Annotated in this window: 59 protein-coding genes and 1 tRNA gene (2 of these 60 only partly in view); 33 read left to right on the forward strand and 27 right to left on the reverse strand. The window is 69.1% G+C overall.

The genetic code is table 11. The annotated features are described in order from the left end of the window. Positions 1-283, forward strand: partial view of a ThuA domain-containing protein gene (locus tag HHX41_RS25600; RefSeq protein WP_182908023.1) — the 3' portion only. The gene continues 2,117 nt to the left of window position 1, outside the view; only the last 283 of its 2,400 coding nucleotides appear in the window; the start codon falls outside the window, past its left edge; the stop codon is at positions 281-283. Between the two features lie 74 nt (positions 284-357). Further along, positions 358-870, forward strand: a complete 513-nt coding sequence (locus HHX41_RS25605) for a hypothetical protein (protein ID WP_182908024.1) — start codon at positions 358-360, stop codon at positions 868-870. 95 nt (positions 871-965) lie between these two features. Here HHX41_RS25605 and HHX41_RS25610 read toward each other — a convergent pair whose 3' ends face one another. Next, positions 966-1,382, reverse strand: coding sequence for a CBS domain-containing protein (locus HHX41_RS25610; protein WP_169978147.1), 417 nt, complete (start codon positions 1,380-1,382; stop codon positions 966-968). Between the two features lie 168 nt (positions 1,383-1,550). Here HHX41_RS25610 and HHX41_RS40945 point away from each other — a divergent pair, with 168 nt between their 5' ends. The 6 genes from HHX41_RS40945 (at position 1,551) to HHX41_RS25635 (ending at position 7,314) form a co-directional block, all read left to right on the forward strand. Beyond that, positions 1,551-1,700, forward strand: coding sequence for an alpha/beta fold hydrolase (locus HHX41_RS40945; protein ID WP_259401297.1), 150 nt, complete (start codon positions 1,551-1,553; stop codon positions 1,698-1,700). Next, entirely contained in the window at positions 1,646-1,969 is a 324-nt protein-coding gene (locus HHX41_RS42385) for an alpha/beta fold hydrolase (RefSeq protein WP_396795154.1), read from the forward strand. The genes HHX41_RS40945 and HHX41_RS42385 overlap by 55 nt, the downstream gene beginning before the upstream one ends. Beyond that, positions 1,970-3,100, forward strand: a complete 1,131-nt coding sequence (locus HHX41_RS41955; protein ID WP_182908025.1) for a SpoIIE family protein phosphatase — start codon at positions 1,970-1,972, stop codon at positions 3,098-3,100. Between the two features lie 106 nt (positions 3,101-3,206). Further along, positions 3,207-3,872 (forward strand): triacylglycerol lipase, encoded by a 666-nt coding sequence (locus HHX41_RS25625; RefSeq protein WP_182908026.1) that lies wholly within the window; start codon positions 3,207-3,209, stop codon positions 3,870-3,872. A 222-nt stretch (positions 3,873-4,094) separates the two neighbouring features. Beyond that, positions 4,095-6,191 carry a sensor histidine kinase gene (locus tag HHX41_RS25630; RefSeq protein ID WP_259401299.1) on the forward strand — a complete coding sequence of 699 codons (2,097 nt, stop codon included), beginning with the start codon at positions 4,095-4,097 and terminating at the stop codon, positions 6,189-6,191. A 55-nt stretch (positions 6,192-6,246) separates the two neighbouring features. After that, positions 6,247-7,314, forward strand: a complete 1,068-nt coding sequence (locus HHX41_RS25635; RefSeq protein ID WP_220504415.1) for a hypothetical protein — start codon at positions 6,247-6,249, stop codon at positions 7,312-7,314. On the opposite strand, the gene HHX41_RS25640 is transcribed toward HHX41_RS25635, so the two are convergent. Beyond that, complete coding sequence (locus HHX41_RS25640; protein ID WP_182908028.1) at positions 7,297-7,875, reverse strand: copper chaperone PCu(A)C; 579 nt, start codon at positions 7,873-7,875, stop codon at positions 7,297-7,299. The genes HHX41_RS25635 and HHX41_RS25640 overlap by 18 nt on opposite strands. A 113-nt stretch (positions 7,876-7,988) precedes the next feature. Here HHX41_RS25640 and HHX41_RS25645 point away from each other — a divergent pair, with 113 nt between their 5' ends. Genes HHX41_RS25645 through HHX41_RS25660 form a run of 4 tightly spaced genes read left to right on the forward strand, consistent with a single transcriptional unit; the run spans position 7,989 to position 10,001 of the window. Next, positions 7,989-8,975, forward strand: coding sequence for a serine hydrolase (locus HHX41_RS25645; protein WP_182908029.1), 987 nt, complete (start codon positions 7,989-7,991; stop codon positions 8,973-8,975). Positions 8,976-8,986: 11 nt separating this feature from the next. Next, positions 8,987-9,319 carry a putative quinol monooxygenase gene (locus tag HHX41_RS25650; protein WP_169978141.1) on the forward strand — a complete coding sequence of 111 codons (333 nt, stop codon included), beginning with the start codon at positions 8,987-8,989 and terminating at the stop codon, positions 9,317-9,319. Between the two features lie 47 nt (positions 9,320-9,366). After that, on the forward strand, positions 9,367-9,591 hold the full coding sequence (locus HHX41_RS25655) for a FitA-like ribbon-helix-helix domain-containing protein (protein WP_182908030.1): 225 nt from the start codon (positions 9,367-9,369) through the stop codon (positions 9,589-9,591). After that, positions 9,588-10,001 carry a type II toxin-antitoxin system VapC family toxin gene (locus HHX41_RS25660; RefSeq protein ID WP_182908031.1) on the forward strand — a complete coding sequence of 138 codons (414 nt, stop codon included), beginning with the start codon at positions 9,588-9,590 and terminating at the stop codon, positions 9,999-10,001. Before HHX41_RS25655 ends, HHX41_RS25660 begins: the two co-directional genes overlap by 4 nt. 24 nt (positions 10,002-10,025) lie before the next feature. Here HHX41_RS25660 and pruA read toward each other — a convergent pair whose 3' ends face one another. Both pruA and HHX41_RS25670 read right to left on the reverse strand, forming a co-directional pair. After that, complete coding sequence (pruA, locus tag HHX41_RS25665) at positions 10,026-11,699, reverse strand: L-glutamate gamma-semialdehyde dehydrogenase (protein WP_182908032.1); 1,674 nt, start codon at positions 11,697-11,699, stop codon at positions 10,026-10,028. Further along, entirely contained in the window at positions 11,699-12,610 is a 912-nt protein-coding gene (locus HHX41_RS25670; RefSeq protein WP_182908033.1) for a proline dehydrogenase family protein, read from the reverse strand. The genes pruA and HHX41_RS25670 overlap by 1 nt, the downstream gene beginning before the upstream one ends. Before the next feature lie 83 nt (positions 12,611-12,693). Here HHX41_RS25670 and HHX41_RS25675 point away from each other — a divergent pair, with 83 nt between their 5' ends. Continuing rightward, positions 12,694-13,749, forward strand: a complete 1,056-nt coding sequence (locus tag HHX41_RS25675; RefSeq protein ID WP_249349509.1) for a CdaR family transcriptional regulator — start codon at positions 12,694-12,696, stop codon at positions 13,747-13,749. A 1-nt stretch (position 13,750) separates the two neighbouring features. On the opposite strand, the gene HHX41_RS25680 is transcribed toward HHX41_RS25675, so the two are convergent. The 6 genes from HHX41_RS25680 to HHX41_RS25705 all read right to left on the reverse strand — a co-directional run bounded on the left by HHX41_RS25680 (position 13,751) and on the right by HHX41_RS25705 (position 20,610). After that, positions 13,751-14,191, reverse strand: a complete 441-nt coding sequence (locus HHX41_RS25680) for a hypothetical protein (protein WP_169978135.1) — start codon at positions 14,189-14,191, stop codon at positions 13,751-13,753. 86 nt (positions 14,192-14,277) lie between these two features. After that, complete coding sequence (locus HHX41_RS25685; RefSeq protein ID WP_310742171.1) at positions 14,278-15,360, reverse strand: RNA polymerase subunit sigma-70; 1,083 nt, start codon at positions 15,358-15,360, stop codon at positions 14,278-14,280. A gap of 44 nt (positions 15,361-15,404) precedes the next feature. Next, positions 15,405-16,523: a glycoside hydrolase family 16 protein gene (locus tag HHX41_RS25690; RefSeq protein ID WP_182908034.1), complete on the reverse strand. Its 1,119-nt coding sequence runs from the start codon at positions 16,521-16,523 to the stop codon at positions 15,405-15,407. 90 nt (positions 16,524-16,613) lie between these two features. After that, a complete protein-coding gene (locus tag HHX41_RS25695) occupies positions 16,614-17,666 on the reverse strand; it encodes a glycosyltransferase (RefSeq protein WP_182908035.1) in 1,053 nt (350 codons plus the stop codon). 116 nt (positions 17,667-17,782) lie between these two features. Beyond that, complete coding sequence (locus HHX41_RS25700) at positions 17,783-18,739, reverse strand: sensor histidine kinase (RefSeq protein WP_182908036.1); 957 nt, start codon at positions 18,737-18,739, stop codon at positions 17,783-17,785. 65 nt (positions 18,740-18,804) lie between these two features. Beyond that, positions 18,805-20,610: a SpoIIE family protein phosphatase gene (locus HHX41_RS25705; RefSeq protein ID WP_259401300.1), complete on the reverse strand. Its 1,806-nt coding sequence runs from the start codon at positions 20,608-20,610 to the stop codon at positions 18,805-18,807. A 98-nt stretch (positions 20,611-20,708) separates the two neighbouring features. On the opposite strand from HHX41_RS25705, the gene HHX41_RS25710 reads away from it, so the two are divergent. Continuing rightward, positions 20,709-21,419 carry a GAF and ANTAR domain-containing protein gene (locus HHX41_RS25710; protein WP_169978127.1) on the forward strand — a complete coding sequence of 237 codons (711 nt, stop codon included), beginning with the start codon at positions 20,709-20,711 and terminating at the stop codon, positions 21,417-21,419. 65 nt (positions 21,420-21,484) lie between these two features. Here the strand turns inward: HHX41_RS25710 and HHX41_RS25715 are convergent, their stop codons facing one another. Then, complete coding sequence (locus HHX41_RS25715; RefSeq protein ID WP_310742172.1) at positions 21,485-21,841, reverse strand: STAS domain-containing protein; 357 nt, start codon at positions 21,839-21,841, stop codon at positions 21,485-21,487. A 187-nt stretch (positions 21,842-22,028) separates the two neighbouring features. Here HHX41_RS25715 and HHX41_RS25720 point away from each other — a divergent pair, with 187 nt between their 5' ends. The 3 genes from HHX41_RS25720 (at position 22,029) to HHX41_RS25730 (ending at position 24,659) form a co-directional block, all read left to right on the forward strand. Continuing rightward, positions 22,029-22,808, forward strand: a complete 780-nt coding sequence (locus HHX41_RS25720) for a SigB/SigF/SigG family RNA polymerase sigma factor (RefSeq protein WP_169978123.1) — start codon at positions 22,029-22,031, stop codon at positions 22,806-22,808. Positions 22,809-22,928: 120 nt separating this feature from the next. Continuing rightward, on the forward strand, positions 22,929-23,345 hold the full coding sequence (locus HHX41_RS25725; protein ID WP_169978121.1) for an ATP-binding protein: 417 nt from the start codon (positions 22,929-22,931) through the stop codon (positions 23,343-23,345). Between the two features lie 15 nt (positions 23,346-23,360). Further along, on the forward strand, positions 23,361-24,659 hold the full coding sequence (locus HHX41_RS25730; RefSeq protein ID WP_182908037.1) for an NAD(P)/FAD-dependent oxidoreductase: 1,299 nt from the start codon (positions 23,361-23,363) through the stop codon (positions 24,657-24,659). A 45-nt stretch (positions 24,660-24,704) separates the two neighbouring features. Here HHX41_RS25730 and HHX41_RS25735 read toward each other — a convergent pair whose 3' ends face one another. The 6 genes from HHX41_RS25735 to HHX41_RS25760 all read right to left on the reverse strand — a co-directional run bounded on the left by HHX41_RS25735 (position 24,705) and on the right by HHX41_RS25760 (position 30,947). Then, entirely contained in the window at positions 24,705-26,693 is a 1,989-nt protein-coding gene (locus HHX41_RS25735) for an ABC transporter ATP-binding protein (protein ID WP_182908038.1), read from the reverse strand. Beyond that, entirely contained in the window at positions 26,690-28,423 is a 1,734-nt protein-coding gene (locus HHX41_RS25740) for an ABC transporter ATP-binding protein (protein WP_182908039.1), read from the reverse strand. Before HHX41_RS25740 ends, HHX41_RS25735 begins: the two co-directional genes overlap by 4 nt. A gap of 175 nt (positions 28,424-28,598) precedes the next feature. Next, positions 28,599-29,045, reverse strand: coding sequence for a CBS domain-containing protein (locus tag HHX41_RS25745; protein ID WP_182908040.1), 447 nt, complete (start codon positions 29,043-29,045; stop codon positions 28,599-28,601). Positions 29,046-29,180: 135 nt separating this feature from the next. Continuing rightward, positions 29,181-29,375, reverse strand: a complete 195-nt coding sequence (locus HHX41_RS25750; RefSeq protein WP_030509495.1) for a hypothetical protein — start codon at positions 29,373-29,375, stop codon at positions 29,181-29,183. Positions 29,376-29,382: 7 nt separating this feature from the next. Continuing rightward, positions 29,383-30,309: a hypothetical protein gene (locus HHX41_RS25755; protein WP_182908041.1), complete on the reverse strand. Its 927-nt coding sequence runs from the start codon at positions 30,307-30,309 to the stop codon at positions 29,383-29,385. After that, entirely contained in the window at positions 30,306-30,947 is a 642-nt protein-coding gene (locus HHX41_RS25760; RefSeq protein ID WP_259401302.1) for a hypothetical protein, read from the reverse strand. Before HHX41_RS25760 ends, HHX41_RS25755 begins: the two co-directional genes overlap by 4 nt. A 118-nt stretch (positions 30,948-31,065) precedes the next feature. On the opposite strand from HHX41_RS25760, the gene HHX41_RS25765 reads away from it, so the two are divergent. After that, a complete protein-coding gene (locus HHX41_RS25765; RefSeq protein ID WP_182908042.1) occupies positions 31,066-31,404 on the forward strand; it encodes a DUF6458 family protein in 339 nt (112 codons plus the stop codon). 9 nt (positions 31,405-31,413) lie between these two features. Here the strand turns inward: HHX41_RS25765 and HHX41_RS25770 are convergent, their stop codons facing one another. Next, positions 31,414-31,848 (reverse strand): hypothetical protein, encoded by a 435-nt coding sequence (locus HHX41_RS25770; protein ID WP_182908043.1) that lies wholly within the window; start codon positions 31,846-31,848, stop codon positions 31,414-31,416. Positions 31,849-31,940: 92 nt separating this feature from the next. Here HHX41_RS25770 and HHX41_RS25775 point away from each other — a divergent pair. From HHX41_RS25775 to HHX41_RS25800, 5 genes are all read left to right on the forward strand, one after another. Next, positions 31,941-32,014, forward strand: a tRNA-Pro gene (locus HHX41_RS25775). A gap of 733 nt (positions 32,015-32,747) precedes the next feature. Further along, positions 32,748-34,754: an AAA family ATPase gene (locus HHX41_RS25780; RefSeq protein WP_310742173.1), complete on the forward strand. Its 2,007-nt coding sequence runs from the start codon at positions 32,748-32,750 to the stop codon at positions 34,752-34,754. Continuing rightward, complete coding sequence (locus HHX41_RS25785) at positions 34,751-35,980, forward strand: McrC family protein (RefSeq protein ID WP_182908045.1); 1,230 nt, start codon at positions 34,751-34,753, stop codon at positions 35,978-35,980. Before HHX41_RS25780 ends, HHX41_RS25785 begins: the two co-directional genes overlap by 4 nt. Before the next feature lie 198 nt (positions 35,981-36,178). After that, positions 36,179-36,559, forward strand: a complete 381-nt coding sequence (locus tag HHX41_RS25790) for a hypothetical protein (protein ID WP_182908046.1) — start codon at positions 36,179-36,181, stop codon at positions 36,557-36,559. A gap of 903 nt (positions 36,560-37,462) precedes the next feature. Then, entirely contained in the window at positions 37,463-40,114 is a 2,652-nt protein-coding gene (locus tag HHX41_RS25800) for a tetratricopeptide repeat protein (RefSeq protein ID WP_182908048.1), read from the forward strand. 25 nt (positions 40,115-40,139) lie between these two features. Here the strand turns inward: HHX41_RS25800 and HHX41_RS39825 are convergent, their stop codons facing one another. After that, positions 40,140-40,448 carry a response regulator transcription factor gene (locus HHX41_RS39825; RefSeq protein WP_220504417.1) on the reverse strand — a complete coding sequence of 103 codons (309 nt, stop codon included), beginning with the start codon at positions 40,446-40,448 and terminating at the stop codon, positions 40,140-40,142. A 577-nt stretch (positions 40,449-41,025) separates the two neighbouring features. On the opposite strand from HHX41_RS39825, the gene HHX41_RS25810 reads away from it, so the two are divergent. The 4 genes from HHX41_RS25810 to HHX41_RS25825 all read left to right on the forward strand — a co-directional run bounded on the left by HHX41_RS25810 (position 41,026) and on the right by HHX41_RS25825 (position 45,243). Continuing rightward, positions 41,026-41,277, forward strand: coding sequence for a hypothetical protein (locus tag HHX41_RS25810; RefSeq protein ID WP_182908049.1), 252 nt, complete (start codon positions 41,026-41,028; stop codon positions 41,275-41,277). Between the two features lie 447 nt (positions 41,278-41,724). Next, positions 41,725-42,162 (forward strand): plasmid mobilization protein, encoded by a 438-nt coding sequence (locus HHX41_RS25815; RefSeq protein WP_182908050.1) that lies wholly within the window; start codon positions 41,725-41,727, stop codon positions 42,160-42,162. After that, a complete protein-coding gene (locus tag HHX41_RS25820; protein ID WP_182908051.1) occupies positions 42,159-43,601 on the forward strand; it encodes a relaxase/mobilization nuclease domain-containing protein in 1,443 nt (480 codons plus the stop codon). The genes HHX41_RS25815 and HHX41_RS25820 overlap by 4 nt, the downstream gene beginning before the upstream one ends. 829 nt (positions 43,602-44,430) lie before the next feature. Next, positions 44,431-45,243 (forward strand): hypothetical protein, encoded by an 813-nt coding sequence (locus tag HHX41_RS25825; RefSeq protein ID WP_182908052.1) that lies wholly within the window; start codon positions 44,431-44,433, stop codon positions 45,241-45,243. 6 nt (positions 45,244-45,249) lie between these two features. Here HHX41_RS25825 and HHX41_RS25830 read toward each other — a convergent pair whose 3' ends face one another. The 6 genes from HHX41_RS25830 to HHX41_RS25855 all read right to left on the reverse strand — a co-directional run bounded on the left by HHX41_RS25830 (position 45,250) and on the right by HHX41_RS25855 (position 49,592). Beyond that, the gene (locus tag HHX41_RS25830; protein ID WP_182908053.1) at positions 45,250-45,465 is read right to left on the reverse strand and encodes a superinfection immunity protein; all 216 of its coding nucleotides are present in this window, start codon (positions 45,463-45,465) and stop codon (positions 45,250-45,252) included. Between the two features lie 631 nt (positions 45,466-46,096). After that, positions 46,097-47,158 carry a toprim domain-containing protein gene (locus HHX41_RS25835; protein ID WP_182908054.1) on the reverse strand — a complete coding sequence of 354 codons (1,062 nt, stop codon included), beginning with the start codon at positions 47,156-47,158 and terminating at the stop codon, positions 46,097-46,099. A 12-nt stretch (positions 47,159-47,170) separates the two neighbouring features. After that, positions 47,171-47,851, reverse strand: a complete 681-nt coding sequence (locus tag HHX41_RS25840; protein WP_182908118.1) for a DUF2637 domain-containing protein — start codon at positions 47,849-47,851, stop codon at positions 47,171-47,173. Then, positions 47,848-49,058, reverse strand: a protein-coding gene (locus HHX41_RS25845; protein WP_182908119.1) for an IS3 family transposase whose coding sequence is annotated in 2 segments (ribosomal slippage) — positions 47,848-48,749 and positions 48,749-49,058 — 1,212 coding nt in all. Because the reading frame shifts where the segments join, the coding sequence is not laid out codon by codon here. Before HHX41_RS25845 ends, HHX41_RS25840 begins: the two co-directional genes overlap by 4 nt. Further along, on the reverse strand, positions 49,033-49,335 hold the full coding sequence (locus HHX41_RS25850; protein ID WP_182908055.1) for a DUF2637 domain-containing protein: 303 nt from the start codon (positions 49,333-49,335) through the stop codon (positions 49,033-49,035). The genes HHX41_RS25845 and HHX41_RS25850 overlap by 26 nt, the downstream gene beginning before the upstream one ends. Then, a complete protein-coding gene (locus tag HHX41_RS25855; RefSeq protein ID WP_182908056.1) occupies positions 49,332-49,592 on the reverse strand; it encodes a hypothetical protein in 261 nt (86 codons plus the stop codon). The genes HHX41_RS25850 and HHX41_RS25855 overlap by 4 nt, the downstream gene beginning before the upstream one ends. A 154-nt stretch (positions 49,593-49,746) precedes the next feature. Between HHX41_RS25855 and HHX41_RS25860 the strand changes: the two genes are divergently transcribed. Both HHX41_RS25860 and HHX41_RS25865 read left to right on the forward strand, forming a co-directional pair. Then, on the forward strand, positions 49,747-50,199 hold the full coding sequence (locus HHX41_RS25860; RefSeq protein WP_182908057.1) for an XRE family transcriptional regulator: 453 nt from the start codon (positions 49,747-49,749) through the stop codon (positions 50,197-50,199). A gap of 205 nt (positions 50,200-50,404) precedes the next feature. Next, positions 50,405-50,569, forward strand: a complete 165-nt coding sequence (locus HHX41_RS25865; protein ID WP_182908124.1) for a hypothetical protein — start codon at positions 50,405-50,407, stop codon at positions 50,567-50,569. A gap of 76 nt (positions 50,570-50,645) precedes the next feature. On the opposite strand, the gene HHX41_RS25870 is transcribed toward HHX41_RS25865, so the two are convergent. Together HHX41_RS25870 and HHX41_RS40965 are read right to left on the reverse strand one after the other, a co-directional pair. Further along, positions 50,646-51,500: a hypothetical protein gene (locus HHX41_RS25870; protein ID WP_182908058.1), complete on the reverse strand. Its 855-nt coding sequence runs from the start codon at positions 51,498-51,500 to the stop codon at positions 50,646-50,648. Continuing rightward, positions 51,493-51,624, reverse strand: a complete 132-nt coding sequence (locus HHX41_RS40965; RefSeq protein ID WP_259401303.1) for a hypothetical protein — start codon at positions 51,622-51,624, stop codon at positions 51,493-51,495. The genes HHX41_RS25870 and HHX41_RS40965 overlap by 8 nt, the downstream gene beginning before the upstream one ends. Before the next feature lie 1,142 nt (positions 51,625-52,766). On the opposite strand from HHX41_RS40965, the gene HHX41_RS25880 reads away from it, so the two are divergent. The 4 genes from HHX41_RS25880 to HHX41_RS25895 form a co-directional block, all read left to right on the forward strand. Beyond that, positions 52,767-53,693, forward strand: coding sequence for a hypothetical protein (locus HHX41_RS25880; RefSeq protein WP_182908060.1), 927 nt, complete (start codon positions 52,767-52,769; stop codon positions 53,691-53,693). Between the two features lie 179 nt (positions 53,694-53,872). After that, a complete protein-coding gene (locus HHX41_RS25885; RefSeq protein WP_182908061.1) occupies positions 53,873-54,379 on the forward strand; it encodes an HAD family hydrolase in 507 nt (168 codons plus the stop codon). A 220-nt stretch (positions 54,380-54,599) separates the two neighbouring features. Then, complete coding sequence (locus HHX41_RS40970) at positions 54,600-54,893, forward strand: phosphotransferase (RefSeq protein WP_396795169.1); 294 nt, start codon at positions 54,600-54,602, stop codon at positions 54,891-54,893. Between the two features lie 518 nt (positions 54,894-55,411). Next, positions 55,412-55,560, forward strand: partial view of a hypothetical protein gene (locus tag HHX41_RS25895; protein WP_182908062.1) — the 5' portion only. The gene runs 49 nt beyond the window's last position; the window shows 149 of its 198 coding nt (coding positions 1-149); its start codon is at positions 55,412-55,414; its stop codon lies beyond the right edge, outside the window.

The raw sequence follows: 55,560 nt of genomic DNA on the forward strand, positions 1-55,560 counted from the left end.
GAGTGTCCACCTGGGGTTCGTGTCCCAGCCCAAGACGACGGCCGTGGGCAACGGTGAGGACGCGGTCTTCTCCGCGCCCGCCGAGGGCAGGAACGTCGCCTACCAGTGGCAGGTGAAGTCGCCGGGCTCCTCGGAGTGGGCCGACATGGCGGGCGAGACGTCCTTCGCGATCGCCGTCACGGCGACCCCTGACCTGTCCGGCTCCGAGTACCGGGTCCGCGTGACCGACCCGACCGGCGAGATCGTCTCCCGTTCGGCGTCTCTCAAGGTCAGCGGGCGCTGACCCCCGCTCCGGCGGCTCGGGCGCGCACCGCGCCCGGGCCGCCGGAGCCCCCCGACGAGACAAGGAGTGGACGGATGGGCCAGGCCCTCACCCGGGTCGCACTCGCCGTGGCAGCGCTCGCGTTCTGCGCCGGGTGCGGCGGGGCCGGCTCCGCCGCGTCCTCCGGGGTGAACGGCACGGCGAACGGCACGACGAACGACACGGCGGCGTCGCCGGTCACGTGCGACATGCGGCCGCGCACGGCCCCCGGCGAGACGACCTCCTGGGCGCACCCGGCCCAGTCCTTCTACAGCCCGTCCGACCAGGACATCCCCACCAGGGCGAGCCTCGACCACCTGCTCGTCAAGGACGACGCCCTGGTGATCGAGTACTCGACGCGGCTGCCCGCCGCGTCGCTGCAGGCGCTGCGTGACTGGACGTATATGCAGACCGCGACCGTGGCCGTGCCGGGGGACGACTCCGCCGCGCTGCGTGCCGTGATCGCCTCGACGGAGCTGGTCTGCGACGGCGTCGACACGGTGCAGCTCTCGGAGCTGGCCCGCAGCAGGGCCTTCGGCCAGGTGGCCGGACACGGCGACGCGGGATGAGGGGGCGCCGGCACCGGCCGCGGTAGGGCCCGACACGCACGGAGCCCCGGCCGGGAGGGCCGGGGCTCGGAAAGGCGTGCGGCGGCGGACGTCCGTCAGTCGGTGCTGATGGCGTCCACGAGGTCGCCCACCGGGCGGTCGGGCAGGGCGCGGGCGACGTCGGCCAGCGCGACGATCCCCACCAGCTTGTGACCGTCGATGACCGGCAGACGCCGGATCTTGTGCGTGGCCATCGTGGTCAGGATCTCGGCCGCGTCGTCGTCCGCGCCGATCGTCACGGCCTCGCCCTGGGCGAGCTCGCCGGCCTGGCACGACTTGGGGTCCTTGCCCTGGGCCAGTACCTTCACGACGATGTCGCGGTCGGTCAGCACACCCTTGAGCCGGTCGTCGGTGCCGCAGATCGGCAGCGAGCCCACGCCGAGGCGCGCCATCTTCTCCGCGGCGTCGAGGACGGTCTCCTCCGCGTTCACACACTCGGCTCGGGGGGTCATGATGTCGCGAGCGGTCGTCATGCCTTCTCCTTTCTTTCGTGTGTCGTACGCGCGGCCGGGGGACGGCCGTGCGAAGGGGCGGGGAGTGGGGACTCCCGCCGCCTACCCCCGACGGCACGGCGTACACGGCCATCCGGATTTTCGCCCCGAATTACACCCATAGTGGATTGGTTTGTACGCTTGCGCGTCATGAGCGTGATGGTGCGCAACAACGTGCGCATCATCGGCCGGCCTGACGGCCGCCCGATGGTCTTCGCCCACGGCTTCGGGTGCGACCAGAACATGTGGCGCCTGGTCGCTCCCGCCTTCGAGGACGAGTACAGGATCGTCCTGCGCTGACCAACAGCTTCTGCCGTACCGACCCGGACATCGCCAGGCGGTTCGCCACCGTCACGTTCATGTCGGACAACCGGGCCGACCTGTCCCGGGTGCCGGTGCGCAGCCTGATCCTGCAGTGCTCCGATGACGTGATCGCCCCCGTGGAGGTGGGCAAGTACGTCCACGAGAACGTCCCCGGCAGCGAGCTGGTGCTGATGCGGGCGACCGGGCACTGTCCCAACCTGAGCGCGCCCGAGGAGACCATCTCCGCGATCAAGAAGTTCCTGTAGGTGAGCCTCGCCGAGGAGGACGTCGAGGATCTCTACGAGCACGCGCCCTGCGGCCACCTGTCCACGCTGCCCGACGGGACGATCATCCGGGTCAACCGGACGCTGATCGAGCTCACCGGGTACGACCCCGGCGAGCTCACCGGCGGCATGCGGATCCAGAACCTGCTGGCCGTCGGCGACCGCATCTTCTACGAGACCCACTTCGCCCCGCTGCTCGCGCTGCAGTCGGTCGTCCGCGAGATCGCGGTCGACGTGCGCCGGGCCGACGGCACCCGGCTGCCGGTGCTGCTCAACGCGGTCATGCGGGGCGACCCGAGGGTCATCCGCTTCTGCGTCTTCGCCGCGACCGACCGGCGGGAGTACGAGCGCGAGCTGCTGCGCGCCCGCCAGCGTGCCGAGCGGTCGGAGGCTGAGGCGCGCGAGCTGGCCCGCACCCTGCAGCGCAGCTTCATCCCGCCGGCTCTGCCGGAGATCCCAGGACTCCAGGTCGCCGGGGCGTTCCGGCCGGCCGGAAACGGCGACCTGGTGGGCGGTGACTTCTACGACATGTACGAGACCGCCGGCGGCTGGGCCCTCGCCCTCGGCGACGTGTGCGGCAAGGGGGTGGAGGCCGCCGTCGTCACCAGCCTGGCCCGCTACACACTGCGGGCCGCGCCGATCCGGGAGCCCAGCCCCTCGGCGGTCCTGTCCGCGCTCAACCGGACCCTGCTGCGCGAGCGGGCGGGCCGGTTCGTGACGGCCGTGTACGGCCAGCTCGCACCCGCCGGCCGGCACTTCCGTCTCACGCTCTCCCTGGCCGGTCACCCGCCTCCGCTGCGGGCCCGGGGGGAGGCGGTCGGCGAAATCGGACGGCCGGGCAACGTCCTCGGCCTGCTGCCCAGCGTCAGGCTGACCGACGTGGACGTCGATCTCGTGCCCGGCGACGCGGTCCTCTTCCACACCGACGGTGTCGTCGAGGCCCGCAGGGACGGGGAACTGTACGGCGAGGAGCGACTGCGCCGACTGCTGGGCGACACCCGCGCCATGGAGGCGGACGGGATCGCGGACGCGATCGTGGCTGACGCCGTCGCCTTCCAGTCCGGGCTGACCCGCGACGACATCGCCCTCGTCGTGCTGAAGATCCCCGGCTGACCCGCCCGCGCCGGCGGGACGGGGGACGGCGACTGGTGATTTCCCCGATGCCGTGAGCCGAACCGATCGCGAGACTCCTTGTCATCCCCCACGGCAAGGAGATCTCATGCGTCGGATCGTCGGCCCCCTCCTCGGCCTCCTGGCCCTGCTCGGCTTCCTCGCCCCCACTGCCCCCGCCCAGGCCGCCACCCACGACCCCGTCGTCTTCGTCCACGGCTACACGGGAAACAGCACCAACTTCGCCGCCCTGCAGGCGTACCTGGTGGCCAACGGGTGGTCCGGCAGCAGACTGTTCGGCTACAACTACAACTGGGCCGGGTCGAACGTGGTCAGCGCCCAGGGCCTGGCCGCCTTCGTCAACCAGATCAAGGCCAGCACGGGCGCGTCCAAGGTGGACATCGTCAACCACTCGATGGGCGGCCTGGTGACGCGGTGGTACCTGCAGAAGCTCGGCGGAGCCGCCAACGTCGGCCACGTCGCCTCACTGGCCGGGGCCAACCACGGCACGACCTACGCCGGTGCCTGCACCATCTACGTCTCGTGCATCGAGATGCTGCCCGGCTCGGCGTACATCACCTCGCTCAGCGGCGACGAGACGCCTGGGTCGGCGAAGTACGGCACCTGGGTGTCGCCCTGCGACGGCATCATCATCCCCTATACCAGCACCCGGCTGTCCGGGGCGGACAACCACACCCTCGCCTGTGTCGACCACCTGTCGATCCTGAGCAACATCCAGGCGATGTCCGGCGTCCGCGACCTGCTCGACAGCTGATCGTCTCCGTGCCCCAACCGCCGGGCGGCCCGCAGGCCGCCCGGCGGTGTCCCGCGACTCCGCCACCGGCGCGCGCCCTCCTCGATCGGTAACGGCCCTGCCACAATCGCGGGGGAACGGCGGCTTTTACGCCACTTCGCGGGCACCCTGGGGTCAGGCAGGAACGGGGAGCCGGAAAGCGGGGGCGGGATGGCGTGGGCAGCCCGCGCGGGCGCTGTCGTCATGGGTGCGGTGTCCGCGGTGCTCGTGGCCGCGGCGCTGCTGATCCTCGCGGGGCTCCCGGCGGAGTGGCGGGTGCCGGGGACGGTCTCGCCGCTGATGCCGGCGGGGGTGACCTTCCCGGCGGTCGGCGCGTTCCTCATCGCGTACCGGCCCCGGCTCACGCTGGCGTGGCTGATGTGCGCGGGCGGGCTCGCCGCCGCCGTCCACGACTTCTGCCAGATGGCGATGCTGGCGTCGATGGCGCGCGGGGACCTCGCGCTCGCGGAGTTCCTGAGGTTTCCGGCGCAGGTCGGCTGGGCGGTGGGCGGGATCACACTGGAGACGCTGCTGCCGCTGTACTCCCCGGACGGCAGGCTGCCCTCGCGGCGCTGGCGGGCGGTGGTGCTGCTCGGTGTGGCGTCCGTCGGGACCGAGACGGCGCGCCAGTTCGTGCGGCCGGATCCGCCCCTCGAGGGCTATCCGCTCCCCGCGGTCGTCCACAATCCGCTGCAGATCCCGGCCCTGGCGCCGTACATGCCGGCGATCGGGACGCTGGCCTGGACGGCGATCACCGTGTCGCTGGCTCTGGCGGCGCTGTCACTGCTGTCGCGCTTCCGCCGGGCGGACCCGGCGGGCAGGCGGCAGATCGGCTGGCCGCTGTTCGCGTTCGCCGGATACGTCGTGTTCTCGCTCGTGGGCGTGGCCGCGCCCGAGCTGGTCTGGCTGTCGATCGTCTGGGCGGCGCTCGTCCCCGTCGCGATCGTGTTCTCGGTGACCCGCTACCGGTTGTACGGCATCGACACCGTCGTCAGCCGGACCTTCGTCGCCGCGGGGCTGCTGGCCGTGGTCGGCGGGGTCTACTTCGGTGTGGCCGCGCTGTCGAGCCTGGTCGTGTCCGGCTACGACCAGGTCGCCGGGCTCGCCGCCGCCCTGCTCACGGGCGCGTTCTTCCAGCCGCTGCGCCGGATGCTGCAACGTGCCGTCGACCGCCTGTTCTACGGCCCGGTGGGCGACCCGCGGGTGCTGGCCGAGCGGCTGGTCCAGGAGGTGCGCCGGGGCGATCCGGCGCAGGCGCTGGAGCCGGTGATCGGTGTGCTCCGGGAAGGCCTGGCGGTGCAGGGCGTCGCGGTGGAGGTGACCGGCGGTGAGCCGGGGCTCGGCGCCGGGGTGGTCAGCACGGTCAGCGGGCAGGTCGGCGACTCCCCGCGCGAGGTGCCGCTGGTCTGGCACGGCGAGCGGGTGGGGCGGCTGCTGGTCGGCCCGCCCGCCCCACGCCGCTTCCCCGCCGCGCACGACGAGCGGGTGCTGGCCACGCTGGTCCCGTACGCGGCCGACGTGGCGCACGCGGTGCGCCTGGCGGCCGACCTGCAGCGCTCCCGGGAGCGCATCCTGACCGCCCGGGAGGAGGAACGGCGGCGGCTGCGCCGCGACCTGCACGACGGCCTGGGCCGGACGCTCGGGGAGATGGCCATGGCCGTCACCATGGCCCGCGCCAGCCTGAAGAGCTCCCCGGAGACGGCGGACAGGCTGCTGCGCGAGTTGCGCTCCGGCATGGACACGGTCACGCACGACGTCCGGCAGCTCGTGTACGGCCTGCGCCCGCCCGCCTTGGACGACCTGGGCCTGGCCGCCGCCCTGCGAGCGCTGGCCGGGCGGGACGATCCCGAAGGCCCGGCCGCTGAGGTGCGCGCCGAGGGCGACCTGGCCGACCTGCCCGCCGCCGTCGAGGTGGCCGTCTACCGGATCGCGCAGGAGGCGCTGACCAACGTCCGGCGCCACGCGCGTGCCACCCGGGTCCGGGTGGAGCTGCGCCGCGAACCCGCGGCGCTGCGCCTGCTGGTCGCCGACGACGGCGTGGGCCTGCCGCCGGAACGCCGCACGGGTCTCGGCCTGACCTCCATGCGCGAGCGCACGGCGGAGCTGGGCGGGATCTGCCTCATCACCGGCGAGCCGGGGGCGGGCACCACGGTCGAGGTCACGCTCCCTGCGCCTGCCAACGGAGCACCTGCTAACGGAGCGCCGGCGGACGGAGCGCCGCCGGCACGGCGCCACCCTGCCGGTCCGCCCGGAGAGGCCGCCGGGATGTCCGGCGGGGCGGCCGATTTCGTGGTCTCCTGAAGCGATCCGCCCGGGCGTGGCGGTTCCGGTCACCGCAATGGAAGGGGAACTTGGGATGACGACACGGGGGCTGCGGGTCCGGGACGCGCGGGCCGCGGCGGCCCGGTGGGTGGCCCAGGAGGCGGCCGCCGCCCCGAACTTCGCCGGGGCCTTCCTGACCGGGTCGGCGGCCTGGGCGGACCCCGGCGCGGTGCTGCCGCCCACCTCGGACGTCGACGTGGCGGTCGTGGTCACCGATCCCGTCGCGCCGCCCAAGCTCGGCAAGATCCCATGGGACGGCGTGCTCGTCGAGGTCACGTACATGTCCTGGGACCGGCTCGCCTCGGCGCACGACGTGCTGGCGTCCTGCCACCTGGCCGGCGCCTTCCGCACCGACACGGTGATCGCCGACCCCACCGGGCGCCTGGCCCGGCTCCAGGCCGCCGTCGCGGCGGGCTTCGCCGAACGGCGCTGGGTCCGCCTGCGCTGCGCGGACGCCGAGAGCCGCATCACCGGCGGGCTCGCGGCTCTCGACGCACACGCGCCGTTCCACGACCAGGTCACGGCCTGGCTGTTCCCGGCAGGCATCACGACCCACGTGCTCCTCACCGCCGGGCTGCGCAACCCCACCGTACGGCTGCGCTACCCGGCGGTCCGCGAACTCCTGACGAGCTACGGCCGGATGGACGTCTACGAGGAGCTGCTCGGCCTGCTCGGCTGCGCGCACCTGCCCCGCGAGCGGGTCGAGGCCCACCTCGCCACGATGGCGAGGGCGTTCGACGCGGCGGCGGCCGCGGCCCGCACGCCGTTCCCGTTCTCCTCCGACATCACCCCGGCGGCCCGGCCGGTGGCCGTCGACGGCGGCCTCGACCTCGTCGCGCGGGGACTGCACCGCGAGGCGGTCTTCTGGATCGCCGCGACGTACGCCCGGTGCCTGAAGATCCTCGCCGCGGACGCGCCGGGGGAGACGGGCCACCGCGCCGGATTCGCGGACCTCGCCGCCGACCTCGGCATCGGCTCGCCGGACGACCTGCCGCGCCGGGCGCGCGAGGTGAGCGCGTACCTGCCCCGCCTGCGCGCGGTCGCCGAGGAGATCATCGCCGCGAACCCCGAGGTCCGGGACGCGTCAGCCCCCGGTGGGTGACGGGCTCGGCGAGACCGGCGGAGGACTGGGCGAAGTCGCCGGCGAGACGGCCGGCGACGGGCTCGGCGACGCGCCCGGCCAGGGGGAGTAGGTGCTCCGCCACGCTCCGGGCGGCAGCACCGGGACGTCGACCCGGACCGACCCCGCGTTCTGGAACCGGAACGTGATCGGGATCGTGCCGCCGCTGCCCAGCGGGCGGGTGAGGCCGGCGAGCAGCACCTGGGGGAGCGCCGTCCCGCCGACGTACCTCCCGCCGGGGATCTCCAGACCGCCGGCGGGCAGGCGGGCCTCCCGGAACAGGCCCCCGGTGTCCACCGACACCAGACGGTCGGTGCGGCCGCTCTCGTTGAGCAGCATCATGTAGATCGGCATGTCGGTCCCCGGCGGGGCGGGCTGCTGCGAGCCGAGGATGAAGGCGTTGCGCAGCAGCAGACCCGGCAGGTTCACGTTCGCCCCGTCGTTCTGGGGCATCGTCTGCGTGTAGTAGTCCGACTTCAAGTCGCCGCAGGCGGCGGTGACGGCCGCGCCCGCGATGCAAAGAGCCGCCAGGATCCTGCGCATGTCGACCTCGGCTCGCTCGGAGGCGTCTTTCGGGCTCGGTACCCCCTCTGGCCGTCGTCTACCGCCGGTGAATTATGCGAGGCTCGAATCCCCGAGCGATTGGAAGTAACGCCATGCGGCTGATCTCCCCGGAGAAGGCCGGGTTCGTGCCGGACCTGCCCCACCGTATCGAGGCCCTCGTACGGCGGGGCGGGGCACCGGCACTGCACGGCGTCGTGGTGGCCCGGCACGGCGCCGTGGTCCTGGAGTGGTACGGCGCCGGCGAGGACCACGTGCTGAACACCCCGCTCGGCCACGTGGACTTCGGGCCGGACACGCCACACGACATGCGCTCGGTCACCAAGAGCCTGGTCGCGCTGCTGTACGGCCTGGCGCTGGAGGCCGGCCTGGTGCCGGAGCCCGGCGAGCCGATCCTGACGGTCTTCCCCGAGTACGCCGACCTGGCGGCCGACCCCCGCCGGGCCGGGCTGACCATCGGGCACGCGCTCACGATGACGATGGGACTGGACTGGGACGAGAGCGCGCCCTACACCAGCCCGGCGAACAGCGAGATCGCGATGGAGATGGCGCCGGACCGCCGCCGGTACGTGCTGGAGCGCCCCTTCGTGGAGGAGCCGGGCGAGCGGTGGCGCTACAGCGGGGGAGCCGCGGCTCTCGTCGGCGCGATCGTCGAGGAGGGCACGGGCCTGCGCCTCGAGGAGTTCGCCCGCACCACGCTGTTCGAGCCGCTCGGGGCCGGGGCCTTCGAGTGGTCGGCCGGCTCGGACGGCAGGGCCCTGGCCGCCTCGGGCCTGCGCCTGACGCCACGCGGCCTCGCCCGCGTCGGGCAGGCCGTGCTGGACCGGGAGATCGTCCCCGGCTGGATCGGGGAGATGCTGCGCCCCCGGGTGACCGCCTGGGAGGGCGTCTCCTACGGGTACATGTGGTACGTCGGCCCGGGGGCGCGGGCGACGGCGATCGGCAACGGCGGCCAGCGGCTGTTCCTGCTGCCCGACCTCGATCTCGTCGTGGCCGTCACCGCCGGCGACTACGACGGACCCGGGCAGGACACCGCGCCGAGAGCGATCCTGGAGAATGTGGTCCTGCCCGCGATCACGTGAGGAGACGCCCGATGATTTTCATCACCGCGAAGTTCCGGGTGCTGCCGCAGCACGCCGACCGGTGGCCGGAGATCACCCGTGAGTTCACCGAGGCCACCCGCGCCGAGCCGGGCTGCCTCTGGTTCGACTGGTCGCGCAGCCTCGACGACCCGGCGGAGTACGTCCTCGTCGAGGCGTTCCGCGACGACGAGGCCGGGGCGGCGCACGTGGGATCCGAGCATTTCCAGACGGCGCGGCGGACGCTGCCGCCCCACCTCGCCGAGACCCCGCGGATCGTCAACGTCACGGTCCCGCAGGACGACTGGTCCCTCCTCGGCGAGATGGCCGTCCCCGCCGAGGACTGAAGCCCGTTTTACCGGCATGCATGCAGAGTGCATGCTAAGGTGAATGCATGGGGATAATTCAGGTTCGAGACGTGCCGGATCCGACAGAGCGCACGCTCAAGGCGAGGGCGGAACGAGAAGGTAAGTCGCTCGCAGCCTACGTACGCGATCTCCTGAACGAGGAGGCGGCGACTCCCACAATCGATGAGGTGATGGCGCGGATCGCCGCAGACGAGCCGGTGCCGTACGACCCCGACTTCGTGCGCGAGACATTGCGTGAGGGCCGTGCATGAGCCTCGTAGTCGACGCCTCGATCGTCTTCCGCCTGCTGGCGAATGTGAAGGGCGATGAACTGCTCCGCCAGCGGCTGACGCGCAGGCTGCACGCCCCGGCGTTGATAGATGCCGAGATCGCTTCGGTCGTCCGGGGTCACGTGATCACCAGTAAGCCCGAAGTGCGCATTTCAGAAGCTCGGGCGCGGCTCATGCTGGGGCGTTTTCGTGAACTGAGGATCGTCCGGCATCCGATGCTGCCCCTGCAACCCCGTGTGCTGGAACTCCGGAACAACCTCACCGCTTACGACGGCATGTATGTGGCGCTCGCCGAGCTGTTGAGAGTGCCGTTGCTCACCGATGATGCGAAGTTCGCTGGGTCGACCGGCCATTTGGCCGAGATCCACCGCTACCCCCCGCCGCCGCCGTGAGCGGGGCGGGGGTAGCGGGCCGGGTCAGTAGCCGAGCTCGCCGAGGTCGGGCTGCTGCCAGCCGCCCTGCGGCACGTCGCCCTTGTAGGGACCGCCCACGACCGGGGGCACGAAGGTCTCCTTGATCGTGCGGGCGTTGACCCAGCGGATCAGGTTGAAGATCGAGCCGGCCTTGTCGTTGGTGCCCGAGGCCCGGGCCCCGCCGAACGGCTGCTGCCCGACGACCGCGCCGGTGGGCTTGTCGTTGACGTAGAAGTTGCCCGCCGCGAAGCGCAGCCGCTCGGTGGCGTCGTCGATCGCGTACCGGTCCTGCGCGATGACCGACCCGGTCAGCGCGTACGGCGAGACGCTCTCCATCTGGTCCAGCACGCTGTCGTACGCCGCGTCGTCGTACACGTGGACGGCGAGGATCGGGCCGAAGTACTCCTTCACGAAGACCTCGTCGGCGGGGTCGGCGCACTCCAGCACGGTCGGCCGCACGAAGTAGCCGGCCGAGTCGTCGTAGGAGCCGGTGAGCACCTCGATCGAGTCCGCCGAACGCGCCCGGTCGATCGCCTCCCTGTGCTTGGCGAAGGCCCGCGCGTCGATCACCGCGCCCATGAACGTCGACAGGTCGCCCGACACGTCGCCCACCGTGAGCGACTCGGCCGCCGACACGAAGTCGTCGCGCATCCGGGTCCACAGCGAGCGCGGCACGTACGCACGGGAGGCCGCCGAGCACTTCTGGCCCTGGTACTCGAACGCGCCACGAAGCAGCGCGGTGGACAGCACCCCGGCCTCCGCGGACGGGTGCGCCAGGATGAAGTCCTTGCCGCCGGTCTCGCCGACGAGCCGCGGGTAGCCCCGGTAGCCCGCGATGTTCTCCCCGACGGTGCGCCACAGGTGCTGGAACGTGGCCGTCGAGCCGGTGAAGTGGATGCCGGCCAGCTCGGGATGGGGGAGCGCGACCTCGGAGACCGCGCCGCCGTCGCCCGTGACCATGTTGATCACACCGGGCGGCAGCCCGGCCGCCTCCAGCAGCCGCATGGTGAAGTGCGCCGAGAACTGCTGCGTCGGCGACGGCTTCCACACCACGACGTTGCCCATCAGCGCCGCCGACGCCGGCAGGTTGGCCGCGATGGAGGTGAAGTTGAACGGCGTGATCGCCAGGACGAAGCCCTCCAGCGGGCGGAACTCCATGCGGTTCCACACGCCCGGCGACGACTGCGGCTGCTCGGCGAGCAGCCGCCGGGCGTAGGCGACATTGAACCGGAAGAAGTCGATCAGCTCGCACGCGGCGTCGATCTCGGCCTGCTGCGCCGACTTCGACTGGCCGAGGATGGTGGACGCGTTGAGCGTGGCCCGCCAGGGGCCGCTGAGCAGCTCGGCGGCCCGGAGGAACACCGCGGCGCGCTCCTCGAACGGCAGGGCCCGCCAGCGCGGCGCGGCCTCCAGCGCCGCGTCGACCGCCGCCCGGACGTCGGCCGTGGTGGCGTCGGCCGTACGGCCGAGCACGGCGGCGTGGTTGTGCGGCTGCACGACGTCGATCGGGGCGCCGCCGGCCATGCGCCGCTCGCCGCCGATCGTCATCGTCAGGTCGAGGGTCGTCCCGGACAGCTCCTTGATCCGGGTCTCCAGGGCCGCGCGCTCGGCGCTGCCCGGCCCGTACCCGTGCACCGGCTCGTTCGCCGGCACCGGGACATCGCTGATCGCATCCATCATTTACCCCTCAAAGCGCGAAGGAAGAAGGCGACGTTGGCCGGGCGCTCGGCCAGGCGGCGCATGAAGTAGCCGTACCAGTCGTCGCCGTAGGGGACGTAGACCCGCACCCGGGACCCGGCCGCGGCCAGCGCCGCCTGCCTGTCGGCCCGGATGCCGTAGAGCATCTGGAACTCGTAGCCGCCGGTGCCGCGCCCGGCGCTCACCGCGAGCGACTCGGCGATCGCGATCAGCCGGTCGTCGTGCGTGGCCACCATCGGATAGCCCGTGCCGTTCATCAGCACGCGCAGGCACCGCACGTACGCGCGGTCGACCTCGGCCTTGCTCTGCCAGGCCACCGAGGCGGGCTCGCGGTAGGCGCCCTTGACCAGCCGCACCCGCGACCCGGCGAGGTCGCGGCAGTCGGCCTCGCTGCGGAACAGGTACGCCTGGATCGCCACGCCCGTCTCCGGGAAGTCCTCCCGCAGCGTGCGCAGCACGCCGAGCGTCGCGTCGACGGTGGTGTGGTCCTCCATGTCCAGGGTGACCGTCGCGCCGCACTCCCGCGCCGCCGCGCAGATCTGCCGCGCGTTCTCCAGGGCCATGCCCGGGTCGAGGGCCTGGCCGACGGCCGACAGCTTGACCGACACCTCGGCCCGTTCGCCGAGGCCGAGCGGCCGCAGCTCCTCCAGCAGCGAGACGTACGCCTTGGCGGCGGCGACGGCGGTACCGGGGTCCCGGACCTCCTCGCCCAGATGATCGATGGTGACGGACAGCCCCGAGCCGGTCAGGCGGCGCGTCGCGGTGACGGCGTCCGCGGTGGACTCCCCGGCCACGAAGCGGTCGACGACCTTGCGCGTGAGCGGGAGCCCCGACACGGCCCGGCGGGCGAGCGGGCTGCGTGAGCCCGCGAGAAGCAGGGAACCGAGCATGGCTTCAGGCTAAATCCGCACGTCACGGAAGTTCCACGGACATCCGCCACAGCATTTTTCGACAAATGCACAAGAATGTCAGCATGCAAGACATCGTCGATGAGATCTCCCGCCTGCTGGACGCCTCCGTGACGTTGGAGGACCGCTCGTTCAACCTGCTGGCGTACGGCGCGCAGAGCGGGGACATCGACCGGGTGCGGCAGGAGTCGATCCTGCGCCGGCACGCGTCCGACGAAGTGCGCGCCCACTTCGAGGCGTACGGCATCGCCACCGCGACGGGGCCGGTGCGGATCCCCGGGCTGCCCGGCCTGCTCGGCCGCGTGTGCGTGCCGCTGCGGCACGGCGGGGTGACCTACGGCTATCTGTGGGCGCTCGAATCCGGCGCGCTCACCGACGAGCGCCTGGCCGCCGTCGCGCCGCTGGTCGGCCGGGCGGCCGCGCTGCTGGCCACGCAGGCCCGGGGCCGGCACGCCCCGCTGCGCCCGTTCTTCTCCGCCGACCCCGCGGTCCGCGCCACCGCCGGGGTGGACGTCGAGGGACCGGTGACGGCGGTGGCCGTCCGGACGCCGGCGGAGGTCGCCGGACCGCCGCGCACGCTGCCGCGCGGCGTGCTGGCCGACCCGGACGTGACCGAGACGGCCGTTGACGCGCCGCTCCTCGCGGTGCTGGCGCCCGCCGCGCAGGCCGGGCACGTCGCCCGCCTCCTGCACGGCCTGTACGGCATGGCCGCCGGAATCGGGGGCCCGCGCGACGACCCGGGGGAGGCCTGGCAGAGCTGGCGGGAGGCGCTGCTGGCGCTGCGGGTGGCCGAGCACGTCGAGCGGCACGCCCCGGTCGCCGACTGGAGCGTGCTCGGCGTCTACCGGCTGCTGGCCCGGCTGTCCCCGCGCGACCTGGCCGACCTCGCCGCCGAGTCCGCCGCGCTCACGCCCCGGATCGCCGCGAGCGTGGAGGCCTACCTCGACCACGCCGGGCAGGTCCAGGAGACGGCGGCGACGCTGGGCGTGCACCGGCAGACGCTGTACTACCGGCTGGGCAAGGCCGGGCACCTCACCGGGCTCGACCTCGCCGACGGGGAGGACCGCCTGCTGCTCCACCTGTCGCTGAAGGCGGCGGCCCTCCTCCCCGGCCATGTGTGACCTAGTGGATCCGGGTCATGTTCGACTCGTAGCCCCCGCCGCCCGGGTAGTGCCAGCGGCCCGTCATGGCGTCGCCGGCGGTGTCGAAGGTGCCCCGGAAGTACGCCGGAGACCCCTTCGCGCCGCCCCAGATGGTCAGCGTGTCGCCGTCGAGTTCGTAGACGTAGTCGAGGGTGTCGCCCCCGCCGCCGTAATAGCGGGACTTGATGTCCTCGCTCGGCGCGTCCGCCCCGTAGGGCCGCTCACGGCCGATGACCTCGAAGCCGGCGATCGGCCGGCCGTCCTGCTCCAGTCGGACGTCCTGGATGAGGAAGAAGCCCCCCTCCATCCAGCGGTAGGTGACCGTGCCCTCCGCGCCGCCGGTCACGCGCCATGAGCCGACCAGCCGGTCCAGCGCCCTGACCTGCTCGTCCGGCTGCGTCGTCCCGGTGATGTCCGGCATGATGTTCTCCTTCTCCCGTTCGTGCGATACCGCTCGTATGACGGCGCGGGCGGGAAAAGGGAATCGGTCCGCGCGGAGGACGTGCGTCACGGTTCGGTAACGGCGGGCTCGATGGAGAGCGGCAGGCCGAAGAGGGGCAGCAGCTCGGGGCCGAAGGTGGTGATCTCCGTGACGAGGCCGTCCTCGGCGCACAGGACGTCGATGTTGACCGCGGTGAAGGAGCTCTCACCGGGCCGCCGCACGTAGTTCGCCACCGCGGGCAGCCGGTTGACCGCGAGCGTGACACAGTGCCACTCGCCCCAGCGCTCCTCGCCCTCCAGGACCGGACGCCACATGTCGAGCACGGCCGCCCGCCCGTCGAACACCAGGGCGGCGGGCGGCATGGCCTGCCGGACGTCCTCGCGCAGCAGCGCCGCCAGCCCTGTCAGGTCGGCGTTCCTGGAGGCGGTGACGTACCGCTCCAGCAGGTCGAGCTCGCCGCGGCTGGGCCGGGTGGCCGCGGCCCAGTCCGCCCGCCGCCTGGGCAGGCGCTCGCGCAGCGTCGCGCGGGCGCGCTGCGAGGCGCTCTTGACCGAGGCGACGCTCATCTCCAGCGCCTCGGCGGTCTCGGTCACCGGCCAGCCGGCCACGTCGCGCAGGATCAGCACGGCCCGCTGCCGCGGCGGAAGGTGCTGGATCGCCGCGAGGAACGCCAGCTCGACCGTCTCACGGGCGATGGCGGCCGCGTCGGGCCCGCCCTCGTCCGGCGCCGCCAGGTCGAGCAGTTCGTCCGGGTAGGGCTGGAGCCAGGGGACGTCGGCGGGGGCCGGACGCCCCGGGTGTCCCGGAGCGCCCGCCGCCGCCACCTCGCGGGCGCGGGCGCCGGACAGCGCGTCCAGGCAGGCGTTCGTGGCGATCCGGTAGAGCCACGCCCGGAACGTCGAGCGCCCCTCGAAGCTCTCCCGCGCGCGCCAGGCCCGCAGGAGCGTCTCCTGGACCAGGTCCTCCGCGTCGGTGAACGACCCGAGCAACCGGTAACAGTGCACCCGCAACTCGTGCCGGTGACGCGCGGCGAACTCGCCGAACACGGCCTCGTCGCCCGCCCGGACCGCCTCCACGGCCGGTTCCGCCGTCGGTTCCGTGGTCGGTTCCGCCGTGGGCCGCCCGGCCGTGCCGTCCCGTCCGCTCACGCCGGCCCCGCGTCCACGCCGCACCTCCGAGATCACCCGGAATGCTACCGCCCCGGAGCCCGGTAGATCCGCACCCAGTCGACGTACACCGTGCCGCCGCCGGAGGCGCCGTTGCGCAGCACCAGGCCCATCCCCTCGGACCGGGGGACGTACGGGCCGGTGTAGTTCCACACCTGCCTGCCGTCCAGCCAGAAGGTCACCCGGCCGGGCAGCCAGTCGACGGCGATCGTGTGCCACTGGGCGAAGTCGGCCGCCATCTCGGCCCGGGCCCGCTCCCGGCCCTGCCGTACGGAGAACTCCGCGCGCCGCCCGCCGGCGTCGCCGATCCCCGTCACGCCGATCTCCGCGTCCTCCGCTCTCGCGTCCTCCGCCTGGGGGGAATCCGGGATGTCGTACCGCGAGCCGGCGTACTCGGTGTACTGCGCGTCATCGTATTCTGGAGCGCCCGATCCGGCGGACCGCAGCAGCGCGACGGGAAGCGCGCCCTCCTCGGCCCGCACGCGGATCTCCCAGCGGCCGTACCGCTGGACCGACGTCGCCGAAAGGTCCACCTCTTGGCCGCCCCCGCCGAGGCGCAGGGCCTCCCCGCCGAAGTCCTCCACCAGGGCCGGAGCGCCCCAGCCGCCCGTGGATGCGCCGGAGGAGCGGGGGAACGGCGTACGCGACGGCGCGGAGGGCTCCCGGGCGGCCCCGTCCGCGCCTCCGGGGATCACCCGGGCGGGCGCGCGGCCCTCCCGGGGCACGTCCTCCGGTTGGATGACGTCCACCACGACCGGCCGATCCGCGGTGCGCACCGGCCGCGCGAGCCGCATCGGGGGCTCGGCCTCCGTGGTGGGCGCGGGCGTCGCCCGCGGGCTGGGGGAGGAGATGACCGAGGGGCTGGGGGAGGGACGCGGCGACGGCGCCGCGGGGACGTCGCCGATCTTCTCCGCTGCCTTGTCGCCCTCCTGGCCGGCGGCGCCCTCGTCCGCCGCCACGGCGGCCGCGGTGGCGGTCTGCGTCGCGCTCACTCCCGCCGCGTTCGCGTTTCCCGGCAGGACGCCGGAGGAACCGGGGGAGGACGCGGACCTCTGCGTGGTGGACTCGCCCCCGGCGTTGAACACCTTCGTGGAGTCCCCGCTCGAACATGCGCTGGCGGCGGCGATGAGCATCGCCGCCGCCACCGCTAAACCAGGCCCATGAAGTGACATGAGCCGAGTTAATCACATGAATTCACTCAGATAACGGCCTTAATCCGGTAATATCGCTTGCCTTTACGCGCAGGTCTTCTCATATACGCGAAGCAGTTCCATGCTGATTCGCTCGACCGAATAGCGGGAACGGGCGCGGTCGGCGGCCGCGTAGCCGATGGCCGTACGCAGGGTGGCGTCGCCGAGCAGGCGGCGGATCCGGTGGGCGATCTCCAGCGGGCGGTCGGGCCGGGTCAGGAATCCGGTCACGCCGTCCACCACCGAGTCGAGGTGCGCTCCGGCGGCCGAGGCGATGACCGGGATCCCGCACGCCATGGCCTCCAGTGCCGCCGTGCCCGTGGCGACGGTCGGCGGCAGCGACAGCACCAGGTCGGCGCTGCGCATGAGCTTGGGCATCGCGGTGTGCGGGACCATGCCGAGCATCTCCACGCGGTCGGCCACGCCGTGCTCCCCGGCGAGGGCGCGCAGCCGCTCGACGCTCAGGTCGTCGCCACCGGCGATCACGAGCTCGGCGTCCGGGACGGCCCGCAGCGCGTGCACGGCGTAGTCGGCGCCCACGTGCCCCACGTGCAGGAGACGGGGCCGCTCGCCCCTCGGGAAGGCGGGACCCTGGCGGCGGAACCGCTCGATGTCCACGCCGTGCGGGACGACCGAGATGTTGCGGCGCGGCACGCCCATCCGGATCAGCTCCGACTCCTCGTCGGCGCAGGCGGCGATGACCGCCCTGGCGCGGCGCCCGATCGCGCACTCCAGCCGCCGCACGGGCGCGGCGCTCCGGCTGTCGTCGTAGTGGCTGTGGAAGGTCTGGGTCACCGGCACGCCCAGGCCCTCGGACCCGGCGATGGCGGCCAGGCCGCTGGACCAGGAGTACGCGTGGATGATGTCCGGGCGGTGCTCCCGCCACCTGCGCCGCAGGCCGTCGCTGAAGTCCGAGATGTAGGGGAGGAGGTCGCTCTCCGACAGCTCCACGTCGGGCCCGGCGGGCACGTGCTCGACGCCGTCCCCCTTGACCTGCGACCGTGTGTAGACGGTGACCCGGTGGCCCCGCCCCAGTTCGCGGGCGATGGCGGGAGTGTCGGGAGTCAGCTCGTGCGCGGAGACGATGGCGATATCCATGGCACACCTCAAGACAGAGAAGGCGTCTGAAAGGGGTGTGCCTGCGTCCTAGGCACGATCGATGTAGATGATGTTTACCTTACTCTGATTCGCGCTAAACGCCTAATCGGGAAAAATCATGCGCTCTCCTGCAGCCGGGAGGTGGCCACCTGCAGCCTGATCCGGCAGCCGCCCTCCTCCTGCCGTATGTCCAGGTGGTCGCAGATCTGGCGGGCCAGCCACAGGCCGTCCCCGGGCCGCTCGTCCGCCCCCGGGGGCGTGAAACCGGCGAGCGGATCGCACCCGGTCTCCCGGCCGGCCCACAGGTCGTACGCCAGTGCCCCGAAGCTCTCCCACATCCGGACGGTCAGCGGCAGGCCCAGGTAGCGGGCCGCCTCGTGCACGGCCACGCACAGCATCGCGGCCCTGTCCTCCGCCAGGCCGTGGAGCCGGGCCTGTCTGCCGGCGAAGTGCCGCACGCCGTGCAGGTGGCCGATCGTCGCGGCCGCCGCGCCCGGGGGAGCCTGCGGCAACGGTTCGCGGTCGCACTCGCCGATGAACCGCGCCGGGTCGGTGTACGCGGGAGACGTCCGCCGCTCCCGGCCGCCGACGCTCATGGAGGGATGGGTGCGCGTCGCGGCCTCGACGAGGCCGGGACCGGCCGCCCTGGTGTCGTACGGGCAGATCATCCACACGCCCGTGCCGGCGAGGATCACGTTGAGCGCCGACTCCATCCGCTGCCAGGCCACGACGTCGCGGGGAGAGCGGCCCGTCCACACCGGCTCGGCCAGGATGCGCACCCGCCCGCGCGCCGCGTTGCGCTCCCAGTAGCGCAGGAACGCGGCCGCCCGTTGCGCGGTGCGGCGGCCGAAGTAGGCGCTCTCGGCGTAGTCGACCTCCCGGGCGTCGTCGCCGAGCGCGGCGCCGAGGAGATCGAGGTTCTCCGCGGTCGTGGTGACCAGCACCGGTTCGCCGCCGCCGAGCCCGTCCCGCACGAACGGCACGGACATCCCGAGGAACTCGTCGCCGGAGCCGTAGAGACCGGCCTCGTGGATCAACCCGAGGTCGCCGATCGGCCCGTTTCGCTCTGCCATGCGATCGCCCCCACGCACCGCATCCCCCTCAGTCCACCACGTTCAGGTGGGGGCGGCAAATCCCGTCAGCGGGATCGGCGCAGCGTGAGGATGGTGATCTCGTCGATCACGTGGCTGCCGCAGAAGGCCCGGTGGTCCTCCTCGATGGCCTTGACGACCGCGCCCGGGGGCTGCCCGGCGCAGCGGGCGAGGGCCTCGGTGAGCCGCTGCTCGCCGTAGTTGTCCCCGGCGGGGCTCTGCGAGCCCACCAGGCCGTCGCTGTACAGCACGAGCGTCTCCCCGGACGACAGCGTGAGCTCCTCCGTCGCGGGGACCGAGCCCTCCTCGAAGCCCAGCGGGACACCGCCGCCCTCGGAGAACCGGACGCCCCCGCCCGGCTGGATCAGCGCCGCGGGATGATGCCCCGCGGAGGCGAGCCGCACCTTGCGGCCACGGACGAAGCCGGCGGCGGCCATCACGAACAGGCCCGTGTTCTGCGCGACGAGGGCGTCGCTGACCTTGCGCAGGGCCTGTCCCGGGTCGTCCTCCCACACGCTCAGCACGCGCAGGCCGTTGCGGACGATGGCGGTGACGGCCGCCGCCTCCTCGCCGCGCCCCGCCGCGCTGCCGATGACGAAGCCCCACCCGTTCTTCACGGGGAACACGTCGTAGAACTCGCCGCCGATGGCCCGCATGCCGGAGCCGGGATGGTAGGCGGCGGCGATCTCGAAGCCGGGGATGTCGGGGAGCGTGCGGGGGAGCACGCCGGTCTGCAGGGTGTCGGCGGCCTGCGCCCGGCGCTGGAACCCCTGCTGGGCCCGCATCGCCAGGCCGAGGTGCAGGCCGATCTCCTCCAGGAGACCCAGGTCGGCCAGGCCGAACGGCGGCCGTTCGCGCAGCCGCACCAGCGTGAGCACGCCGCGCGCCTCGTCGTCGGCGCGGATCGGCACGCTGAGCAGCGAGCCCGCGCGCATCGCCTGGAGCACGCCGCCGCCGAGCAGGGAGTCGTCGGTCAGCATCTCGTGGACGACGCCGCTCTGCGTGGTCATCACCTGCTCCACCACCGGAGCCTTCGCGGGCGGGGCCTCCTCGACCGTCCGCTGCAGCCGCCCGACCGGCTGGTCGCTCGGCCCGATGACGACCGACCGGACCAGGCCGCCCTCGCCGGCGACGTCCGCGATCACCCAGTCGGCCGTCTCCGTGGCCAGCAGACGGGCCGCCCGCAGCAGGGCGACGGGCTCGCGCAGGCTCTCCTCGTCCAGCAGCAGCCGGGTCAGCCGCGACAGCAGCTCGTGCCGCCGGGCCGCCGCCAGGAGAGCCGCGTCGTCGGGCGCGCCCGCCTGCACGGGCGGCTCCGGCAGCTGGACCTCGGTGGGCAGCACGACCCCGGCGATCATTTCCTGTGGCTCGCCCGGCATGCGCAGGCGGCTCAGCACCAGCCGTACGGTGTGGGCGCGGCCCTGGTGGGTCAGCCGGGTCTGGAGCGAGGCGTTGTCCTCGCCGTGGAGGACGGCGGCGAAGCGCTGCCGGAAGGCGGCGCGGGCGGTCACGTCGACGAGCAGCGGGAAGGCGCGGCCGATGAGGTAGCCGGCGGGGCTGCCGAGCAGGCGGGTGGTCTCGTTGTTGATACGGCGCACCGTGCCGCCCGTGTCCATGATGATCACGGGGATAGGCAGCGCGCGGAACACCTGCCGCAGCAGCTTCTGCTCGCGCTGACTGCCACCGTCCCTGCGCCTGCGGCTGCGCACCAGCTCGCTCAGGGCCTTGCGGAGGAGTTCCTCGGCGGCGTCCAGCTCCCGTAGCATCACACCCGGATCGGGTTCGTCCCGTAGGGTGGCGATGCGGTCGGCGAGCCCGCTCAACGCGCGCTCAAGCTCGGCGGTGTCGGGCAAGCTGCCCCCCTCTCTCGACGTAGACGCTACGCCAAACCCCCGGGTCTAATCGATCCAGCCTGGATTAACCCGGAAACAATGGGAATGGTCTTTCTACCATGGAGACGACATCCATCCTCGCGCGTGACCTCGCGGCTCTCGGCCGTGTGACGGAGGGCACGTCGGCCGAGAGCGTCCTGCGCGGAATCACCGAGGCGGTGGCGCGCGGCGTCCCCGGCTGCGCCGGCGGCACCGCGGAGCTGTGGATGGAGGAGCGCGTGCTGCTGGCCGCCTCCCACAGCGAGCTCACCGCGCTGATCGACCGGGAGCGCGACCTGCGCGAGGGCCCGTCGAGGGAGGCGCTGGCCACGGGGCGCCCGGTGGCGATCCCCGACGTGATGCGCGAGTCGCGCTGGTCCCGCTACGCCGCCACCGCCGTACGGCAGGGGGTGCGCTCGGTTCTCGTCGTGCCGATCGCCGTGGAAGGCGCCGTCATGATCCTCGGCCTGTACGGCGTGCGCCCCGGCGTGTTCGCTCCCGGCGGGTCGCTCATGGCGCTGCTGCGCGAGCAGGTCACCGTGGCGCTGGCCAACATCTGGGAGTTCGACGACGTCCTGACCGGTGCCGCGCAGATGCAGGAGGCCCTGGCGGGGCGGTCGGTGATCGACCAGGCCAAGGGCATCATCATGTCGAAGAGCGGCTGCTCCGCCGAGGAGGCGTTCGAGGAACTCAGGCGGGTGTCGCAGCACCACCAGGTGAAGGTGGCCGACCTGGCCAAGCTTCTGGTCACCGAGCACCAGCAGAAGCACGGGGGAGCGGCTCCCGCCTGAACCGGTGTGCGCGGGCGGCCCCGGGTGCGCTCGGGTGGGCTCAGGTCGGCTCGGGTGGGGTGGCCTCAGGCGGCGAACGCGGTCAGAGCCTCGTCAAGGGTGTCGAACAGCGGCAGCCGCTCCGACAGGCCGGTCACCCACATCACCTTGGAGTTCGGGTACTGCACGGAGATCAGCGCGAAGTTGCCGCCGGCCGTGGTCGAGCGCTGCCAGTGGTGCACGATCAGCCCCAGGGCCCGGGAGTCCATGAACGTGACGCCGCCCAGGTCGAGGATCATGTCGGGGCCGTGGTCGTCCGCCGCGGCGTCCAGGTATTCCGAGAACTGCTCACGTGTCGTGGCGTCGAGGACACCGTTCACATGGATCACCACGATGTCCCCCGCCATGCTGGACGTCAGGGACAGCAGTCCGTTGTTAGACACCTCGCGCCTCCTCTGCGGCAACATTACTGGTGCCGAAGGGGTGGTGATACTCCTGATTTTGAGGCAATATACTGAAGCAGAGGTCCAGCAGAGGGCCTCGTCTCGATACTGTAGCGAGGCGTGCCTTCTGCGTGGTCACCCCAGCGCGTAGGCGCCCTCGCGAGAAAAATACGAGGGGACTGCGCAGATGGCTGCCGAGGTCCGTGTAGAGACCGCCAGCAATCCGACCGCCGAAGAGCTCCTGGCCGAGCTGGCCGAGGACGGACTGTCCGAGGAGCGGCGGGAACGCCTCCGTGAGAAGATCGTCGAAATGCACCGCCCGATGGCGAGGGACATCGCCCGGCGGTATCTCAACCGCGGCGAGCCGATGGAAGACCTCCTCCAGGCCGCGTACGTCGGCCTCATGAAGGCCATCAACGGCTTCGACCCCGACCTGGGTCACAGCTTTCGCGGCTACGCCATGGTCACCATGACGGGCGAGGTCAAGCGGCACTTCCGCGACCGCACCTGGGCCGTCCGGGTGCCCCGCCTCTACCAGGAGCGCCGGGCCGAGCTCAACCGGCACGTCGCCGACATGACCCAGGAACTGGGCCGGTTCCCCACCGTCGCCGAGCTCGCCAAGAAGATGGGTCTGTCCGAGGAGGACATGCTCCTCACCATGGACGCCTCCGCCGCGTACAGCACCCTCTCCCTCGACGCGCCGATCGGCGCCGACGACGACGCCGCCGCCCTGGGCGACGTGATCCCCGAAGAGGACGACGCGCTCGACACCCTGGTGGACGCCGAGGCGCTGAAGCCTCTCATCGATCTTCTCCCCGAGCGGGAGAAGAACATCCTCCTGCTGCGGTTCTACGGGAACATGACCCAGGCCGAGATCGCGGCGGAGTTCGGCATATCGCAGATGCACGTCTCTCGGATCCTCCGCAAGACCCTCGACCAGCTCCGGGCGGAGCTCGTCGCGGGATGAGAGGATGCGACGATGCCCGGGGCACCGCCTGTGCCGAGGCGGTGTCCCGGGGTATCTTCGTCCTGCCTACAGCCCATAGATCCTGAGACAGCCAGATTTCCGGCGGGAGGCGTGTACCGGGTGAAAGATGACGGCGTTCCCGCGCACGTCACCGGAGCGGCAAGGGAGCGTGCCTTCTCCTTAGCCGATCTGCCCGATGTGCGGGAGTTCGCCGCCGCCGAGGCGCTGCGTCGCGGCATGCGGGAAGACGCGATCGGCGACTTCCTCGTCGCGCTCAACGAGGTCGCCACCAACGCGGTCACCCACGGGTCGACCAAGGCGCGGCTGGGCATATGGCGGGATGGGCCGGCCCTGGTGGTCGCCGTCCACGACGACGGCAGGGAGTGGCGTTTCGAGGGCGAGCCGGGCCACAACCCGCCTCCCGAGAACGCCACCAGCGGCATGGGGCTGTGGGTCGCGCGCATGCTCAGCAACGACCTCCACGTCACCACCGGTCCCAGGGGGACCAGGGTGACGATGCGTTTCCTCCTCGAGTAGGGGTAGGGGACAGCCATGGCTGTCCCACGGATTCTGATCGTCGGCGGCGGATACGTCGGCATGTACACAGCACTCCGCCTGCAACGCAGGCTCCGCCGCGGCGAGGCACTCGTGACCGTCGCGGACCTCGACTCCTACATGACCTACCAGCCCTTCCTGCCGGAGGCGGCCGCCGGGAACATCGAGGCGCGGCACGTCGTGGTTCCGCTCAGGCGGGTGCTGAACAGGTGCCAGATCCTCAGCGGGCGGGTCACCCAGGTGCGGCTGGCCGACCGTAGGGCGGAACTCACCCCGCACGAGGGGCCCGACCTCACCATCGAGTACGACTATCTCGTCATGGCGCCGGGCTCGATCTCACGGCTGCTGCCGGTGCCCGGCCTGGCCGAGTACGGCATCGGCTTCAAGACCATCGAAGAGGCCATCGCCCTGCGCAACCACGTGCTCGGCCGCCTCGACATCGCCGCGTCCACCCCGGACCCCGAGGTCCGCCGCAGGGCCCTCACCTTCGTGTTCGTCGGCGGTGGCTACGCCGGCGTCGAGGCCCTGGCCGAGCTCGAGGACATGGCGGCCGACGCCCTCAAGTACTTCGCCGGGCTCAGCCGCGAGGACATGCGCTGGGTGCTCGTGGAGGCCACCGACCGGATCCTGCCCGAGGTGGGCCCGGACATGGGCAGGTGGACGGCCCTGCAGTTGCGCGAGCGGGGCATCGAGATCCGCATGGGCACGCTGCTGAAGTCCGCGGAGGGCTGCCGCATCGTGCTGAGCGACGGTGAGGAGTTCGACGCCGACACCCTCGTCTGGACGGCGGGCGTCAAGCCGAATCCGCTGGTCGGCGCGGGCGACCTGCCCCTGGACAAGAAGGGCAGGATCAGAGTCGATCCCTACCTGCGCGTGCACGGGACCGACTTCGCGTTCGCCGCGGGCGACTGCGCCGCCGTCCCCGACCTCACCCGGCCGGGCGAGTTCTGCCCGCCCAACGCACAGCACGCCGTACGGCAGGCCAGGAGGCTGGCGGACAACCTGCTGGCGGCGCTGCGCGGGCAGGCCCAGCGGCCGTACCGGCACAAGTACGCCGGGTCGGTGGCGAGTCTGGGACTCTACAAGGGCGTCGCGCAGATCTACGGCCGGGAGCTGCGCGGGTTCCCCGCCTGGTTCATGCACCGCACCTATCACCTGACGCGGATGCCCACCTTCAACAAGAAGACCCGGATCCTCATGGACTGGACGCTCGGGCTGTTCTTCCCCCGGGAGATCATCGCGATGGGGGCCATCGAGGAACCGCGCAAGGAGTTCACCCTGTCCGCCCGTTCGTGACGGGTCCGGACGGGTGCCGCGTGACCCGGGGCCACGCGGCACCGGTCACCCGACTTCGGCGGCGGGGGCGTCGTCACCGGCCAGGGCGCCGGCGAACTGAGCGGAGTACAGCCGGTGGTAGGCGCCCCGGGCGGCGAGCAACTCGTCGTGGGTGCCGTGCTCGACGATGCTGCCCGCCTCCATCACCAGGATGAGATCGGCGTCGCGGATCGTGGACAGCCGGTGGGCGATGACGAAGCTCGTCCTGTCGCTGCGCAGCGCGGCCATCGCGTGCTGCACGAGGACCTCGGTGCGGGTGTCGACCGAGCTCGTCGCCTCGTCCAGGATGAGCAGGGACGGGTCGGCGAGGAAGGCGCGGGCGATGGTGATCAGCTGCTTCTCGCCGGCGCTGACGTTGCCGCCCTCCTCGTCGATCACCGTGTCGTACCCGTCCGGCAGGGTGCGCACGAACCGGTCGACGTACGTCGCCCGCGCCGCGGCCCGGATCTCCTCGTCGGTCGCCCGCGGGTTGCCGTAGGCGATGTTGTCGCGGATCGTCCCGCCGAACAGCCAGGTGTCCTGGAGCACCATGCCGATCTGGGAGCGTAGGTCCTCGCGGCGCATCGCGGTGATGTCGACGCCGTCGAGGGTGATGCGGCCCGCGTCCAGCTCGTAGAAACGCATGATCAGGTTGACCAGCGTGGTCTTTCCCGCGCCGGTCGGGCCGACGATCGCGATCGTGTGCCCGGGCTCGGCCACCAGCGACAGGTCCTCGATGAGAGGCTGGCCGGGGTCGTACCGGAAGGACACGTGCTCGAACTCGACGCGCCCCCGCCGGGCGGCGGGCGGCGCCGGGACGGCGGGGTCGGGCTCCTGCTCCTCGGCGTCCAGCAGCTCGAAGACCCGCTCGGCGGAGGCCACGCCCGACTGCAGCAGGTTGGCCATCGAGGCGACCTGGGTCAGCGGCTGGGTGAACTGCCGGGAGTACTGGATGAACGCCTGCACGTCGCCCAGGCTCATCGACCCACCGGCGACCCGTACGGCGCCGACGACCGCGATGGCGACGTAGTTCAGGTTCCCGATGAACATCATCGCCGGCATGATGATCCCGGAGATGAACTGGGCGCCGAAGCTCGCCGTGTACAGGGCGTCGTTCCGCTCCCGGAACACCTCCTCGACCTCCGGGCCCCGTCCGAAGACCTTCACCAGCTCGTGACCGGTGAACGCCTCCTCGATGTGGGCGTTGAGCGTGCCGGTGTGAGCCCACTGCGCGACGAACTGCTTCTGCGAACGCTTGGCGATCTGCCCGGTCACGATCATCGTGACCGGGATCGTCACCAGCGCGATCGCCGCGAGCAGCGGCGAGATCACGAACATCATGACCAGCACGCCGACCACGGTGAGCAGCGAGTTCAGCAACTGGCTCAGCGTCTGCTGCAGGGTCTGGGACACGTTGTCGATGTCGTTGGTGACCCGGCTGAGCAGCTCGCCGCGGGGCTGGCCGTCGAAGAACTTCAGCGGCAGCCGGTTCAGCTTGTCCTCGACGTCGGCCCGGAGGCGGAACACCGTACGCTGCGTCACGTCGTTGAGCAGGTAGCCCTGCAGCCACATGAACAGCGACGCGGCCAGGTAGAGCCCGAGGACCCACGCCAGGACGGTGCCCAGCTCGCCGAAGTCGATGCCGCGGCCGGGGACGACGTCCATCCCCGCGATCATGTCGGCGAAGTCGCCGTGGCCCGAGGCGCGCAGCGCCTGCACGGCCTGCTCCTTGGTCGCCCCCGCGGGCAGCCGTCCGCCGATCACCCCGCTGAAGATGACGTCGGTCGCGCGGCCGAGCAGTTTCGGCCCGATGACGGAGAACACCACGCTGACCACGGCGAGGGCGATCACGGCCATGATCCTCGGCCGTTCCGGGCTCAGCCGCCGCAGCAGCCGCCGCGCGGATGGGCCGAAGTCCATCGACTTCTCCGCCGGCATCTGGCCGCCGCCGAAGGGCCCGAAACCGCCGCCTCCGCCGGGCCGCGGTCGTGCAGGTGCCATGGGCCGCTCGCTCATGCCGCACTCCCCGCGGTCAGTTGGGACTCGACGATCTCGACGTACGTCGGGCAGGAGCCGAGCAACTCCTCATGGGTGCCGATGCCGGCGACGACGCCGTCGTCCAGGACGACGATCTGGTCGGCGTCCGCGATGGTGGAGACCCGCTGGGCGACGATCACCACCGCGGCGCCGGCCGTGTACGGGGGCAGCGCGGCGCGCAGCCGGGCGTCGGTGGACAGGTCGAGGGCCGAGAACGAGTCGTCGAACAGATAGATCTCGGGTTTGGCCACGAGCGCGCGGGCGATGGAAAGGCGCTGCCGCTGCCCGCCCGACACGTTGGTGCCGCCCTGGGAGATGGGCGCCTGCAGGCCCTCGGGCATCGCCTCGACGAAGTCGCGGGCCTGGGCGACCTCCAGGGCCTGCCACAACTCCTCGTCGGTGGCGTCCGGGTTGCCGTACCGAAGGTTGCTCGCGACGGTCCCGGTGAACAGGTACGGCTTCTGCGGCACCAGGCCGATGCGCGTCCAGAGCATCCGGGGATCGAGGTCGCGTACGTCGACCCCGTCGATCAGCACCGCGCCGGACGTGGCGTCGAACAGCCGGGGGACCAGGGAGACCAGGGTCGTCTTCCCCGACCCGGTGCTGCCGATGACCGCGGTGGTCTGTCCCGCGGTCACCCGGAAGGAGACGCCGGACAACACCGGCGCCGCCGCGCCCGGATAGCGGAACCCGACGTCACGCAGCTCCAGGTCGGCCCGGCGGTCCACCTGACGTACGGGGCGCTCGGGCGGGCGCACCGACGACTCGGTGTCGAGCACCTCGGCGATGCGCTCCGCGCAGACGGCGGCGCGCGGAATCATGATCGAGATGAAGGTGGCCATCATCATCGACATGAGGATCTGCAGCAGGTACATGAGGAACGCGGTGAGGGCGCCCACCTGCATCTCGCCGCTGTCCACCCGGGCGGCGCCGAACCACAGCACGGCGACGCTGGAGGCGTTGAGGATCAGCATCACGGTGGGGAAGATGAGCGCGGTCAGCCGCCCGACGCGCAGCGCCGTCCCGGTCAGCGCGTCGTTCGCTCCGGCGAACCGGCGGGTCTCCTCGCGCTCGCGGACGAACGCCCGCACCACGCGGATGCCGGTGAGCTGCTCGCGCAGCACCTGGTTGACCTCGTCGATGCGGGTCTGCATGGCGCGGAACTGCGGGACCATACGGAAGACGATCAGCCCGATCGAGACCAGCAGCACCGGGACGCAGACCAGCATGAGCCAGGACAGCCCGACGTCCTGACGCAGGGCCATGATGATGCCGCCGACCCCCATGATGGGCGCGGCGACCAGCATCGTGCAGGTCATCACCACGAGCATCTGGACCTGCTGCACGTCGTTGGTGTTCCGGGTGATCAGCGAGGGCGCGCCGAACTGGGCGACCTCACGCGCGGAGAAGCCGCTCACCCGGTGGAAGACCGCCGACCGGACGTCCCGGCCGAACCCCGCCGCCACCCGCGCGCCGTAGTAGACCGCCGCGATCGAGCAGGCGATCTGCACGAAAGACACGGTCAGCATCCAGCCGCCGGTGGCCAGGATGTAGCCGGTGTCGCCGGTGGCCACCCCCTGGTCGATGATGTCGGCGTTCAGGCTCGGCAGATAGAGGGAGGCGATGGTGCCGACCAGCTGGAACAGCACCACCGCCGTGAGCGCGGGCGAGTAGGGCCGCAGGTACGTGCGGAGAAGCCGGCTCAGCACGGCTGTGGCCCGGGGCGGACGGTGCGTCGCAGGAGGGGCAAAATCATGCGGAACACGGTATATGAGCAGCTAGCTTGCGCACGCATGATTTTCGGGGGTGAGACGCGATGGCGGCGTCGTCCGAGAACGTGCCCCGGTGGGTTGCTCAGCGGTGGGTTGCTCAGCGGTTGGTTGCTCAGCGCGCGGCCGGAGCCGAGACGGGTTGAGCGGCCGGGTCCGGGGCGGTGGTGCGGCCGGGCGCGTGGCCGGAGGGAAGGCCTGGGGCGAGATCGGCCAGGGCGACGACGCCGACCGGGTGCCCGTCCACCACCACCGGAAGCTGCTGCACGTCCTTCTCGCGCATCAACCGCGCGGCCTCGGCCACGTCCTGGTCCGGGCCGACGGTCACCACGTCACTGGTGCACAGCGTCGCCAGCGGAGTGGTGGCGAGGTCCCTGCCCTCCGCGACCGCGCGTACGACGATGTCCCGGTCGGTCACCAGACCGCGGAGCCGGCCGTCCCCGACCACCAGCACGTCGCCGATCCCGCGGTCGCGCATCAGCTTGGCGGCCTTCACCACCGGGGCCTCCTCCGGCAGTGTCACCGGATCGCGCGTCATGACCTCTTCCACCTTGTGCGGCATCACGGCCTCCTCAGGGGTCCGGGGGACGGACCGGGTTCGCGGCGGGTCTCGCGGGAGGGGCTCCCGCGAGACCTTCGTACCCCGTCGCGGCCGCGACTCGGTAGGGGAGAAAGGCTGATGGCGAGGGGGCCAGGGTCAGCGACGGACGCGTCCGCCGCGCCAGCCGCCGCGCCAGGAGTTCACCCCGGCGGTGCCGACGCCGGCCTGGTGCAGGGAGAGCAGGCAGAGGCCGAGTGCGAGCAGCGCGGTCAGGCCGATGCCGATGCTTGCGTTGAGGAGATCGAGGAGGAAGGCGATCCCGAAGACGACCGCCGCGGCGATGGCGAGCATTGTTACCTCACTTCCGGGTCAACTGGGTTAGTAACGCGTGGTACTCGTGCAGGGCCAGGCGCAGCGCCTCGGTGTCGCCCCGCTCGTTGTCCTTCCACTGGTCGAGCAGCGCCTGACGGCGGGTGGTGAAGGCCGACAGGGCCTCCTCCACGAGCGCGTCCGCCTGTTCGATCGAGTGGCGGGGATCGTCGACGAAACCCGCCTTGATCTCACGCCACCGGCCTTCCAGCGTCTCGTCCAGGACGGACGCCGCGCCGGAGGCGGCGGTCGTGGTCGTGACGGGGTAGGCCACGGGGCCGTCCACGGAGCGACCGTCAGGGATGCCGGCGGCGGCGTCCGCCGTGGTGTCCGCGGTGGTGTCCGCCGTGGTGCCGGTCCCGGTGTCCGCGGTGGTGTCGGTGGTGTCGGTGGTGGTGCCCCCGTAGGCCGTGGTGTCCCCGGCCGTCACGCCGTCCCGGGCGCCGGTGCCGGTCGTCTCGGCGTCGTCTCCCCGGAACCCGTACGCGGTGTCGGCGGCGTTGTCGTAGGTCTGGCCGCCCTCGGTGCCGTCGTCCACGCGGCCGCCCGCGACGAGGCGGTCGCCGTCGGCGGTGTGCCCGCCGCCGGTCCGGGGCGACGTGAGGACGTCGTCACCCGCCTGGCCGTACGGCTCGCGGAAGCGGCGGCCGTCGCCGTCCGCGTCCGCTTCGACTGTTCCGTCCGCGTAGGCGTGGTCGCCGGTGTCCCGCGCCGTGGCGTCGGAGTAGCCGGCGGTGTACGCGTCGCTGGCCTCGCTGGGGGAGTAGACCGGGCCGGGGCCCTCGTGTTCGTCCCGTCCGGAATCCGCGAGAGCCCTCTCTCTGCGCGCCTCCTCCTCGAGGGGCTCGGGGGTCTCGGGAGTCGGCTGCTCGGCGACCTCACCGCGCTCGTGGTGCCTGTTCGTTCGCATCGTCATCGCCTCGCCTTCCGCACGTCCGCGTGGTGACCGTTCATCGAGGCGCCGTCGTAGCCGTCGGTGGTGTACGCGGCGCCGTTGACGTGGCCGTCGGGGGGAACCTCGGCGCCGTCACCGAGAAGCTCCTGGAACAGCGCGCGGTAGTGGACCATCGCCTGACGGAGCTCTTCCGTCGTGGCGTCCTGCCGGGCGGCGCGGCTGCTGATGTCGTGGGCGTTGCGGTAGTGGTCGATCGTGGCGGCGTGCGCGACCGACAGGTCGCTCAGACGCTGCTCGAACTCGTCCGTGGGGTAGCCTCGCTCCGCCATAACCGCGGTGACCAGCGCGTCCGCCTCGGTCACGGCGAAGCCGGGAGCGTCGACGAACCGCTCCTGCACCTCGGTCCACTTCCTCGCGTACTGGTCCCGGGTCTGCGGGTCGAGCGGGCGGATGTCCAGCTTGGCGTGGCGCTCCTCGCGGGCGAGCAGCTCCTGCTCGGCCTCCCTACGGCTGTCGCTCTCCCGCACCGCCCGCTCGTACTCGGGCCCGAAACGGTCCCGCAGGTGGCGCCGGCGGTTGCGTGCCGACACGAGGTAACCGACTGCCAGGATCACCAGCACGGCGACGATCACGACGGCCACCCATGCTACGGCGTTCATATCTGCCTCCAGGGGTGAGTGCGTTGTTCATCCGCACTGCCCGGGAATGCGGCCTTCACGCCTTGCGTAATCGTGGATTCTGGGGGTAAAGGGCGGTTGACCAGCAGAGGAGGTAGCCATGGGCTTCGGGGCCAGTCTCGCCTTCATCGCGGTCGGCGCGGTTCTCGCGTTCGCCGTCAAATGGGACGTTCCTGGAATCGACTTACAAATGATCGGCTGGATTCTCATGCTTGTGGGAGTCGTCGGCATGGTGCTGACAACTCGCTACACGCGCCGCCCGCGAACCGCCGAGGAGACGGTGGAGACCATCGAGCCGGACACGATGTACACCGTGGACCCGGCGGCCGAGCCGCACGTCCACGTCCAGGAGACCGAGTCGCACACCGCCGTCCACCCGGGCGAACGCCACGTGCACGTACGCGAGGAGACCAGGCCCCTGCCCCGCGACGGTGTGTGAGCCGTACGGTCAGGGGCTGGTGCCCGCCGCGTCCGTGGCGTCACGGGCCTCGGCGAGGACCCGGGCGATGTGAGAGTCGTCCCCGGCGGGCACCTCATGAAAGCCCTGCTCGGGGTCGTAGGCGATGTCGAGCCCGTTGTCGACCAGCCGGCTCGCCCAACGTAGGGCGGTGTTGAGCTTGTCCTCGGGGACCCGACGGCCCTGAGCCGCGGCGGAGAGGTTCCGGAGGTTGGTGGCGGGGCCGCTCTGGCTGTGCTCGCGGCGGAGCTTCCACGGCAGGGCACGGCTGTGGTCCGTCATCGGCTTGGACAGACCGGCCGCGCGCTTCGCCTGCAGGACGCCCGACTCCGTGACGCCGAAGTGCTCGGCGAGACGGGCGTTGGTCCACCCTTCGGCGGCCAGCCGGACGAGTTCTTCCTGGTCGATGCGCGCCTTCCTGCCCATGATCGCCAGCCTAGGCCCACTGGCGCGGTTCGTGTACGCACGACGGCGGAAACTGCGCTAAGGTTTGGATGTGCCCGGGGAGACCAGGGCAACGGGACGTAGCGCAGTTTGGCAGCGCACTTGACTGGGGGTCAAGGGGTCGTGGGTTCAAATCCCGCCGTCCCGACACTGTTGTAGCAGGTCAGAGCCACAGTTCCCAAGATCGGGGATTGTGGCTTTTCTGTTGTGTCACCCAGGTGTCATCAAAAGTGGCCCTCCCGGACCGTGCCGCCCGGTGACAGATGTATGTCCAGCGTGTCACCGCATTCGAGGGGTTGCGAAGCCGGGTGGCGGGCCGTGTTCAAATGCGAATGGAATCTACGATGTAAAGGCGTGCGCTGAGGCCAGATCGCTTACTCGGGTGGTCGTCGATCGTCCGGGTCGCGCTCGCCCGAGCTGCCGCGGCGTGGAGACGCTCGGGCTCGACTTCCTCCCCGTGCCGTTTCGTCGACGCGGGGGTGTCTGCTGTAGTCCGCGGCGGCCTCTGCCTGAGTGAATCTGCCGGCGAGGACGCGTGGGGGTGGCGGTCCCTCCTGAGCGGACACTGCCGAGGTCGGGGCGGGCGAGGCCAGGGGGCATGCGGGCCGATGCCAAACTGCTTGCCAGCAACGAGTTTTGTTTCGGTGAAGCCTGGGACAGTTGTTTATGCAGCGTAAGCAAAGCCGTTCCGGGCAGGTGGTTGTGTGGATTCCAGACAGGGTGAGATCGTCTGTGCAGCGGCCCAGAGGGTGTTCAGGACGGGCATCTTAACTGGTCAGTCGTCGTTTGCCCCCGCTCTCAAGGTGTGGACGTCTTCTACATCCTCAGAGCTATATGGGCGTTTTGTCGTAAACTTCGACGGCTCCGCTGATGAGTTTCTTGTGAAGCTCAAGCGGCAGATCTCCAGCGCCTCGGACGAGGCAGATGTGCTGGCGGCCGAGCTGCTGTACCTGAACATGCTGCCGTTGACCGGCGCGACGATCGGCATCGACCGGAAGCTCGAGATCATCAAAACAGTGCTGTCCTGGACGTCGTATGACCTTGCGATACCGGCGGATCTGGCCGCTGCGGCGAGCCCTGGATACATGAAGGGCGGCCAGGCGTTCCTCAACTTCCGCTGGGCGCAGTTCGCCTTTCTCATCCGGGTCACCCGCAAGCTGCTCGAATTCCCTGTTGAGGAGCGAGAGCGCCTGCTGAACGATCCGTGGGCGTTCCGCGATCTGTCTCGATCGGTGCTTGCCGATCACGACGGTAAGTTCCGCGCTCGGGCCCAACTGCATGTCTTGCTGTTCCTGCTGTTCCCTGGGGTGTTCGTGCCGGTCTCTGTCGAGGAGAACAAGACTTCGATCAGAGACGCCTTCGCTGATCGCTTGCCCAGCACCTCTGGCGATGTCGATCGGGACATCCACGCCATCCGTCAGACGCTGAAGCGGGAGGCCGGTCACCCGGTCGATTTCTACGACGAGCCCTGGCTGTCGAAGTGGCAGCCTGCTCAACCCCGTGCCCAACGCGGCTGGCTGGTGCGTGGCGCGAACGTGAACGGCGCCAACGTGATCTCGCGTTGGCTCGAGGACGGTTTCTGCTCCGTCTCGTGGCGTGAGGCGGGTGAGGTCCGAGCAGGGGCCTCGCGGAAGGAAATCGAGACCGCCCTCGACGACGCGTACCCCGACCACACGAACGAAGCCAGACGCGCTCACGTGCAGCAGCTGTGGCGCTTTCTGTCGGACATGCGACCGGACGACCTGGTGGCGACCCTGGACGGCGACACCGTCTACCTCGGAAAGATCACGGGCGACGCCTACTACGACGACAGCGAGGGGCGTGAAATCGCACGACGACGACCAGTCGATTGGAACGTCACACGCACATTGAGCCGCAAGGCTTTGCCGGAGGAAGCTCAGGCGAGGCTGCGCGACCGCCGTACCGTGGTCGACATCACCCGCGTCATGGCCCAGCTCGCCGAGTCGGCAGACATGGGCGAGGATGTCGCTCCCGACGTGGTGGCGGCCGATGAAACACGTCCCCTGGAGATACCCGAGATCACACCCGAAGCTGCGAACAGGCTGCTGTTGCCGTTGGACTGGTTGCAGGAGACCGCCGATCTGCTCGTGGCCAAGGGGCAGATGATCCTGTACGGCCCGCCCGGCACCGGCAAGACCTATCTCGCCTCTGAACTCGCCGAAATGCTGGCCGGCCCCGACCGGATGGACCTGGTCCAGTTCCATCCCTCCTACGGCTACGAGGACTTCATCGAAGGCTTCCGTCCTCGGCAGGCGGAGGGGGGCACGATCGGTTTCGAGCTCGTGCCCGGGCCGTTCAAACGGGCGGTCGAGGCGGCGGAGGGCGAGCCCACCAAGCCATTCGTCCTGGTCATCGATGAGATCAACCGGGCCAACCTCGCCAAGGTGTTCGGAGAGCTGTACTTCCTGCTGGAGTACCGCAATCGTGAGATCACCCTGCAGTACTCTCCGCAGGAGAAGTTCAAGTTGCCCAAGAACGTCTTCGTGATCGGCACGATGAACACGGTCGATCGTTCGGTGGCGCTGGTGGACGCGGCCATGCGCCGCCGGTTCGCCTTCCGCGCGCTGGCCCCCGACCGGCCGCCGATCGAGGGACTCCTCCGGCGATGGCTGACCAGACACAATCTCTTCGAGGCTCCCGCTCTCCTTCTGGACGAGGTGAACCGTCGGCTGGCCGACCCCGATAGGGCGGTGGGGCCGTCCTACCTGATGACCTCAGAGGCGGGAAATCGGCGAGGGCTGGAGCGTATCTGGGCCACCGAAATCCTCCCGCTGCTGGAGGACCAGCTGTATGGCAAGGTCGTCGACGTCGAGCAGGAGTACGGCCTGCGGGTGCTCCTGGACGCGTTGAAGCTCGACCTGCCGTGAGCGCCGTTCCCGTCATCGAGCTGACCGAGGCCTCGGCATCGCCGCCATGCGCTCTGACCACTGCGCAGGTGGCGACCCTGGTCCCCGTCCCCGACCTCGTCGCGATCGCCCCCACCGGCTCCGGCCTCTGGCGGCTCGTCGGCCGCCAGCGGGTCGGGACGGTGCGGCTGGGCATCGGCGAAGCCGCACTCGAGCTGCGCATCCACCCCAAGATCCCCGTCGATCACCTCATGTACCTGGTTGCGTTCGCCACGGGCTCGTCCGTCTGGCGGCATGGCCAGGTCGGCGTGGGCAAGGCCGACCTGCTGGTGGCTGCCGTGGCGGACGCCTTCGCCCGATCGGCGGAGCAGGCTATGCGCGGGGGAGTACTGCACGGCTATGTCGCCCGTGAAGACAGCCTGACCGTCGTTCGTGGACGGATCCGCACCAGTTCTCAACTGTCTCGCAGACCGGGTCTCGCCGTACCGATCGAGGTTGCCTTCGACGACTACACGGCCGACATCGCCGAGAACCGGATCCTGCTGGGTGCCATCGAACATCTGCAGAGCCTGCCGGGTGTGTCGGCTCCCACCAAGGCATTGCTGCGCCATCTGGCTGCACGCCTGGTCGACGTTGTTCCGGTCCGCGCTGGCGCTGCTCCGCTACCGGCCTGGACCCCCAACCGCCTCAATGAGCGCTACCTGCCGGCTCTGCGTCTTGCCGAACTCGTCCTCGGCGCATCGTCGTTTCAGCAGAAGGGCTCACCGGCCCTACAGGTCGACGGGTTCGTGCTGAACATGGCCGAGATCTTCGAGCGGTTCCTCACGACCCGACTGACCGAGCTTCTGCAGCCACACGGCCTGCGCTGCGCAGGGCAGCAAGGGCACCACCGCCTCGACCGCAGCGGCAGTGTGCTCTTCCGGCCTGACATCGTCGCCTACGGCAGAGGCAGACCGGCGGCCGTGATCGACGCCAAGTATCGGGAGCTGGGCGGGCCACCTCCCACCAGCCATCTGTTCCAGCTCATCTCCTACTGCACCGCACTAGGCATCCGAGACGGGCATCTCGTATACGCCGCGGGCGGTCCCGCCGCTATGCCGTACCGAATCACACAGTCGGACATCACCGTAACCGCTCATGTGCTCGATCTCGCCCTGCCGCCCGAACAGCTCAATCAGGCGCTCCATCGGATCGCCGAAATGCTCGCAACTGGCGGCTCGGGAGACCGCACGACCGCTACGGCATGATTTGGTGACTCACGGGGGCCCCGGCAACCGCGCTCGTCCGGCCACCCATCACGTCCCTTCTCAGAGCGGTCGCAGTGACCCGGCTGTACGACGGCCAAGAGAGCGCGCTTGGGTTGTCAGAAACGCCAACAGGAATGCTTGCAGTACAAGATTGATTACTTAGAGTAGGGAGAGCTGTCAAGGATCAACGGGGGAGACATGGCATCGAAGACAGGGATGTCCGTCGCGCTGCTGGCCGGGGCGCTGGTTGTGGGGACGGTTGGATCGGCCTGGGCCGGCGCGCCAGGCTGGAGCGATGCTTACGGCGACGGCCGCGTGAGCGTGCCCGCGGACCGATCGACGATCAAGGTCTGCGATGGCAGGAAGGACAACGTGGCCTACAAGGCCGTGTGGCACAACGACAATCCCGTCGACGCGCGCAAGCCGTTCGAGGTGCGGGCGCCGCAGGGCGGCTGTGCTACCGACAGCTCCCTGTTCGGATCGGTCAAGGTCTTCAAGCTGTGCCAGGGGCAGATCGGTACGGACAAGCGTGTCAGGTGGGGTGCCTGCAGAGCGGCGGTGTGGCCGGGCGGCCGCTGACCCAACCTGACGTGGGGGCGGCGCGACTGTCGTGGGCGATCGGTCAGCTGCCCGCGTCGCCCCCGAGCGTGTTCTGAATCTCGCCCTGCTTCTGCTCCACCACTGTCTTGATCAACGTCGCCAGGCCCAGCGCGACGCCAGCGATGATGGCAGTGATGATCACCCATTCGACAGCGGATGCTCCACGTGTAGGGGCGGTACGGGCGCGCTGCATCCGAAGAGCCAGGCATGCTTGCAGATATATAACCCACGGGTGGTTCACGAGGCTCAACATCCTCCATGGCAGACACCAGGGACCCGGGGCGCGTGTGACACGTGGCCTCGGCGAGTCCTGCACTACTTGTGCTGATCGTAATGGAATTCTTACTCAGCGTAAACAACGCCTCTGAGTAGGTGGGAGAGACGCGTTCAGACTGGGCGTCAGGCCACCACCTCGCGGTTGAGGTGTGGTTCGCAATACGGGGCTGCTCGGCGGGCTGGTTGCTTGCGGTGGGGCGGGCTCAACACATGGCCCGCGCCGGCGAGTACACCTGCTCGGCCTCGACCCGCTAGATGTTGGAGTTCAGTCGGCCTGCTGCGCTGGTCGGATTCGTGTCTGACTGCGGGGACATCGCGACTACAAGCAGCAGATGTAGGCGCTGGTGCGCCGTGAAGAGGGTTCATCGATCTGCGGACTGTCTGCTTGCGAGTTCCACTTGATCAGCTTGGCGAGCTGACCGGCTGCTCGCGAATCTGCTTGTCGTGGTTGAAGGACTCGGTCTTGTGGCAATCGCGGAACCGCTCGCTCCCACCTACCATCCATACCCCCATCGAAGCGAAGGATCGACGATGTCGCGGCACTGCGTTACGGCCAGACGAAAGATCTGTCTTTTCAAGCTGCGTCTCTAGGCGTAATGAGAAGGAATGAGGTTCAAAGGCTGGCGGCGCATCGCTTACGGGGCATTTGTCATAGTTGCCTTGGCGCTGATGGCCGTGGTGGGCATCAGGACGGGCTGGTGGGAGGACTCGAAGGACGGGAAAGGCCCGGGCTGGGTCTGGCTGGAGCGGGGCAGCTGGATCGCTGGCATTCTCGGCGGGTTCATCGGCTATCTCTCCTGGCGGCTGAGCGCGAAGGCGCCGGTGGTGGGGGAGCCGGGCTCTGGAATCGTGCGAAACGACAGTGATGTGCAGCCAGGCACGCTTCCGTCAGCCGATGCAGGGGGGGTAACCGGTGGATCGGCCCAGGGGCGTCATGAGCTGTTGGATCGGCGTGATGCCCGCCAGGAGCTTCGAACGATGCTGCTCAACGGGCCGTGGGGCGTCATTGTGGTGAGGGGGGAGCCGGGCATGGGGAAGTCGAAGCTCGTGAAAGTAGTGTTGGAGGACCTCAAGCGGACCGCGCAAGGCCAGGACCACCTGCGGATTTGCGAGCATGAGGCTATCCCCGGAGTACGGCTAGACGTCAAGACACTCATTGATGACCTTGAGGGCACGATCGGGCCAACGAGCGACATCCGCCCCGGGGAATCCTCGCTTGCGCGGTTCGAAGCGGCATTGGAAGCCCTGAACGAGGCGCCCGTCCTGATCACCATTGAGTGCGCCGAGAACCTGGTGGACCGAAACAGCAAGCATATAGTCGACTACGACCTGGACGAGGCGTTTGAGATTCTCGCGAACCGCCGGCACCGGGTGACGGTGTTGCTCGTCACACGTCTCTCTCCGAAGTCGCCAGGGAGCGGCACCTGGCCAGCCCGGGCCCACGTTGTCTCTGTCCAGGGCCTGCCGTACGAAGATTTCGTCACCTATCTCAGAGAGCTTGACCGCGACGACGTGCTTCACCTGGACAGGTTTCCCGGGGCGCTCGTTTTCTTCCACGACAAGCTCCAAGGCAACCTTCGCTTGGCCGAGCTGCTGTTCGCGATTCTGCTCGGCGATGGTATGGACATCGGGACCCTCCAACGGGAGCTGACCAGTTTGAAACCGAAGGAGGTGCCGCAGTGTCTGTCTGACCTGCTCATTAGAGGCCTCAAGCCGAGTCACCGCCGCGTACTGGAGGTGCTTGCCGCTTATGCGATGCCAGTTGAGCCTGCTGCTGTGGCGGAACTGGTGGCCGGAGAACTATCCGCGGACGAGGTCAGCGGCGCGCTCAACGTACTACAGGGCAGGCACATTGTGCACCGCACCTCGGATGAGCGTTACTGTCTGCCGTCGTCGGAGGTGGACTGGCTGCCGGAGGATGACACGGCCTGGAGCAATCTCCTGCTCGCCGCCGCGGACGCGCTGTGGCGGCGCGCGCCAAACGATCCGTCTGGCATACACGATCTCCAGCTTCATATCGCGGCGGTGAACGCGCTGTTGAGAGCCGGCCTCCAGGGATTGGCCTACATGCGGATGGAGTTCATTGATCGCGTACTCCGTAAATGGAACTGCCCATTCCTGCTGATTGAGCAGCGCGAAGCCGTCAGGGGTGCCATAGGGGACGGCCACACCGAAATGGCGAACGAGAACGCGCTCGGTGACCTCTACATCAGGCGCGGGCAGTCGATCAAGGCCGCTCAGGCGTATCACAAGGCCCTCGAGTACTCGGAAATCCTAAACGATACCAGGAGTCGAACGAAGATTCGTGCAAATATGGGCATGATGTACTGGCAGCGAAACCAGATTGAGGAGGCTTGTCAGGCTTATAACCTCGTGCTCGAAGAGGCCCGGAACGAGGGCGATCTGAGGGTTCAGCTGAGCGCGTTCGAGGGGCTGGCGGATTGTCACCGGCGCTGGGGCCGTTACGACGAGGCTATCGCGTTCGCACAGCAGGCCCTCGCTGTGCCGGGGCTGCTGGAGTATCCGCACAGCGCCGACGCGCGAGCATACGCATCCTCCCGGACTGTCAAGATGGCGCTCAAACTATCCCGCTGGCACGCGGAGCTGGGGCATGAAGCCGACTCGAGACGTTTCCTCAACATCGCCGAGGAGGAGGTGGCCGGACACCGGGATGATTGGCTGAGGGTTGCCTGCCTGGACGGGTACGCCGACTGGTTGCTCGGCCGGTACGACATTACGGGAGCGATCAAGGCTGCGACCACCGCGGTTGAGAAGGCTTTGCAGGTGCACGACCCGGTTGTTCTGCTGCAGGCGCGGACCACTCTTTGCTTCGCACACCTAGTAAGGGGTGACTATCGCGGGGCCGCGCACGCCATCGAAGGCGCAGACCGTTACAGACAGGTAAGCCGTTCCCTCATCGTGCTGGCACTGCACGCGCTGGTCGCACGGCACCAATGGTCTGACAAGGCCAGCAGGCTCTTTGGACAGTTGCACAAGGAAGCAGCGGAGCGACTTCGGCTGGACGAGCGGGACTTCGCGGCCTGGTACTTTACGGCGTTTGCGATCTGCGGTCGTCGCTTGGACGACTCGGCTGACCTGTCCAAGGCCGTCGAAGCGTTTCGCAAGGCCAGGAGCCTGCCCACTCGCCCCACTCCGGGCCTGGTGCAGCGCATGAGCACCCTCTTATGGGAGCTGGACAAGACAGCCCAGAGGCCGGGACGCCTGGTTCCGGTAATCGAGGTGGTAAACGCTGGATAGCCTGCGTCCCGCAGGAGCGTAGCGTTCAGCTTGATCCTGCAGTCTGGGCGGGAGCGGTCTTCATGCGGAGCCATCCTTGTTCCTGTGCTCGGATAATGGCCTCAATTCGGGTACGCACGCCCAACTCCTTATACAGCGACTGTAGCAGCCGGAACATCGCGCGTTCCGAGTAGCCAGCCTGTTCGGCGAGTTGGGCCACCGTGGCGCCGGCTGCCAGTTGTCGCAGCCAGGACAGCTGTTCCGGGGTAAGGGACAGTGAAGCCGTGTTGTTTGCGATCGAACCTCTGGCTAGGGCTGCGGAGACGGCTGCCGGAAGCACTGCCTGGCCGTCCATGGTCGCCTCCATCGTGCGTCTCAGCGTTACGGCAGTGACCCCACGCGGAAGCACGGACTGGGCTCCGTCGCAGACCGCTCTCACCCCCAGAGCAACAGAATCCTCCGCCAGTAACACGATTACGAAATGTGCAGCCTCTACCTTTCGGAGTCTGCCGAGCACTCCCCAGTCATGCTCGGACTCGAGTGTCATCAGCACGAGATTTTGCCGCCCTGGACGCGGCCATGACAGGACGTCCGGGGGCATCTCGACCGTGTAACCGGCCTCGGACAAGGCAGCGGCCACCCCCTGTTGGAACATGGGCAGGGGATCCACAACTGCGACATGGACGGTCACCGGTGACGCAGGATCCCTTCTCCGGAACGGCTGCAGCCGCTCGGTCATAGGCGCGCGCTGGCAGCTGGGCACGAACGGGATCAAGCCTAGAGATGGAGCTCCGCCGAGCGCCCCTGATCGGGACTGCTTGCTTGCAGGGGTCTGCCGCATGTTTGTCAGGTCCACGCCGGGATCTGTCGTGGACCTGCGGATGGGTGCCTACCTAGCGTCGAGACGTAGGCGATCCAGCTGGGAGGTCTCGATGGTTTACGACGACGACACCAGCCAACCAGATGCGCACATCATCGGCGCTGACGAATGGGTGCAGGCCGACGAGAACAGGGAGGTATCTCCTGCGAACCGCAAGCTCATTATCGATCTGTACAGGGAGGACCCGACACTAGGGGCGCTGGGCATCCGCGACCGTCTAAAAGCTCGCGGCCACAATGTGCCGCTGGAAGACATTAGAACGGTACTCGCCCCGTTGAGGTCGGCCGACCAGAAGCAGGGCTGACGCGTCCACGGGTCGCAAAACGAGGGCTGCGGTCATCGCTGGCGTCGGTGCGGCCTTGCACAGACCCCCTCCGAACGGGGTCAACGTAGACTCCATCGGCGAGTTCCTCACTGCGGCTGCAGATTGAGGCCCAAGGTGGTGCAGACCGAGGACGTCGCAGAGGGGCGGCGGACGGTCCCCAGACTCCTCCAATCTGGTGCTGTGCCCCCACCGCGCTGAGGCCGACAACCCGTGCACGATGCGCGCTGTAGAAGTTGAGGCAGACGGAGGCGCAGCGGCTACCCGGGGCCCCGCAGGGCGGGAGCAAGATATTCGTAATGTCCCATTACCGCTGCATCCGGCGGGATGCGGCGGGGGACATTCGTGATCAGAACCGCCCACTCCCGCTACCGGTCGGGGGTGGGTTCTGATCGATTGCGACCGGGCGCGGTCGTCGGGGGAGTGGTCATGAGCGTGTCCGCTGGGGGAGAGGACACCGGGTCCAGCACGGGGTCCAAGCAGGTGCGGCAGCGGCGGCGGCAACGCCAGGCGATGCCGCGGCCGCACGTGGTGAAGTTCGTGCTGACCGAGGAGGAGTACGCCGACCTCCGCACAGCCGCCGAACGCCTTGGGCTGGCGCACGGGGCGTACGCGGCAGAGGCGGCCTTGGCGGCGGCGCGGATGGTGAACCCGCCGATGCCCGACCCGCTGCGCGAGGCGCTGATCGAGCTGATGCACGCCGCCACTCAAGTGCGCCGCATCGGGGTCAACCTCAACCAGGCGGTCGCCGCTCTGAACGCGACCGGCGCTGATCCCGGCAACCTCGTTCCGTACGCCGCCGCGTGCTTGCGGGCGGTGCAGCGCTTGGACGGAATCGCGGAAGGCGTCCGGAAGGCGCTCCGGTGATAGGAAAGGTGTTGCGCGGGCGCCGCGTCGGCGGGTTGCTGTATTACCTGTACGGCCCGGGCCGGGCCAACGAGCACGTCAACCCGCACGTCGTTGCCGGGTGGCGGCATCCGGCCGAGCTGGAGCCGGTGCTCCGCCCGGAAGGTGGCCGGGATTTCCGGAATCTGATCGGATTGCTCAACCAGCCGCTCGCCGCGCTGGGGGAGCGCGGGTATGCCGAGCCGGTGTGGCACTGCGTCGCCCGTGCCGCACGGCAGGACCGGATCCTGAGTGATGAGGAGTGGGCGCAGGTCGCCCAGGAGATCATGACCCGCACCGGTCTCGCGCCGGCTGACGATGACGACGGAGTGCGCTGGGTCGCCGTGCGGCACGCCGACGACCACATTCACATCGTCGCCACGCTCGCCCGTCAGGACGGGACCAAGCCCCGGACCTGGAACGACTTCTACCGGGTACGGGAGGCCTGCCAAATCATCGAGCGCCGGTACGCCCTGCGCCTGACGGCCCCGGGGGACCGGACGGCGGCGCGCCGGCCGACCCGCAGCGAGACGGAACAGACCCGGCGGCGCGGGTGGGACGAGGTGCCGCGGACGGTGCTACGGCAGCACGTCGTCACCGCAGCCGCCGCAGCGGCCTCGGAAGAGGAGTTCTTCCGGTCGTTGGACGCCGCCGGGGTGCTGGTGCGGCAGCGGATGAGTCAGCGCAATCTCGGCGAGGTGACGGGGTACGCGGTGGCGCTGCCGGAGCATCGCAACCGCGCCGGTGAGCTGGTGTGGTTCGGCGGTGGCAGGCTCGCCGCCGACCTCACTCTTCCGAAACTCCGCGCGCGGTGGCGCGGCGGAAGCGATCAGCGTCCCGGCGGAACGGGTTCGGACGACCGCCGGGAGATTTGGGAGCTGGTGACGACGGCGGCCCGGCAGGCCGCCGCGCAGCTGCGCGAGGCTGCAGGCGGAGAACCGGGCGGCGCGGCGGACGTGCCCGGGGCGACCTCTGACCTGCTGCATGTCGCGGCGCGCCTGCTGAAGGACCGGCGGCTTCGCAATGCCGCGGAGGCCTTCGACCGCGCGGCGCGAGAGCCGTTCGCGCGGATTCCGCCACCGACACGAGCAGGGCTGGAGTTGCGGAGGGCCGTGCGAGGGCTCGCTGCCGGGACGCGCGGGTCCGCAGGATCGCTCATCGCCGACATTGCGGCGCTGGTCGCTGCGGTGGCCGAGCTCCGTACGGCGCAGGGCAGGATGGCCCAGGCGGTCGCGGCACGAGCGGCCGCGCAGCACCTCGCTGTGGCGTCACCTGCGGCGGGTGCCCCGGTACGGCTGGCTGCGGCGGACTTCCCGCAGCCCGTCGCCAGGTCGCTCGGTGCGGATTCCGGCCAGAATCCGCGCTCGTCCGGGCGCTCTGCCGGTCCTTCGGCACCGTCTGCGTCACCTCGGCATAGGTAGCTGGAAGATCGTTATTTTGCTCGTGCGACTCGGCTCTGAGCTGCGCTGTTACACCGGCGTAGCTGCCTATCGTGGTTGATCATCTTCGCTTCGTGATCGACCCGGGGGTGCCGTCGTGACAGCCAGCAATCCGTTCCGAGGCCGGACGGCGATGTGGCGGTCGGCTGCCGCAGGAGTGCTGGCAGGCGCCGCAGCGCTGGCCGTGGCGGGGACGGCTCAGGCGGACCCGCCGCCCGGGTGCCCGCACCTGACCGGTACGGCAGGCCGGTACGTCGACAACACGAAGTTGTGTGCGGCCATGCAGCGCGAGGTGCAGAACTGGCTCGCCGGCAACAGCATCGACGTGGGCCGCGCCGTACGGGACTCGTGGCGCGGGCAGGCCTCGCAGCCGGCCCCGGAGCAGCCCCAACAGGTCGTACCACTTCCGCAGGTCCCGCAGCAGCCGACAACTGCTCCAGCCGCCGCACCTTCTCCCATGGTTGCAAAGAGTCCCGAGAAGCTGGAGACGGCGGCACCCGTAAGCCGGAACGGTGAAGCGGAGGAGCATCACAACGTCCGGAACCGGCCCCGGCGCGATCACCGGCGGACGCCAGGCCATCATGCGGCGAGCCCGTCAGCAGCGGCCACGGGCGAGAAGCCGCTGGTGATAGAGGAAGTGGCGGCGAGACGCGGGCTTGGCCACCGGCCAACGGCAATCATCGCTCGAACGCCCTCAGCCAAGCCTTTGCCGCGGCCAAAGAGGAGCCCGGCACCGCGGCCGACGTTCAGCGAAGAGCATGAGCCGGCTCCCCACGCAGCCAACGCCGCTCTGGAGTCGTCGGCGTCGACGATGCCCCTGACGATCCCCGTCGGCCTTGCCGCGCTGCTTGTGCTCGCCATCGCTTACCACCGACGGCGTCAGTGTGTCGGCGCTGCGGTGATGTGGTGGCGGCGTACCCGTCTGACCAGGCAGGGCGATCGACTGGTTCGCTACGGCGAGGTGAGGGACACGTTGCCGTTCCCACCGGTGGAAGCCTCGCAAGAGTCGGTCGCCGTCATAAGGGCCGACGATGAAACGCCCGTCTCAACGCTCGACTCCATGCTCGAACAGGAGTCGACGAGTTTGGGCTACCTCGTCGCGCTGGCGGCCATGAACGGGACGGGACTCACCGGCCCGGGCGCGGAGAACGTGACGCGTGCCATGGTCCTGGACCTGTTGGCCGGACGCCACATCGCGGCACGCGTACTCATGCCGCGCGAAGACGCGGTGCGCCTGTTCGGCGAGGAAGCGCTACACGCGGCGGACCCGGGGCTCGTGGTGCTCGACACCCTGCAGGAGGTGGTGACCGAGCTGGAGGTGGAGATCGTCAGACGAAGTGGGCAGCGTACGGACGCGGGAGTCCCGGAGGGCCAGTCCTGGTTGTTCGTCATCGCCTCGCCGGGTGCCGCAGCTGAGCGGCTGCACCGAATCGTCCAGGGCGGTATGGAGGATTTGATTCTGGGGGTCTTCCTCGGCGACTGGCCGTATGGCATCACCTGCACGGTCGACGAGAGCGGCGTCATCCTCAACCTGGAAGGACGCTCGGCCCCCGCCTGGACCGCGCATCGCTTGGCGATCTGCGCCGAGTCCGATGCGGTCCGGTATCTCGTGGGCCGTGATTGACGGACGTCACCGACGGTCATGGCGCGTGGGCAGCGCGAAGGCCAGGAAGAGCGCTGCCGGCCAGCCGATGCAGATGAGGCCGCCGAAGAAGTTGAACGCTATGAGTAGAAGGACGTTCTCTACGCCGCGTAAGAGCCCGATCAGCGTGGGCAGGAGGTACAGCACAACGAGCAGTAGGATCAGGCCGATCCAGAACAGGTAGCTGTGTGCGAGAGCATCCACCTCTTACATCCTTCCGTAATCGATTGATTACGGAAGGCGATTGAGGGTAGCTGTCCGCGCTGGCTTCGCCGTAGCTCCCGCGTTCGTCCTGGTGCTGCCGCAGGCTGCGACGACCTTGTCGATGGTGTGGGGGAAGTCCTCCTGGGCGAGCCTCACGACCGGAGGTAGCTGAGGCCGAACGGGCGCTGGATATCCAGTTCGCGGGCGTGGCTCTCGGGCGAACAACGGGGTGACTTCCCGCATGGCCGCTTCGGGAGCATGTCCTTCGACCCGAAGCCGGTCATAGCGGTTCATGGCGTACGGGTGGAGCTCGCGGAGCCGACTCTCGCACCTCAGCAGCGCGCGCTCGGCGCCCGGGTCGCTCGTCGCGTACGGCAGGGCTGCTCCCCAGGCGCGGCTCACCTGCAGCAAGTCAGCGGTGCGCAACCATGCCGGGTCGTTGGCGGGCAGCCACTGCAGACGTGCCGCCCGATGGGCGGCACGCTGCTTTGCGCGGAGGGCGTCTGCTGCCTGGCGCTCCCGCTCGGCCTGTTCGCGTACGCGCTGAGCCTTCATGTGCAGCCAGACCTGAACTGCCGCCGCGGCAGTAGGGGCGACCTGCACCGCCTTCTGCATTCCATGGGTGGCTGCCTCACGGAGCGGGTCCGCGTAGTGGTCGTTCATTCGCTCTCCTTTCGCCCGAGCGTGTGGTCGTGCTGCGGGGTGTGGGCGCTGCCGGGAAGTCGGCGAGGGCCAGCCGGGCGGTCACCGAATCGGTGGTGGTCTCGGTGACGGTCGCGTGGTCGAAGTTGAGCTGCGCAGCGACGCGTGCGACCTGCCGGGCGACGTCACGGGGCGCCATCGTTGCGATCGCCGCGCCGGCGGCGCGAAGTGCGCTGACGCGTCCTTCGGGGAACTGCAGGGAGTCGTGCCAGGGCTCGATGGCAGCGTCGGTCACCAGGTCGGCCAGTGGCCGTACGCGGACGCGAAGCAGTGCCGTGAGAGTTTTGGGGCCAGCGTCGCCGAGCACCGCCGCCGGATCCCAGTCCGATGGGAGCACGAGGGCTTCCGCCGTACCGGCGTCTTTGAGCAGCGAGTAGGACCGCGCTGCGGCTTGCTGCCCGGCACGGTCGCCGTCGAAGGCGACCAGCACACCGGTGGCGCACAGGTCGGCGGCTGCGTCGAGAGTGCTGACCTGGTCGGGGGTCAGGCTGGTGCCGCACAGGGCGAGTCCGGCCAATCGGCCCCGGCCGGCGACCGTGACGGCGATGGCATCCAGAGGGCCTTCGGTGATGACCGGCTTGGCCCCGGCGCTGAGCGTGTGCAGGCCGAACAGCGCCCGTCCCTTGCCGTAGACAGGGGTGTTCGGGCTGTTGAGGTACTTGGGTTCGCTCGTACGGCTGCGACCGATGAAGGCGATCGTTGTCGCGTCGCGCTCGGTGATGGGGAACATCGCCCGGTCGCGGAAAAAGTCGATGAGCATGCCGCGGGTGGTCCGCCGGGCCAGGCCGGAGGCCTCGATTGCGGTGTCAGGGAAGCCGAGATTGCGCAGATGTCTGGTCAGCGCTCGCCATTCGTTCGGGGCGTAGCCGATGCGCCACTGACGCTGAACGTCCTCGTCGAATCCGCGCTGACGCAGGTAGTCGGGGACCCAGCTGGTGGCGACGCGGGCCTGGAAGAAGCGTTCGGCGTGCTCGTGGATGGCGAGGAGCATGAGGCCGTGTCCTTAGACCGGCTCGCGGCGGAGCCCGATGGCGGTGGCCAGCCAGCGCAGCCGCTCGTTGGCGATGCGGTGGCCCTGGGCGCGGAGCTGGGCGGCCAGGTCCATCTGGCTCAGCCGTACGCCACGCTGCTCGGCCCTGGCGACGATGGCCTGGGCCGCTTGAATGAGCTGGTCGTCGGAGTCCTGCTGCTGTGGGATCTGCGGAGTCGGAAAGGCCGCGCCCGCGAGTTGGAGTCGTACGGCGGTCCGCTCGGACAGAGGTGCCTTCCATCGCCACAGCCAGCGGCCGTGCACCTGATGGAGCGCGGAGACGGCTTCGAGGTGCAGGTATTCGAGCTGGAGGCCGCGGGGGTAGCTCGTGACGTTCCACAGCACCATGCGTCGCCAGAGCATGAAGCTGGAGACGGGGGCGAGGAGCCAGCGCGAGAGAGGTACCCGCTCACGCCGGGTGCCCGTGGCCAGGCCGACCCAGCGGCGGATGAGGTGGCGGATTCCCTCGATCACCGTGACGAACAGGACGGGCATGGCCGCGTGCATCAGGCCGGCGATCGGGTCGCCGTGTGCGGCGGAGATGTTGAGGATGACGGTGGCGGTGATGAACGTCCAGGCGATCCAGCGCAGGACCGGCCAGGGCAGGTCGGCGAACTCGGGAGTTCCCCCCGAAGTGTGGACACCGACTGTTATGCGGCAGCCAGCACCTTATCGGGCTGCTGCTCGTAGTCGATCGGGCTGAGGTAGCCCAGGGTCGAGTGCCTCCTTCGGGTGTTGTAGCGGGTGATCCAGGAGAAGACCGCCAGGCGAGCCGCTCGGACGGAGGGCCAGCACCGGGCGCCCTGAAGGGTCTCCCGCTTCAAGGTGGCGTTGAACGCCTCGGCGGCAGCGTTGTCCACGCTGGTGCCCACCGCGCCCATCGACTGGCGCACCCCGAGCTGCCGGCACACAGTGGCGAACTCGGCAGAGGTGTATTGCGCCCCGTGGTCGCTGTGGAAGATCGCCCCGGTCAGGGTGCCGCCCCTCGTGGCGGCCGCGGCGCGCAGCGCGTCGGTCACCAGCTCGATGCGCATGTGCTCGGCGATCGACCACCCGGCCAGCCGCCGCGAATGCAGGTCGATCACCGTGGCCAAATACAGGAACCGGTCCTCGGCCAGGGGCAGATAGGTGATGTCGCCCACGTAGCGCCGGTTCGGCTCGGTTGCGGTGAAGTCCCGCTTGAGCAGGTCAGGAACCTTCTGCGCCGCCGGCTGCGGCACGGTGGTACGGACCTTCTTACGCAGGTGAAGCCCGACGATGCCCTGATCGCGCATCACCCGCTCCACCCGCTTGTGATTGACGCGAGCCCCGCCCTGGCGCAGCTCGGCGGTGATGCGAGGGCTGCCGTAGGTCCCGTCGAACTCGGCGTGGATCTTCCTGATCCGGCCGGCGAGCTCGGCATCCGCGGCGGCGCGGGCCGCCCGCACGGGCGCGGCGGCCCGCCAGCGGTAGAACCCCGAGCGGGACACCGAAAGGACGCGGCACAGTCGCTTGACGCCGAAGGCGCCGGCGTGGTCGGCGACGAACTGGAAGCGACTCACCAGTTGGTCTCTCCGGCGAAATACTTGGCCGCCCGGCGCAGGATGTCGCGCTCCAGCTCCAGTTCCCGGATCCGAGCCTTGAGCTGCTTGTTCTCCTCTTCCACGTCGCTTGACGGTAGCGGGGCCTGCGAGCGCTTGGGCACCGGCCTCTCCTTCGCCGGCGCGGTACCCGCCGCCTGGGCCTGGCGCACCCACAACCGCAGCGTCTCCCGGCTGATCCCCAGATCCCGGGCCACCGACGTGATCGTCCGGGCGGGGTCCGACAGATACAACGCGACCGCGTCGGCTTTGAACTCAGGCGGGTAGACCTTCATGACCACCAGGAACTCCTCGGTCTCCAGATCTCCATGATCTGGCACTCAAGGTGTCCACACCTCGGGGGGAGGGCCCCTCCATGAGGAGGTCCCAGGCCAGCAGGGCGAGGATGCCGAGGTCGATGCCGATCGGGACGATCCACGCCTGCGGGCCGAACCATGGCTCGGCGAGGCGGCGCAGGGTGGCGAAGGAGCCGATCCCGCCCAGTACGGCCAGGGCGACCACGAGCGGAACCACGACACAGGCAGCCACGGCGACGGCCCGGGTGAAGTTGCGGGTCACTGGCCGCCACCTCCTGCAAGGTGGGTCGCGGCTCGGGCGACGCCCTCGTCGTTGGCGGGGGAGAGGATCAGGCCGTGATGGGTGACGTAGGCGTAGACGCCTTCGGCGCCCGCGCAGTACACAGTCTCGGTGCCGACGGTGAGGGCCCACTGGCCGTTGCGGCGGCGGATCAGCCGGGCCGGCCGGTGGCGGCTGACCTCAAGGCCGAGGCGGACGAGTCGTTCGTGACGAGCTTTGCTCTCGTCAGGTGCTCGCATCGGTGTGGCTCGCATCGGTAACCTTCGGGCGTGGAGAGGCGGACTCCATCAACTAAAGTTGATGACGAGAGCAGGATAGGCACTCTCCGTCACCGACTGTCAACTAAAAGCGATGAAGCAGGGCGCATGTCGCTCCAACTTGATGTGGTGAGCAGTGGTTGACGACCGAAGCGCGGCGAACACCACGCGGTCCCTCGCCGACAAGATCGAGTGGTTGATCCAGAACCGCTGGCCGGCGGGTAGCCGGCCGCCGAAGAACAACCTCGAGGCGGCGGCGGTGATCTCGGAGGCGACGGGCGAGGAGCTGTCCTCGACGACGATCTGGAAGCTACGGACGGGCAGGTCGGACAATCCCCAGCTCAAGACGTTGAAGGCGCTGGCGAGATTCTTCGGCGTGCCGATCGGCTACTTCGGCGACGACGAGAACGCCGAGGCGACGGCCGACCAGGTGGCGGCGTCCTCTTTAATCGGCGAATTCGGCCTCAACCGCGAGGCGCTCCGCGCCCTGGTCGAGATGTCCGACGGCGGCCGCCGGCTCGTGGCCGACTTCATCATCAGCGCCGCCCGCCTCGAACGCGGCCAACGACACGACGGCCGTCAGGCCTGAGCTCCTGCGGGGCGTGACCATGCGCTGGATCTATTGTGCCCTCGTAGAACTGGGTGTTCTCCGCCGTGCTCCTGGGCCACCTGCGATAACCCATGGATCTGTCCGCTGACCAGGGCATACGCTTGCCGGGACCTTCCGTTAGTTGCCGCCGGTTTTGACGCTCCCACGGAACAGTCACGGAACAGACCATGATCAGGAGGTGCCGGTGTCGCTTCCCAAGAAGGGCTCGCGCGTCATCACCGTGAGTGATGTGGCGTACCGCTGGCGCGTCCGCCACAAGCCCACCTACTGCCAGGGGAACGGCTGGACCCCCATGACCTTCGCCGTCGAACTCGCGGAGAAGCCGGGAAACGTAGCGGGAAGGACTTGAACAGCCGCTTCGCCGACCACGTCCTCGGGGCGTCGCGCTCCCCGAGCCTGTGGTCGTGCGGTGCGCAAAGTCCTCGTCAGGCATGCTCACCGGGTTCGGTCTGCTGTCCCTCGGTGTCTTCGTCTGGCACTTCAATGACACTAGATTCTTGCGAGAATGGCGTCTCGCTGTACTGCAACCGCAAGGCCTCTTTGATCTTCTCGTTTCTCAACGGCACGTACACGCCGTCAACGAATCGACCGCCGCCGAAGATCCTCATGAATTCCGCTGATTTCTCTTCGTCGAGCAGGGAGGCATTCTTCTCAAGCATACGATTGATGCTGTCCGTGACCTGCTGAGTGGTGAGCTTCTCCATCGCACTCTTCAACGCAGGAAAGCCCTCATCGTCTTCGATGCGAGCATCGGACAGCATTCTCATCTGGTCTGCGATGAATGCTGCAGCTGTGAGCATCGCAGCGAGGCGTCTCTGCGCTTCTTCGCTACTCATGTTGGTTCTGGAGTCTTCGACCGCGACATCTATCGCCTTGGAAAAATCTGCAGGCGCGGTCTTGCTCAAGACGGCCAGTTCAGTAGTCGCCGCTTCGTTGTCGCCCTCGTCAGTTGCGGACCGGACGAACTTTTCGATTGCGGGCCACTTTCTCTTCAGGCTCGGAAACGCCTTCTCCTGCCACCAGTTCTTGATATGTGGTGCAGCGACGACGCCTGCAACGACGATCGCTAAGCCTATGAGTCCAGCGAGCGAAATCGACTCGTCCTCGTCGCTAGGAGCAACGGGCTCATTCTCGTACTCATCCTCGGCGTCGGGGAAAAACGTGCCGTGGTCGGCGAGATACCCTTGGTCATTGAATAGAAGTTGACTAAGGCCACCATCTTTTGATTGCCCTGGAGTCAGGTCATCAGGGAATCTAAAAGTGCCTCGAATTTCAGCCATTTGCCACTTTCAGCTTGCGCGTAGGCACGACGGTTGTGCCGCCTGGACACAGCTGGCCTTCCGGCTCGTCCAGGGCATGCGCGCGCTGCTGTTCGACGAGCGCGTCCATTTCCTTGGATGCCATGGTCCAACTGTACTTGCGGCCACTGACGCTAGTACGTGGCGGTGCGTCAGTACACCTCTTCCCGACGTATTGGTCATAGTTGGGGGTGTTCGATCCACAGGGGAAGGCCCCTGATGCGTAGATTCGCTCTGGCCGTTGCGGTTACAGCACTCGTACCGGCGGCTCATCGCATAGCAACTGGGATTCGGCAACCTCGACTCCCTGAGCGCCGGCGAGCGCTCCCGGTACCGCACAGACCACAGCCGCAGCGCTTGTTGAGCCGCTACAACTGTCAACGGCCATCTCACGGAATTCGCCCGCGGACTCCCCAGCCCCGCCAGCAGACGTCACGTTACGACCCAGGAGGCAGCACACCGGGCATAGCGGTTTTCAAGAGCACTACGGTTGCTCCGCCCACACCGCTGCTGACCTGGGGCTTGACCCTAACCGAAGATCGAGCCAAGGAAGATCATCCCGTGCATATCCCGTGCTCCGCGCTCAAGGCATCCTCACGGACTCCGCAGCGAAGGAGACAACTGCCACCGGCATGGGCCAGGATAGGCACCCGTGAGGGAGCTGTGGGAGACCCTAGACGTTCACGGGTACGCTTGCCTGGAAGGGCAGACCGCATCCGACATGGGCACGATTGCTCGTCGACTCGGTCGAAGTAGTGGCCCAGAGCGGCTCGAACCACGCGAACGAGCCGATGCCGATCCCTGGAGCTTGTCGGGCGTCTACGGACTTGGATCCTTCCCATGGCATACAGACGGGGCAGTCTCCTTAAATCCCCCGAATTGGCTGTTGTTAAGAGCAGCGCAGGTCTCGGGCGGTACATGGACGGAAGTACTCGACCCTGATCCAGAACTGCTGGCGGCGATGCGGCGCACCGTTCTTCGTGTAACCAACCGCGCGGGACGCGTACGACACCTACCCGCTGCCCTACCTAATCAAGGCCGCTGTCAGCTGCGTTGGGATCCCCGAATATGCACACCCCAAATCGGGTTAACCATCAATGAGATGGAGCAGCAGCTACCTACTCACAAGATCGCATGGGAGGGAAACCGCCTCCTGATCCTCGATAATCGACGCCTGCTGCATCGACGACCTGCGGTCAGGGGCAAGTCCGAACGCCTTCTTGAGCGCATCTATGTCTGGGATGTCTAATGTGGGATTATGAAGGCTTCGTTGCTAAGGCGCAACTTTACTTCACCCGGGCGAAGGAGTACCCGCGGGCCGAAGATGACGTAATGGCACTATGGCTTCTTCTTGGCTTGGAATTCCTGCTACGCGCACCACTTGCTAAAATCAGTCCTACCCTTCTCGCGGACCCGCAAAGCGGCGACGCGATCATGCACGCCGCCGGATACCCCATTAGATCAGACGGCGGTACGCCTAAGTCGATACAAGCGAAGACAGTAATCATCCGGCTAGGAGCAGTTATCCCGGAGTTCACAAAAGAACGCCAGGATGACGCGAACTTTTTGATCGGCCTTCGCAATGAGGAGCTACACAGCAGCGAGTCCCCTCTTGCCATTGAGATTGCTAAGTGGCTGCCGCACTTCACTCGTGTGGTCGAAATAATCGGTGCCCATCTGGAACTCGACCCCGCCGACCTGGTCGGCGACGAAATCATGGACCTGGGACGAGAACTAGTCAATGAGGCGGACAAGAAGATAGAGCACGAGGTTAATAAGCGCATCGAGGCGGCGAAAGTGTTTTTCGCCCGCCTTAAGCCTTCGGAAATCGATGCCCGACGTGGAGCGCGCCCCAAGCAGATAACACTATTCGGCGAAGAACCGCTGATTCCCCACCCTGACTGGCCCATTGATTGTCCAGCCTGTAAAGAGGAAAAAATACCTCTGAAGCTCCGGCCGGTTCGCTGGACTAATGAGCGGCTTGAGAATGATGAGATCTGTCGCGAAGTCGTTTACATTGCGATCGGATTGTCATGCCCAATATGCGATCTGGAACTAGCTGGCACTGCCGAGATTCGGGCAGCTAAGATTCGCCAGGAGTACATCCGGAAAGAGTGGGAAAGCTTGGAAGATCGCTATAGTGCCGATTACGAAGCCGACTATGGAAACGAGTAGATCCATCACGTCGCGCCTTAGTTTTGGGATCTAGGCTAGGGGCATTCCCAGAAGCTTGACGAGCGCGAGCGTCGCCACAGAGAACTCTCTGTACGCCGACTGCAGGACGGCGGCTCGGGTCTGCCATCCGATTCCGGAGGCGTTCGGGATTACTGCCGTGGGACTGGCAGCCTAGGGACATGCAGCGACTTGCGCTTTTTGACTTGGACAACACACTCGTAGATCTAGATCAGGCGTTCAGAGTGTGGGTTGCGGAGTTCGCCGATGAGCACGACTTGGGATCTGAAGCGATTGGGTGGCTAATCGCCCTCGACCGGGAGGGCTTCCCCCATCGAGAGGTGTTCTTCACCAAGGTCCGTGAGCGCTTCACCCTGCCTGACTCCGTGGAGGAGCTGTGGGGCCGCTATCGGCGGCGGATGCCGTACCTCGTGCACTGTCGACCCGAGGTGCTGGACAGCCTAGCCCGACTACGCGCGTCCGGGTGGCGTGTAGCGATCGTGACCAACGGGACTGCAGACAACCAGCTTGGGAAGATCCAGCAGACTGGGTTGGCCGAGGCCGTCGACGCCTACGCGCTGTCGGGAGCCGAGGGCATCCGCAAGCCCGAGACTGGTCTGTTCGAGATCGCGGCCAAGCGTTGCGGCGTGGCGCTTGCCGAGGGCGGATGGGTGATCGGTGACACCTAGAGGCTTCATCCACCCGCGGCGTGGGCCGCGGCGGGTGCCGCCGCACGGATGCTGCACGACGCGCCGCTGCCGCCATGGCCCGGTTGGAGCCTCGACGAGGTCGCATCCATCGCACCTCGACGGCGAATGCGAGTGGCTCGTCACGAATGGCGTCCTTCCCGCCGACGTGGTCACGCGCAACCGCCGGGTTGCCGAGGCTGCGCTCCGGCCGTGGACACCGGTGTTCACGCACGGCGACCTGCAGGTCACCCACGTGTTCGTCGACGGTGACGAGATCACCGGCGTGATCGACTGGTCCGAGGCGGGCCAGGGCGATGCCCTGTTCGACCTCGCCACCTTGACGCTCGGACACGAGGAGCACCTTGGCGACGTCGTCGCCGGCTACGGCACCGACGTCGACCTCGACGTGATCCGCGCGTGGTGGTCGTTGCGAAGCCTGCGGGCGGTCCGCTGGCTGATCGAGCACGGCTTCGACCCGTGGCCCGAGGTCGCCGTGCTGAGATCCCGGCTGTGAGGCTGCACGAGCCCGACGGCTACGAGTGCCGTTCTGCCGCATCGAGCGGGCCATCTCCTGAAGCGCGTCGTCTTCCGGACCGACGAGGTCATGGTCCTCGAAGATCCTGGGCAGCCGGTCGGCGACAATCGGAAGCCGACGCACGACTTGAGTCGAAGATGCGCCTCAGCTGAGGACCAGCAACTGCCTCGAATAGACCCAGGATGAAAAAGCCTCGGCATGCGCCGTGCTCACCGCGGCCGTGCTGCACAAGGGCAATGTGGACCCCGACCCTGGACGCCGCTGCTGGCCGGATCGCCGACCCGAGCGCCTGATCGCGGGGAGAATTCGATCTCGCGTGTACTCCGGCCACTGTGATGGCCGACGCATCATTTTTGCCAAGACAGAGCCCCCATTTACCCAGCTCAGCGGGGTATCCCAACTATGTCGCGGTTTCGGAAATTTCGGAAGTTCAGGTCTCGCCGGCCTCTCGCACGGTCATGATGGCGACAACATCAACGTCGTTCAAAGGAGTGTCGATGCCCATCGAGCCTTCCCTCGATCACATGCTCATTTGTGATCTCGGCTTCCTCCCCGCGCCGGGCGCACCGTGGGTAATCATCGTGGTGCTTGTGCTGGTCCCGCAGCTGGTCAAGAAGCTGCGTAAGGCGGTGACTACCCTGATCTC

It is taken from the genome of Microbispora sp. H13382, from assembly GCF_014161445.1.
Classification (GTDB): Bacteria; Actinomycetota; Actinomycetes; order Streptosporangiales; family Streptosporangiaceae; genus Microbispora.

Coding starts and splice junctions, on each gene's coding strand:
- pruA (WP_182908032.1), bottom strand. CDS start 11,699: ATGGATGCGATCAGCGATGTCCCGGTGCCGGCGAACGAGCCGGTGCAC.
- HHX41_RS25630 (WP_259401299.1), top strand. CDS start 4,095: ATGGGTGCGGTGTCCGCGGTGCTCGTGGCCGCGGCGCTGCTGATCCTC.
- HHX41_RS25750 (WP_030509495.1), bottom strand. CDS start 29,375: ATGCTCGCCATCGCCGCGGCGGTCGTCTTCGGGATCGCCTTCCTCCTC.
- HHX41_RS25755 (WP_182908041.1), bottom strand. CDS start 30,309: ATGACGATGCGAACGAACAGGCACCACGAGCGCGGTGAGGTCGCCGAG.
- HHX41_RS25885 (WP_182908061.1), top strand. CDS start 53,873: ATGCAGCGACTTGCGCTTTTTGACTTGGACAACACACTCGTAGATCTA.
- HHX41_RS25680 (WP_169978135.1), bottom strand. CDS start 14,191: ATGCCGGACATCACCGGGACGACGCAGCCGGACGAGCAGGTCAGGGCG.
- HHX41_RS25650 (WP_169978141.1), top strand. CDS start 8,987: ATGATTTTCATCACCGCGAAGTTCCGGGTGCTGCCGCAGCACGCCGAC.
- HHX41_RS25670 (WP_182908033.1), bottom strand. CDS start 12,610: ATGCTCGGTTCCCTGCTTCTCGCGGGCTCACGCAGCCCGCTCGCCCGC.
- HHX41_RS25710 (WP_169978127.1), top strand. CDS start 20,709: ATGGAGACGACATCCATCCTCGCGCGTGACCTCGCGGCTCTCGGCCGT.
- HHX41_RS25825 (WP_182908052.1), top strand. CDS start 44,431: ATGCCCCTGACGATCCCCGTCGGCCTTGCCGCGCTGCTTGTGCTCGCC.
- HHX41_RS25870 (WP_182908058.1), bottom strand. CDS start 51,500: ATGGCTGAAATTCGAGGCACTTTTAGATTCCCTGATGACCTGACTCCA.
- HHX41_RS25635 (WP_220504415.1), top strand. CDS start 6,247: ATGACGACACGGGGGCTGCGGGTCCGGGACGCGCGGGCCGCGGCGGCC.
- HHX41_RS25790 (WP_182908046.1), top strand. CDS start 36,179: ATGGCATCGAAGACAGGGATGTCCGTCGCGCTGCTGGCCGGGGCGCTG.
- HHX41_RS25800 (WP_182908048.1), top strand. CDS start 37,463: ATGAGGTTCAAAGGCTGGCGGCGCATCGCTTACGGGGCATTTGTCATA.
- HHX41_RS25675 (WP_249349509.1), top strand. CDS start 12,694: ATGCAAGACATCGTCGATGAGATCTCCCGCCTGCTGGACGCCTCCGTG.
- HHX41_RS40945 (WP_259401297.1), top strand. CDS start 1,551: ATGAGCGTGATGGTGCGCAACAACGTGCGCATCATCGGCCGGCCTGAC.
- HHX41_RS25880 (WP_182908060.1), top strand. CDS start 52,767: ATGTGGGATTATGAAGGCTTCGTTGCTAAGGCGCAACTTTACTTCACC.
- HHX41_RS25700 (WP_182908036.1), bottom strand. CDS start 18,739: ATGGCAGAGCGAAACGGGCCGATCGGCGACCTCGGGTTGATCCACGAG.
- HHX41_RS25810 (WP_182908049.1), top strand. CDS start 41,026: ATGGTTTACGACGACGACACCAGCCAACCAGATGCGCACATCATCGGC.
- HHX41_RS25640 (WP_182908028.1), bottom strand. CDS start 7,875: ATGCGCAGGATCCTGGCGGCTCTTTGCATCGCGGGCGCGGCCGTCACC.
- HHX41_RS25625 (WP_182908026.1), top strand. CDS start 3,207: ATGCGTCGGATCGTCGGCCCCCTCCTCGGCCTCCTGGCCCTGCTCGGC.
- HHX41_RS25765 (WP_182908042.1), top strand. CDS start 31,066: ATGGGCTTCGGGGCCAGTCTCGCCTTCATCGCGGTCGGCGCGGTTCTC.
- HHX41_RS25760 (WP_259401302.1), bottom strand. CDS start 30,947: ATGAACGCCGTAGCATGGGTGGCCGTCGTGATCGTCGCCGTGCTGGTG.
- HHX41_RS25660 (WP_182908031.1), top strand. CDS start 9,588: ATGAGCCTCGTAGTCGACGCCTCGATCGTCTTCCGCCTGCTGGCGAAT.
- HHX41_RS25645 (WP_182908029.1), top strand. CDS start 7,989: ATGCGGCTGATCTCCCCGGAGAAGGCCGGGTTCGTGCCGGACCTGCCC.
- HHX41_RS25655 (WP_182908030.1), top strand. CDS start 9,367: ATGGGGATAATTCAGGTTCGAGACGTGCCGGATCCGACAGAGCGCACG.
- HHX41_RS25695 (WP_182908035.1), bottom strand. CDS start 17,666: ATGGATATCGCCATCGTCTCCGCGCACGAGCTGACTCCCGACACTCCC.
- HHX41_RS25735 (WP_182908038.1), bottom strand. CDS start 26,693: ATGAGCGAGCGGCCCATGGCACCTGCACGACCGCGGCCCGGCGGAGGC.
- HHX41_RS25720 (WP_169978123.1), top strand. CDS start 22,029: ATGGCTGCCGAGGTCCGTGTAGAGACCGCCAGCAATCCGACCGCCGAA.
- HHX41_RS25835 (WP_182908054.1), bottom strand. CDS start 47,158: ATGCTCCTCGCCATCCACGAGCACGCCGAACGCTTCTTCCAGGCCCGC.
- HHX41_RS40965 (WP_259401303.1), bottom strand. CDS start 51,624: ATGGCATCCAAGGAAATGGACGCGCTCGTCGAACAGCAGCGCGCGCAT.
- HHX41_RS25730 (WP_182908037.1), top strand. CDS start 23,361: ATGGCTGTCCCACGGATTCTGATCGTCGGCGGCGGATACGTCGGCATG.
- HHX41_RS25815 (WP_182908050.1), top strand. CDS start 41,725: ATGAGCGTGTCCGCTGGGGGAGAGGACACCGGGTCCAGCACGGGGTCC.
- HHX41_RS39825 (WP_220504417.1), bottom strand. CDS start 40,448: ATGGACGGCCAGGCAGTGCTTCCGGCAGCCGTCTCCGCAGCCCTAGCC.
- HHX41_RS25610 (WP_169978147.1), bottom strand. CDS start 1,382: ATGACGACCGCTCGCGACATCATGACCCCCCGAGCCGAGTGTGTGAAC.
- HHX41_RS25745 (WP_182908040.1), bottom strand. CDS start 29,045: ATGCCGCACAAGGTGGAAGAGGTCATGACGCGCGATCCGGTGACACTG.
- HHX41_RS25770 (WP_182908043.1), bottom strand. CDS start 31,848: ATGGGCAGGAAGGCGCGCATCGACCAGGAAGAACTCGTCCGGCTGGCC.
- HHX41_RS25855 (WP_182908056.1), bottom strand. CDS start 49,592: ATGCGAGCACCTGACGAGAGCAAAGCTCGTCACGAACGACTCGTCCGC.
- HHX41_RS25605 (WP_182908024.1), top strand. CDS start 358: ATGGGCCAGGCCCTCACCCGGGTCGCACTCGCCGTGGCAGCGCTCGCG.